The organism is Enterocloster sp. (assembly GCF_057861365.1).
The window spans coordinates 1-56,797 of sequence record NZ_DBMACH010000019.1 but is presented as its reverse complement, the minus strand read 5'-3'; the positions used below and the strand labels follow the sequence as shown (position 1 = coordinate 56,797).

At 48.5% G+C, this 56,797-nt stretch carries 58 protein-coding genes, 2 tRNA genes, 1 other RNA gene and 1 riboswitch (1 of these 62 cut by a window edge); of the genes, 54 read left to right on the top strand and 7 right to left on the bottom strand.

The window, feature by feature from the left end:
- The 8 genes from ACZM6M_RS15600 to ACZM6M_RS15565 form a co-directional block, all read left to right on the top strand.
- On the top strand, window positions 1–343 hold the 3' portion of the coding sequence (locus ACZM6M_RS15600) for a hypothetical protein (RefSeq protein ID WP_066546811.1). The gene continues 26 nt to the left of window position 1, outside the view; the window shows 343 of its 369 coding nt (coding positions 27–369); its start codon lies off the left edge, out of view; its stop codon occupies window positions 341–343.
- Between the two features lie 28 nt (window positions 344–371).
- Window positions 372–584: a hypothetical protein gene (locus ACZM6M_RS15595; protein ID WP_066546813.1), complete on the top strand. Its 213-nt coding sequence runs from the start codon at window positions 372–374 to the stop codon at window positions 582–584.
- Complete coding sequence (locus ACZM6M_RS15590; RefSeq protein WP_066546821.1) at window positions 581–1,477, top strand: hypothetical protein; 897 nt, start codon at window positions 581–583, stop codon at window positions 1,475–1,477. Before ACZM6M_RS15595 ends, ACZM6M_RS15590 begins: the two co-directional genes overlap by 4 nt.
- 89 nt (window positions 1,478–1,566) lie before the next feature.
- Window positions 1,567–1,746 (top strand): hypothetical protein, encoded by a 180-nt coding sequence (locus ACZM6M_RS15585; protein WP_066546825.1) that lies wholly within the window; start codon window positions 1,567–1,569, stop codon window positions 1,744–1,746.
- Window positions 1,739–2,236 carry a hypothetical protein gene (locus ACZM6M_RS15580; protein ID WP_066546830.1) on the top strand — a complete coding sequence of 166 codons (498 nt, stop codon included), beginning with the start codon at window positions 1,739–1,741 and terminating at the stop codon, window positions 2,234–2,236. The genes ACZM6M_RS15585 and ACZM6M_RS15580 overlap by 8 nt, the downstream gene beginning before the upstream one ends.
- A gap of 8 nt (window positions 2,237–2,244) precedes the next feature.
- Window positions 2,245–2,379: a hypothetical protein gene (locus tag ACZM6M_RS15575; protein ID WP_278283957.1), complete on the top strand. Its 135-nt coding sequence runs from the start codon at window positions 2,245–2,247 to the stop codon at window positions 2,377–2,379.
- An 89-nt stretch (window positions 2,380–2,468) separates the two neighbouring features.
- Window positions 2,469–5,474 (top strand): phage tail protein, encoded by a 3,006-nt coding sequence (locus ACZM6M_RS15570; RefSeq protein WP_066546853.1) that lies wholly within the window; start codon window positions 2,469–2,471, stop codon window positions 5,472–5,474.
- Between the two features lie 4 nt (window positions 5,475–5,478).
- Window positions 5,479–5,802, top strand: a complete 324-nt coding sequence (locus ACZM6M_RS15565) for a hypothetical protein (RefSeq protein ID WP_066546860.1) — start codon at window positions 5,479–5,481, stop codon at window positions 5,800–5,802.
- A gap of 762 nt (window positions 5,803–6,564) precedes the next feature.
- On the opposite strand, the gene ssrA is transcribed toward ACZM6M_RS15565, so the two are convergent.
- Window positions 6,565–6,904, bottom strand: a transfer-messenger RNA (tmRNA) gene (gene ssrA / locus ACZM6M_RS15560).
- Window positions 6,905–7,172: 268 nt separating this feature from the next.
- On the opposite strand from ssrA, the gene ACZM6M_RS15555 reads away from it, so the two are divergent.
- From ACZM6M_RS15555 to ACZM6M_RS15520, 8 genes are all read left to right on the top strand, one after another.
- Entirely contained in the window at window positions 7,173–7,844 is a 672-nt protein-coding gene (locus ACZM6M_RS15555; protein WP_489490548.1) for an ABC transporter ATP-binding protein, read from the top strand.
- Window positions 7,845–7,925: 81 nt separating this feature from the next.
- Complete coding sequence (locus ACZM6M_RS15550) at window positions 7,926–9,563, top strand: hypothetical protein (RefSeq protein ID WP_066546871.1); 1,638 nt, start codon at window positions 7,926–7,928, stop codon at window positions 9,561–9,563.
- A gap of 13 nt (window positions 9,564–9,576) precedes the next feature.
- Window positions 9,577–10,764 (top strand): ABC transporter permease, encoded by a 1,188-nt coding sequence (locus ACZM6M_RS15545; protein ID WP_417045388.1) that lies wholly within the window; start codon window positions 9,577–9,579, stop codon window positions 10,762–10,764.
- Entirely contained in the window at window positions 10,761–11,894 is a 1,134-nt protein-coding gene (locus ACZM6M_RS15540) for a hypothetical protein (RefSeq protein ID WP_337433423.1), read from the top strand. The genes ACZM6M_RS15545 and ACZM6M_RS15540 overlap by 4 nt, the downstream gene beginning before the upstream one ends.
- 100 nt (window positions 11,895–11,994) lie before the next feature.
- Window positions 11,995–12,078, top strand: a tRNA-Leu gene (locus ACZM6M_RS15535).
- A 3-nt stretch (window positions 12,079–12,081) separates the two neighbouring features.
- A tRNA-Leu gene (locus ACZM6M_RS15530) sits at window positions 12,082–12,165 on the top strand.
- A gap of 145 nt (window positions 12,166–12,310) precedes the next feature.
- Entirely contained in the window at window positions 12,311–13,186 is an 876-nt protein-coding gene (locus tag ACZM6M_RS15525) for a MerR family transcriptional regulator (RefSeq protein ID WP_419504121.1), read from the top strand.
- Between the two features lie 100 nt (window positions 13,187–13,286).
- Complete coding sequence (locus ACZM6M_RS15520) at window positions 13,287–13,412, top strand: hypothetical protein (protein WP_337433425.1); 126 nt, start codon at window positions 13,287–13,289, stop codon at window positions 13,410–13,412.
- A 27-nt stretch (window positions 13,413–13,439) separates the two neighbouring features.
- Here ACZM6M_RS15520 and ACZM6M_RS15515 read toward each other — a convergent pair whose 3' ends face one another.
- Both ACZM6M_RS15515 and ACZM6M_RS15510 read right to left on the bottom strand, forming a co-directional pair.
- A complete protein-coding gene (locus tag ACZM6M_RS15515) occupies window positions 13,440–15,284 on the bottom strand; it encodes a sensor histidine kinase (RefSeq protein WP_489490547.1) in 1,845 nt (614 codons plus the stop codon).
- Window positions 15,284–16,831 carry a response regulator transcription factor gene (locus ACZM6M_RS15510; RefSeq protein ID WP_489490546.1) on the bottom strand — a complete coding sequence of 516 codons (1,548 nt, stop codon included), beginning with the start codon at window positions 16,829–16,831 and terminating at the stop codon, window positions 15,284–15,286. The genes ACZM6M_RS15515 and ACZM6M_RS15510 overlap by 1 nt, the downstream gene beginning before the upstream one ends.
- A gap of 281 nt (window positions 16,832–17,112) precedes the next feature.
- Between ACZM6M_RS15510 and ACZM6M_RS15505 the strand changes: the two genes are divergently transcribed.
- From ACZM6M_RS15505 to ACZM6M_RS15495, 3 genes are all read left to right on the top strand, one after another.
- Window positions 17,113–17,343, top strand: a complete 231-nt coding sequence (locus tag ACZM6M_RS15505) for an HPr family phosphocarrier protein (RefSeq protein ID WP_337433428.1) — start codon at window positions 17,113–17,115, stop codon at window positions 17,341–17,343.
- Between the two features lie 132 nt (window positions 17,344–17,475).
- Window positions 17,476–17,592: riboswitch (THF riboswitch) on the top strand.
- 72 nt (window positions 17,593–17,664) lie between these two features.
- Window positions 17,665–18,234, top strand: a complete 570-nt coding sequence (locus tag ACZM6M_RS15500; RefSeq protein ID WP_066546889.1) for a folate family ECF transporter S component — start codon at window positions 17,665–17,667, stop codon at window positions 18,232–18,234.
- A gap of 14 nt (window positions 18,235–18,248) precedes the next feature.
- Window positions 18,249–19,100 (top strand): sugar phosphate isomerase/epimerase family protein, encoded by an 852-nt coding sequence (locus tag ACZM6M_RS15495; RefSeq protein ID WP_337433429.1) that lies wholly within the window; start codon window positions 18,249–18,251, stop codon window positions 19,098–19,100.
- A 74-nt stretch (window positions 19,101–19,174) separates the two neighbouring features.
- Here the strand turns inward: ACZM6M_RS15495 and ACZM6M_RS15490 are convergent, their stop codons facing one another.
- Complete coding sequence (locus ACZM6M_RS15490; protein WP_489490545.1) at window positions 19,175–20,755, bottom strand: oligosaccharide flippase family protein; 1,581 nt, start codon at window positions 20,753–20,755, stop codon at window positions 19,175–19,177.
- 156 nt (window positions 20,756–20,911) lie between these two features.
- Between ACZM6M_RS15490 and nifS the strand changes: the two genes are divergently transcribed.
- The 10 genes from nifS (at window position 20,912) to ACZM6M_RS15440 (ending at window position 32,265) form a co-directional block, all read left to right on the top strand.
- Window positions 20,912–22,096 (top strand): cysteine desulfurase NifS, encoded by a 1,185-nt coding sequence (gene nifS / locus ACZM6M_RS15485; protein ID WP_066546896.1) that lies wholly within the window; start codon window positions 20,912–20,914, stop codon window positions 22,094–22,096.
- A gap of 32 nt (window positions 22,097–22,128) precedes the next feature.
- The gene (gene nifU, locus ACZM6M_RS15480; RefSeq protein ID WP_066546899.1) at window positions 22,129–22,566 is read left to right on the top strand and encodes a Fe-S cluster assembly scaffold protein NifU; all 438 of its coding nucleotides are present in this window, start codon (window positions 22,129–22,131) and stop codon (window positions 22,564–22,566) included.
- Window positions 22,563–23,639, top strand: a complete 1,077-nt coding sequence (mnmA, locus tag ACZM6M_RS15475) for a tRNA 2-thiouridine(34) synthase MnmA (protein WP_081422916.1) — start codon at window positions 22,563–22,565, stop codon at window positions 23,637–23,639. Before nifU ends, mnmA begins: the two co-directional genes overlap by 4 nt.
- The gene (locus ACZM6M_RS15470; protein WP_489490544.1) at window positions 23,636–24,718 is read left to right on the top strand and encodes an N-acetylmuramoyl-L-alanine amidase family protein; all 1,083 of its coding nucleotides are present in this window, start codon (window positions 23,636–23,638) and stop codon (window positions 24,716–24,718) included. The genes mnmA and ACZM6M_RS15470 overlap by 4 nt, the downstream gene beginning before the upstream one ends.
- Window positions 24,719–24,874: 156 nt before the next feature.
- Window positions 24,875–25,711: a DUF6612 family protein gene (locus tag ACZM6M_RS15465; protein WP_066546905.1), complete on the top strand. Its 837-nt coding sequence runs from the start codon at window positions 24,875–24,877 to the stop codon at window positions 25,709–25,711.
- Window positions 25,712–25,849: 138 nt separating this feature from the next.
- Window positions 25,850–26,668: an SseB family protein gene (locus ACZM6M_RS15460; RefSeq protein ID WP_066546911.1), complete on the top strand. Its 819-nt coding sequence runs from the start codon at window positions 25,850–25,852 to the stop codon at window positions 26,666–26,668.
- Complete coding sequence (locus ACZM6M_RS15455) at window positions 26,665–29,394, top strand: NYN domain-containing protein (RefSeq protein ID WP_489490543.1); 2,730 nt, start codon at window positions 26,665–26,667, stop codon at window positions 29,392–29,394. Before ACZM6M_RS15460 ends, ACZM6M_RS15455 begins: the two co-directional genes overlap by 4 nt.
- Window positions 29,395–29,436: 42 nt before the next feature.
- Window positions 29,437–30,561, top strand: a complete 1,125-nt coding sequence (fliB, locus tag ACZM6M_RS15450) for a flagellin lysine-N-methylase (RefSeq protein WP_489490542.1) — start codon at window positions 29,437–29,439, stop codon at window positions 30,559–30,561.
- Window positions 30,562–30,691: 130 nt separating this feature from the next.
- Entirely contained in the window at window positions 30,692–31,528 is an 837-nt protein-coding gene (locus ACZM6M_RS15445) for a P-loop NTPase (RefSeq protein WP_489490541.1), read from the top strand.
- Between the two features lie 23 nt (window positions 31,529–31,551).
- A complete protein-coding gene (locus ACZM6M_RS15440) occupies window positions 31,552–32,265 on the top strand; it encodes a GTP pyrophosphokinase (RefSeq protein WP_066546921.1) in 714 nt (237 codons plus the stop codon).
- Window positions 32,266–32,281: 16 nt separating this feature from the next.
- Here ACZM6M_RS15440 and ACZM6M_RS15435 read toward each other — a convergent pair whose 3' ends face one another.
- A complete protein-coding gene (locus tag ACZM6M_RS15435; RefSeq protein WP_337433436.1) occupies window positions 32,282–33,019 on the bottom strand; it encodes a GNAT family N-acetyltransferase in 738 nt (245 codons plus the stop codon).
- A 192-nt stretch (window positions 33,020–33,211) separates the two neighbouring features.
- On the opposite strand from ACZM6M_RS15435, the gene ACZM6M_RS15430 reads away from it, so the two are divergent.
- From ACZM6M_RS15430 to eutM (ACZM6M_RS15315), 24 genes are all read left to right on the top strand, one after another.
- Window positions 33,212–33,574, top strand: a complete 363-nt coding sequence (locus ACZM6M_RS15430) for a CidA/LrgA family protein (protein ID WP_066546927.1) — start codon at window positions 33,212–33,214, stop codon at window positions 33,572–33,574.
- A 4-nt stretch (window positions 33,575–33,578) separates the two neighbouring features.
- Complete coding sequence (locus tag ACZM6M_RS15425) at window positions 33,579–34,283, top strand: LrgB family protein (protein WP_337433437.1); 705 nt, start codon at window positions 33,579–33,581, stop codon at window positions 34,281–34,283.
- Window positions 34,284–34,383: 100 nt separating this feature from the next.
- On the top strand, window positions 34,384–36,789 hold the full coding sequence (locus ACZM6M_RS15420) for a DUF4125 family protein (RefSeq protein ID WP_489490540.1): 2,406 nt from the start codon (window positions 34,384–34,386) through the stop codon (window positions 36,787–36,789).
- A 20-nt stretch (window positions 36,790–36,809) separates the two neighbouring features.
- A complete protein-coding gene (locus ACZM6M_RS15415) occupies window positions 36,810–37,646 on the top strand; it encodes a MerR family transcriptional regulator (protein ID WP_066546949.1) in 837 nt (278 codons plus the stop codon).
- A 333-nt stretch (window positions 37,647–37,979) separates the two neighbouring features.
- Entirely contained in the window at window positions 37,980–38,267 is a 288-nt protein-coding gene (eutM, locus tag ACZM6M_RS15410) for an ethanolamine utilization microcompartment protein EutM (protein WP_066546952.1), read from the top strand.
- A gap of 18 nt (window positions 38,268–38,285) precedes the next feature.
- A complete protein-coding gene (locus tag ACZM6M_RS15405) occupies window positions 38,286–39,287 on the top strand; it encodes a DMT family transporter (RefSeq protein WP_296038720.1) in 1,002 nt (333 codons plus the stop codon).
- A gap of 1 nt (window position 39,288) precedes the next feature.
- Window positions 39,289–39,573 carry a hypothetical protein gene (locus ACZM6M_RS15400; RefSeq protein ID WP_066546957.1) on the top strand — a complete coding sequence of 95 codons (285 nt, stop codon included), beginning with the start codon at window positions 39,289–39,291 and terminating at the stop codon, window positions 39,571–39,573.
- 17 nt (window positions 39,574–39,590) lie between these two features.
- Window positions 39,591–39,887 carry a BMC domain-containing protein gene (locus ACZM6M_RS15395; RefSeq protein ID WP_066546960.1) on the top strand — a complete coding sequence of 99 codons (297 nt, stop codon included), beginning with the start codon at window positions 39,591–39,593 and terminating at the stop codon, window positions 39,885–39,887.
- Window positions 39,888–39,922: 35 nt separating this feature from the next.
- A complete protein-coding gene (locus ACZM6M_RS15390; protein WP_066546963.1) occupies window positions 39,923–40,234 on the top strand; it encodes a BMC domain-containing protein in 312 nt (103 codons plus the stop codon).
- Between the two features lie 25 nt (window positions 40,235–40,259).
- Window positions 40,260–41,630, top strand: a complete 1,371-nt coding sequence (locus ACZM6M_RS15385; RefSeq protein WP_066546969.1) for an aldehyde dehydrogenase family protein — start codon at window positions 40,260–40,262, stop codon at window positions 41,628–41,630.
- Window positions 41,631–41,659: 29 nt separating this feature from the next.
- Window positions 41,660–44,215 carry a choline trimethylamine-lyase gene (gene cutC / locus ACZM6M_RS15380; protein WP_066546971.1) on the top strand — a complete coding sequence of 852 codons (2,556 nt, stop codon included), beginning with the start codon at window positions 41,660–41,662 and terminating at the stop codon, window positions 44,213–44,215.
- 30 nt (window positions 44,216–44,245) lie between these two features.
- A complete protein-coding gene (gene cutD, locus ACZM6M_RS15375) occupies window positions 44,246–45,172 on the top strand; it encodes a choline TMA-lyase-activating enzyme (RefSeq protein WP_296038712.1) in 927 nt (308 codons plus the stop codon).
- A 31-nt stretch (window positions 45,173–45,203) separates the two neighbouring features.
- Window positions 45,204–45,539: a BMC domain-containing protein gene (locus ACZM6M_RS15370; RefSeq protein WP_066550651.1), complete on the top strand. Its 336-nt coding sequence runs from the start codon at window positions 45,204–45,206 to the stop codon at window positions 45,537–45,539.
- A complete protein-coding gene (locus ACZM6M_RS15365) occupies window positions 45,536–46,015 on the top strand; it encodes a EutP/PduV family microcompartment system protein (RefSeq protein WP_066546975.1) in 480 nt (159 codons plus the stop codon). Before ACZM6M_RS15370 ends, ACZM6M_RS15365 begins: the two co-directional genes overlap by 4 nt.
- 2 nt (window positions 46,016–46,017) lie before the next feature.
- Entirely contained in the window at window positions 46,018–47,160 is a 1,143-nt protein-coding gene (locus ACZM6M_RS15360; protein ID WP_337934022.1) for a 1-propanol dehydrogenase PduQ, read from the top strand.
- Window positions 47,157–47,861 (top strand): hypothetical protein, encoded by a 705-nt coding sequence (locus ACZM6M_RS15355; protein ID WP_066546981.1) that lies wholly within the window; start codon window positions 47,157–47,159, stop codon window positions 47,859–47,861. Before ACZM6M_RS15360 ends, ACZM6M_RS15355 begins: the two co-directional genes overlap by 4 nt.
- Window positions 47,846–48,688 (top strand): ethanolamine utilization protein EutJ, encoded by an 843-nt coding sequence (gene eutJ / locus ACZM6M_RS15350; RefSeq protein WP_066546984.1) that lies wholly within the window; start codon window positions 47,846–47,848, stop codon window positions 48,686–48,688. Before ACZM6M_RS15355 ends, eutJ begins: the two co-directional genes overlap by 16 nt.
- A gap of 5 nt (window positions 48,689–48,693) precedes the next feature.
- Window positions 48,694–48,999: a BMC domain-containing protein gene (locus ACZM6M_RS15345; protein WP_296038710.1), complete on the top strand. Its 306-nt coding sequence runs from the start codon at window positions 48,694–48,696 to the stop codon at window positions 48,997–48,999.
- Complete coding sequence (locus ACZM6M_RS15340; protein ID WP_066546992.1) at window positions 48,993–49,262, top strand: EutN/CcmL family microcompartment protein; 270 nt, start codon at window positions 48,993–48,995, stop codon at window positions 49,260–49,262. The genes ACZM6M_RS15345 and ACZM6M_RS15340 overlap by 7 nt, the downstream gene beginning before the upstream one ends.
- 26 nt (window positions 49,263–49,288) lie before the next feature.
- On the top strand, window positions 49,289–49,927 hold the full coding sequence (locus tag ACZM6M_RS15335; RefSeq protein WP_066547000.1) for a cupin domain-containing protein: 639 nt from the start codon (window positions 49,289–49,291) through the stop codon (window positions 49,925–49,927).
- A gap of 12 nt (window positions 49,928–49,939) precedes the next feature.
- Window positions 49,940–50,686, top strand: coding sequence for a BMC domain-containing protein (locus ACZM6M_RS15330; RefSeq protein ID WP_337934025.1), 747 nt, complete (start codon window positions 49,940–49,942; stop codon window positions 50,684–50,686).
- 35 nt (window positions 50,687–50,721) lie between these two features.
- Complete coding sequence (locus ACZM6M_RS15325; RefSeq protein WP_066547006.1) at window positions 50,722–52,353, top strand: acetaldehyde dehydrogenase (acetylating); 1,632 nt, start codon at window positions 50,722–50,724, stop codon at window positions 52,351–52,353.
- A gap of 11 nt (window positions 52,354–52,364) precedes the next feature.
- Window positions 52,365–53,015: a phosphate propanoyltransferase gene (locus ACZM6M_RS15320; protein WP_066547009.1), complete on the top strand. Its 651-nt coding sequence runs from the start codon at window positions 52,365–52,367 to the stop codon at window positions 53,013–53,015.
- 84 nt (window positions 53,016–53,099) lie between these two features.
- Window positions 53,100–53,384 (top strand): ethanolamine utilization microcompartment protein EutM, encoded by a 285-nt coding sequence (eutM, locus tag ACZM6M_RS15315; protein WP_066547012.1) that lies wholly within the window; start codon window positions 53,100–53,102, stop codon window positions 53,382–53,384.
- Between the two features lie 102 nt (window positions 53,385–53,486).
- Here eutM (ACZM6M_RS15315) and ACZM6M_RS15310 read toward each other — a convergent pair whose 3' ends face one another.
- Window positions 53,487–54,656, bottom strand: a complete 1,170-nt coding sequence (locus ACZM6M_RS15310) for an NAD(P)-dependent malic enzyme (RefSeq protein ID WP_417045273.1) — start codon at window positions 54,654–54,656, stop codon at window positions 53,487–53,489.
- Window positions 54,657–54,703: 47 nt separating this feature from the next.
- Window positions 54,704–56,068: a class II fumarate hydratase gene (gene fumC, locus ACZM6M_RS15305; protein WP_296038708.1), complete on the bottom strand. Its 1,365-nt coding sequence runs from the start codon at window positions 56,066–56,068 to the stop codon at window positions 54,704–54,706.
- Between the two features lie 195 nt (window positions 56,069–56,263).
- On the opposite strand from fumC, the gene ACZM6M_RS15300 reads away from it, so the two are divergent.
- Window positions 56,264–56,572: a YerC/YecD family TrpR-related protein gene (locus tag ACZM6M_RS15300; RefSeq protein ID WP_066547016.1), complete on the top strand. Its 309-nt coding sequence runs from the start codon at window positions 56,264–56,266 to the stop codon at window positions 56,570–56,572.
- The last annotated feature ends 225 nt before the right edge of the window (window positions 56,573–56,797 follow it).

The following is a 56,797-nucleotide window of genomic DNA, read 5'->3' as shown; positions in this document are numbered from 1 at the left end:
GAGTATGATAGCGGCCTTTCTGGAACATGATAAGATCTCAGATATTATGCGGGCAACAGGCTTAAGCCGGAATACTGTGACGCGGTACCGGGATGATCCACAATTTCAGGATATTTTAAATCAGCGCAGGGTTCAGGTTATCCGAAGAAGCGTCCAGAAGATGCAGCAGTCATTGACGGACTGCGTGAACGTATTGAATCGCATTATCGCTGATGACAGCATTTCTCCCCAAATAAGAGTGAATGCAATTCAGATTATGATGTCACAGTGTAAGTCCTGGACAGAAACGGCAGATCTGGCAGAACGGGTAGAAGCATTAGAAAGGCAGAGCCAAGAGGAATAATTGACGGACTTAGGGGGTGCTATGCAGAATGAATTTAAGGCAGAAAATAGAAAAACTGGAAGAAAAACAGGAGAGGAAACGTCGGAAGTATATTGTTTTTCCGCGGTTTTATAAGGGTCAATATTATGTTGACGGAGAACCCATTGCAGACTTAAAGGATTATATGCATGGGTGTGGGGCAGAGGTAGCCATTATTAACAATTTACCAAGATTCAATGAAAAAGGAGAGCTTATTTTATGAGCAGGATGCTGGCGGGGGTTACGGTTGACGATGAACTGTACCAAACATTCACGGCAAGGAGATATGATGTTACACAGGAATTTAAAAACCTGCCGCTTGAAACGGTAATTATTTATGCAAATTCTAGGGATCTGGAAGAATATCCGGAGATTCAAAACCGATGTAAGGAGATTACAGAACAGGTAAAAGCAGAAATCAGGGAATATTATTCTTCAAGGGACGGCAGAAAGGAGTACAAAACGATGATACACAAGGATTTTTCTGAATATATGCGGGATGTACAGAAGATAGAGGCAGATATGAGGCCCAGGGCTGAGAAAATCCGCAGCACAGTGGAGAATGCCCGGTCTAAATGGGAAAAGGTATGTAATGATAGGGACGCAAGCGAGGTTTCCAAGGCATCCTGGAAAGCAGAGTACCTGCAGGAGGAAGAGAATTTTAAGAAGGGTATTGCAGATTTGGAATCCGAAGCGGGTAAGGCATTTGACAATGTGAGGGAGCAGTTACAGGAGCATCTGAATGATTTTTATGATCCTAACGGAAGCCGGATTGATGATATGACAATGAAGCTGTTGAATATTGGATTCCCGTTTAAAAAAGAGGAATTGGACCGTTTGGCTGCCAGATATACAGATAATCCTACTATGCTCCGTATACTGATACAGTATGCTAAAAAAAATGGGCTGCGCTCCGATCTGATTTCGACCCTTGAATATTATATTAACCATGGCAGAAAGACAGAGATGGAATATTTTGATAATCTGCGGGAGTTTGCCACAAAAGTCATTCGCGATAAGGGTATGTCCCCGACTTATGAGCAGGCGTTTAATGAGGCGGCGGAGAAGGTTGTAACAAGTGTTCAGGCGCTTCCAATACGCCCGAATGTAGATTAGGGGGGCGACAGTGATAATAATAGGAATTTTGCTGTTTGTAATTGTGTGTGAATTGGCGGCAATTTATGAGAAGATTGGAGAAATGAAAAATGAGCAGAGAGATATCAATAATTAAGGACTGTGTATGTGGGTGCGCAAAGTTATCAGAGAATGCTTTAGAGAAGGCAGAGCATCAGGTAGAAATTATGCGTTTGGGATTGGCTTCTATGTGTGAAAGCATGGCTTGCAGGGAACAGGAAAACGAGAGGGAGGGATGCGGAAATGGCTGATATTCGTTTTGATGATGGGTTTGAAGAATTTACAATCAATGGCGATCCACAGCGGGTTATTCGCATTAATCCCAAGGATGTGAACATCTTGGCACGTTTTGAAAAAAGCATGAAGGAATTGAAGGAAGAGAGCTCCAGTATATCGGATATTGAGGTCAGAGCGGACGGGAGTCTTGCGGAAATGCAGCATTCAAAACTTTCAGAGAATGCAAGGAGGCTGCAGGAGTTTAATGAATCCATCAATCAGAAGCTGAATTATATTTTTAATGCGGATGTGACAAGTGCAGCTTTTGGAAGGCAGTCCCCGCTGTCTTTGTCCGGCAGGGATAACCGCTTTTTATTTGAGGTGTTTTTAGAATCGGCGCTGGAGGCCGTGAAAGAACGTTTGGAGGAAGCTGCAAAAAGTATGGAGGATAGAGCAGCAAAATATAGCGGAGCTTATAAAAAAGCAGAGATGAATGGGAAAAAATATCCGTTTCCGGTGGAGTAAATGAGAGTATGGATAATGAACGTATGCTTAAGGCGATTCGGGAAATATTAGAACGCGGGAATACCGCAGAAGTCAAACAGAGAAAGGACGGAATAATCGTTCTTGAAGTAAACAGAAAAATTACATATCAGGACAATGGGTAAAAAGGTACCTATTAAGAGCTGAGAGGAGCTGTTAGCCTGCTGGATGCAGGTTGGCGGCTCTTTTTTTTATTAGATAGGAAAATGACAGAATGAGTAAGGCTGATGGAAGTATTATTATCAACACCAATATCGAGACAGATGGTGTGGAAGCTGGGGTAAACGAGCTTAAAACCTCAATGACAAGAAAAATCGGCGATGTACAGGATTCTATATCCAGGCTGGGAGGAGCTGCAAAGAAGGTAGGTTCTGCGATAGCGGCGGTATTTGCAGTAAAACAGATCGTGCAGTTTGGGAAAGAATGCCTGGAGCTTGGATCGGACTTGCAGGAGGTACAGAATGTTGTAGATGTAACATTTCCGGAAATGAGTGCACAGGTCGAGGAATTCGCCAGAAGCGCAGCAGATTCATTTGGTTTGTCTGAGACAATGGCAAAGCAATATGTTGGTACATTTGGAAGTATGGCAAAGTCATTCGGCTACTCAGAAAAGGCGGCCTATGATATGGCAACAGCCCTGACGGGACTGACTGGGGATGTGGCATCTTTTTATAATTTATCTCAGGAAGAGGCTTATACCAAATTAAAAAGCGTATTTACTGGGGAAACGGAAACCTTGAAGGAGCTGGGGGTTGTTATGACCCAGACAGCGCTGGATCAATATGCCCTTGCCAATGGGGTTGGAAAAACGACAAATGAAATGACGGAGCAGGAGAAAGTTGCATTAAGGCTGCAATTTGTACAGACACAGCTTTCGGCAGCAAACGGGGACTTCGTGAGAACATCGGATTCATGGGCGAATCAGGTAAGGGTTTTTCAGTTGAGATTACAATCTTTAAAAGCCACAATAGGGCAGGGTTTTATCAATCTGTTTACTCCGGTTATAAAGGCCGTAAATGTAGTTCTTGAACGGCTGTCGGCGGCAACAGCCGCATTTAAGAATTTTACAGAGACAGTAATGGGCGGTAAGTCTGCAAGCAGCGGAATGGCCCAAATGTCTGGTGAAATGGCGGAAGTACAGACCGGGTATGAGGGGGCTGCCGCTGGTGCAGAGGAATTTGCAGACGGAGTAGAGGACGCAGGCAAACAGGCAAAAAAATCATTGGCGCCATTCGACAATCTGATTCAGATTCAGCGCGATGCAAAGGAAAGTTCAGGAAATACGGAAAACAATGCAATAATGCCGCCGGCACTATCTACAGATGAAGAGCCGGAAGAATCCCCGTTTTTAAATAAGGTTGTGGAAACGCTGGATGCCATTAAACAGAGGTTAGTTGAAATAGGGGATATCTTTCACGCCGGATTCTGGCAGGGATTGGGAGACTGCACGCCTGTTCTGGATTCCATAAAGGGAAACATAGCAGGAATCGGACAGAGCTTAAAGGATATTTTTACAGATCAGGGAGTTATATCTGCATTTGATACGATGCTGAACACTATTTCATACAATTTGGGCAGAACCGCAGGAGCATTCTCCAGTATCGGGCTTACAATAGCGGACAATCTAACCGGGGGAATGGCTTTATATCTTGAAAGCGCCAAAGACAGGATCAAGGGATATCTGATCAGTATGTTTGATATTACAGCAGAAATCAGCACAATAGGGGCTGATTTTGCCGTAGCTGCAGCAGATATTTTTTCAGTGTTCAGAAGTGATACGGCAAAGCAGATTACTGCTGACATTATATCGATTTTTGCAGATGTATTTATGGGGATCACGGAATTATCTGCAAAGCTGTTCAGAGATGTGCTGGATACAATCCTCACCCCGTTTGTAGAGAACAAAGATAAGATAAAAGAAGCGCTGGCAAATACATTGGAGCCGATAAAAACGGTTCTTGATTCTGTTTCGAGTGGCATGACGGAAGCTTTTGAGAACTTAAATAAAATGTATGATGAGCATATTGCCCCGCTGTTTGAATCTATCAAAAATGGGCTGTCTGAAATTTTGGGGAATTTGCTGGATGGATATAATCAGTATATTGCCCCGACACTTCAAAAACTTGCGGATAAGTTTGCGGAGGTATACGAAGGAACAATACTGCCTCTTTTCAATAAGATTATTGGGCTGATAGGTAAGATTGCCGATTTGATTAAGGAAATATGGGATGGAAGCTTAAAGCCTCTGCTTAGTCAGATATCGTCTAATATACTGCCTGTGATTGCTCCGATTCTGGAAACAATAGGAACAGCGTTGCTTAATCTGATTGATACGGCAGCATCCGTTTTGGATGGGATAATAACGGCATTTTCCGGAATTATTGATTTTTTGACAGGTGTATTTTCCGGGGATTGGGAAAAGGCATGGGAAGGTATTAAGGAGATATTAGAAGGTGTCATTGATGCAATAATGAGCCTTGTGGAAGGATTGATAACATTTTTAGGGGATTTTATCAGCGATGGGCTGGAAGTTATTGGCGCAGTAATAGAAAGGACGTTAAACGTTCTTATAGGACGGATTGAATTTGCATGGGCGAAAACGGTCGATATTGTTAAGGGGCTATGGAATACTTTAAAGGGAGATGCGGAAACCATATTTGAAGGAATCGGACAGGCAATAGAAACAGTGTGGGATTCCGTGAAAAATAAGACAGCTGAAATATGGGATAGCATTGTGACAGTAATTAAGAATACCATAGAAAAGATCGTTTCTGGTGTGGAAAACATGGTGAATTCGGTTATATCCGGAATAAACAAAATTATAGAGGCGGTCAATAATGTAATGGATAAGGTGGGAATTTCAATTCCCGTTATTCCTGAGATGAATCTGCTGGGGAAATATGGCTACCCTGCATCCGCTTACGCATCCATCCCATACAAAATGCCTATGCTTGCCACCGGAACGGTAGTGCCTCCCAGAGCAGGCATGTTTGCAGCTATCCTCGGTGACAATAACCGCGAGACAGAAGTGGTTTCCCCGCTGTCCACCATGAAGCAGGCTCTCAAAGAAGCTTTGTCAGAAAGCAACATTTCGGGCGGAAATCAGGTTATAAAAGCTGATCTGGTGCTTGACAGTACAAAATTCGGGCAGTTAGTAGTTAAGTTCGGAAATAGCGAAAAGAACCGTGTAGGCGTTCGCATGGTAACAGAGGGAGTATAATCATATGAGAATCAGAAAAATGAAATTTTGTGATTACGGGATTGATGAAGAGGAAAAAAATGTGCTTATGGAGCTGGCAAAACGGGAAGAGAATGCAGTCTTTATAAGAAATGCTGTAATGGAAAGCAATCCGGGATTGTCAGAAATGCTGTTTATTTCATTGACAACAGGGATTGGGTATGATGCCATGGGACACAGCAGATATATTCCTATAAAAAGAGATGATTTTTACGCATATCGGCGCAGGGCACTGTATATTTTCAAACTATTACTGAAAGATCAGGGGAATAGAATGGGAACGAACTGCTTTGCTGCGATATCGCAATAGGGCAGAAAAATTGGTTTACCCTTGAATGGACCAGAAAGATGTGGTATAGTAAAGATGTAAAAAGGGAAAGCCAGAAGCACACGGCCTACCCGAATAGTTTAGCGACTATATAACATAAGCCGTCACTATTGGCAGTAGTGGCGGCTATTTTCTACCCTTAAAGATTGTGTAACACAGTTCTACAAGGGATACAATGAAGATACCTATCTGGATCAGATCCGAATATGTAACATACATTGGCAAGCCCTCCTTTCTTTCGTCTGGAGGGTTAGCCCCTCCGAAAAATGGGAGGGTAGGCCGCCTTTATGTGCTCTGACTTTCCTTGTGGACAGTATAGCACAAAGGCTGAGGCAATACAATAATTTATTATGTAAGGTCACAGAAGGGCAGGAAAGAGCCTTTCTGTGAGCCAGAGGACCATCACAAAAGTATGAGAACCTTCCTCTGATCAAACCAGAGGACACAGAGACAACTTCATAAAACTTCATTTTGCAAAAGAGCCAGGGAGGCTCATGCTTCCCCGGCCTTTATACTACTATCCGCTGTCTTTTGGCTGTCCGTGTGATGTTTTGCCCTCTGCAATGGCCCTTAAACCCTTACAGAATCAGGCTTTTTCGGCTCTTTTTCCGTGTGATATTTCGTGTGATACTTACCCGGAAAACAGGGGTTTTTTATTACTTTCTGGCTTCCTGTCCTTACCCCATCAAACCACGAAAAAACCGCCTAAACCCTGGCTTTCCCAGCATTTACGCGGTTTTAAAAAAGTGGAGCTGAGGGGAATCGAACCCCTGTCCGAAAACCAATTCCCTGTTCTTCTACTATCATAGTCTCTTATTTAACATTCCCTCCGCCGCCCGGGAAAAGACACTCTGACGGTTTTAGTAGCTTCATAATACGCCCATATACTCAAAGCTTTGTATACGTCGTTTCCCACATAGTCGATGCCAGGGTCTTAAAGTGTGGGTGCCTTAAGTCTGACAGCTGCCATTAGGCAGCGTATGCTAATTCGTCGTTAGCGTTTATTTTTAATTTTGCCATTTAACCCATCGCATAGGGATAGCTTCACCAGCTGCATGATCCCCGTCGAAACCAGTACAACCCCTGAATATTCAGATTGGATTCTGGTGTGCCAACGAAGCAATTCGCTGTTTATTATCTTAGCAGGTCAAAACCGGACTGTCAAGGTCGTAAACGTAATTTAAGCGTAAATGCAGGTGCAGACACAAGGGGTGAAAAACATTAAGAAATTTGTAAATATAAATATTTTGCTTGTAATGGGGGAATATGGTACACTTATTTCAAGATACTGGCAGATTAAATGTTAAAAATGCACAAAAATTACATCGTGCGATGGCGAAGGGGGGAAGAAGATGCTGCGGGCGTCCGGAATCTGTAAATCATATGGAAAACGCAGGATTATTGAGCAGGCAGAGTTTTTTGCCGGAAGGGGAAGCTGCGTAGGGGTCGTGGGAGCAAATGGCTGCGGAAAAACGACCCTTTTATCTATTCTGGCCGGAACCAGGAAAGCCGATAGGGGAAGTGTAAAGATTGACGGGGAAGAGGCTTTTGGCCATCCATCGGTATTTGCCCGGAATGTGGCGTATGTTCCGCAGGAAAATCCTCTTATGGAAGAGCTTATGGTAAGAGATAATCTCCTCCTGTGGCACAGGGGAAATAAAAAGCAGATGAATGAGGATCTTAAAACGGGTTCCGCGGCTCTTTTGGGAATCCCTGCTATGCTGGGGATGAGAGCGGGCAATCTGTCCGGAGGAATGAAAAAACGCCTCAGTATTGCCTGTGCTCTGTCGGGAAATGCGCCTGTCCTTATTATGGATGAGCCTGGAGCAGCGTTGGATCTGGAGTGTAAGGAGTCCATCCGGCAATATTTGAAAGGTTATGTAAATGAAGGTAAAACGGTGATCCTTACTTCTCATGAAATGGAAGAGCTATCGCTTTGTGACCGTCTGTATGTAATGAAGGACAGATGTCTGAAAGAGATTGAAGCAGGATTAAGCTCCAGGGAACTGATCCACTATTTTTAATGGCAGCAAACAGATAAAAGGATTGGCGAAGAACAAAAAGGCGCACGTTGGCGTGTGCTGTTAATAATGGAGGAAACGTGTATGGAAATGACAAAAAAGATGAAAATGGCAGCAGTCGGAGCGGCAGCAGTGGCAGTGGTTGGCGGAGGAGTATTTGCTTATACCCGGCTGGCCGGCGGCGATCCAAAGGAAACGGTGATCCAGGCCTTTGAAAATGTTTATACAGAGGGACAGACCGACCCTATGGAGGAACTGTTTGGCCTGTCGGAGTTTGCGAAGGCAGGGGTTTCTGCCAGCCAGAATTCGGGGCTGATGTTAAAGCTGGACAGCTGCTCTGAGCCTGCGGTAAATACCTATGCAGGGAGCGGACTGCGGATCGATGCGAAAAACGATGTGGAAAACAATAAAGTCAGTGCCAATATGGGAATCATTTACAATGGAATGGATCTGGTAAATCTGGATCTTTATTATGGGGATGATACAGTTATGGCTGCTGTGCCGGAACTGAGTCCAAAAGTTTTTACTCTGGATTTTGGAGAAGGACTGGAAGAACGGCTGAAAAATTCTCCTATGCTCGGATCGGCTCTTGAGCAGAGTGGAGTAGATGCGTCGGTGATGGCAGAGTATATGGAGCTGTTGGCAGAGCAGGCCAGACAGACGCAGGAGGGGCAGGCGGCTTCCTTTGATCTGAAGGCTCTTATGAAACGCTACCGGGAAGGCTGCAAGGCGGAAGATGACTTTAAGGCAGCACTCACTGTGGAAAAGGGAGAGAAGGCTTCTTTTACCATAGACGGAAAGGAGCAGGCCTGCAGAGGATATGAGGTTACAGTCAGCAAGGAAGCGATGATCAACTTTCTGAGAACCTCCTCTGATTTCTTTCTTCAAGATGAGGTTTTAAAGAAGGATTTCTTAAAGCGTCTGGAACTGAGCGTGAAATTAAGCCAGCTGGCAGGTGCGCAGATGGAAGGACAGGATTTCCCTACCGCTCAGGAGATGCAGGAGCAGACCTATGAGGAGGCCAGAACGGAAATTGACGGGATGATCGCATTTTTAGACAGCTCGTTAAATGATGTGAGCATGACGGTTTACGTGGATAAAGAAGGATGTCTGGCATCTGTAAAGGGAACGACTTCCTTTAACAGTACCGGGTCGGAGGCTGAACCGGTTCAGCTGCAGTTTGGCTGTGAATTAAAGGGAGGCGCTTATCCGACTCAGAATATGAGCGCTCAGGCAGTGCTGGAAAATGGGGCTGCATCTGTACAGATTGAGGCAGTGAAAGAGGGCGCCTATGATGGGAAAGAACTCACATCCGGTTTCGAGCTTTCCATAGAAAATCAGGGAGAGATAGCTGAAAAATGGGATATCACCCTTGACAGCTCCTATAACAGCGAGGGAGGCGGTTTTGATGTCCAGGCAGCAGCGGCCCAGGATGGAATGGAACTTTTAGGTTTTTCAGCTCAGGGTGTTGTGGATGAACTGGAAAAGGGAAAGAATATTCATTTGACTCTTGATTCTTTGGATGTTTCTGCAATGGGAGACACGGGAAATGCTGTTTTAAGCGGCGAATATTATATAAGACCGCTGACGGAGGAGGTTGTTCCTTTAGAGGGTGACACCATGGATGTATTGGCAGCAGGAGAGGAAGAGTGGAACAGCGTGCTTATGGAGGTGCTGTTCAGCTTTATAAGTCTCAGCGGCCAGATGGATACAGGAAATTAAAGGACAGGATAATATGCGTGGATATCTGTGCTATGCAGGAATGGAATTAAAGCGGGCATTAAAACGGCTTCCTCATATTCTGGCAGGAGCGGCGGCGCTTGTGGTACTCATGGGTGCAGCCGCCCTTTTGGCAGGCAAACTGCTCTACGGCGGACAGGCTGTGGAACGGATTCCGGTGGGAGTCGTTCTGCCTGAGGAAGATGCGCTGGCAGGGCAGGCCATGCGGATGGTCAGCTCTCTGGAAAGTGTAAAAAGCCTCTGCGATTTTACCTATATTGAGGAAGAAGCGACCGGTGAAAAGCTGAAAAAGGGCGAGCTGTTTGCAGTTCTTAAAATGCCGGATGGGTTTATACAGGATATTATGAGTGGTGTAAACACCCCGGTAACCGTCATCCTGCCGGAAAATGCAGGAGCAGAAAGCCGCATTTTTAAGGAGCTGACGGATGCGGGAGCAGAAATACTGGGTTCTGCGCAGGCCGGAATCTACAGTGGTGATGAACTTTTATCCGAGTACGGTTTTACAGATAAAATGGCGGTATTTGAGCGGGATATGAATCAGATTTATTTAACTTATAGTCTTCCAAGAATGGATTATTTCAGAAAAGTAATGGTAAATGCGGCAAAGGATGTATCTGTTCCAGTATTTTATGGAATAAGTGCGTTTGTTCTGGTGCTGCTTTTGTCCGTGATTTCGGTATCTGACCTTTTAAAGAGAGAGCCTGCTGTTATGAGGCAGAAGCTGTCTCTGATGGGGATCGGACCTTTTACGACGGCGGGAAGCCGCATTTTGGGAGTATCGGTGCTTTTGAGCGTGATTTCCGTTCTGGCTGCTGCGGCAGCTGCTTGGACAGGAATGATTTCCATTGGATTAAATACGATTCTTACAGGATTTCTTGTTTGTCTGGGGGCGGCATCCTTTAGTGTGTGTCTTTTTCAGACCGCAGGAAGTAGGATCGGCGGCATTTTTCTGCAGTTTTTTCTGGTGACGGCATTTCATTTTCTTTCGGGAGGCTTTCTGCCGGAAGTGTTTTTGCCGGAAAGCATACAAAGAGCTGCTCCATTTCTTCCTACCCATATCCTGATGGAAGGTGTGAAGATGGCAGTGACAGGAAATGAGAGCCTGGTTACAGCAGTGGAACTTGCAGCTCTTGGGGTGGGCGGCTGGCTGATTGCAGCTGCAGCGGAGGTGAAAGAAGCATGAAAAGAGCAGTTATCTGGTTTCTTCTTTCCTGCAAACGCTGCCTGAGAAAGGGGATTTTTCCTCTTCTTTTGCTTCTTATGCCGTTGGCGGCCTTTGTGGCCGGAAGGCTTTCAGATAAAGAAGAGGGGGAGATTCCAGTTGCTGTCAGCGTTTCAGGAGAGGAGGATGTATCTGAACGATCGCTGGCCTGGAGACTTGCAGAACGCCTGGCAGACAGGAAGGATGGGATGTTTGATTTTTATATCTGTTCGGATGAAGCCCAGGTACGGGATGAGGTGGCGTCCAGAAGAGCTGAGTGCGGATATGTGATTGATTCAGGGCTGGAAGAGAAGCTGGATCAAAAGCAGTGGAAACGGGTAATTCGTTTGTATATGGCTCCTTCTACGGTAGCCGGCTCTATTTCTACAGAAACGGTATTTTCAGAGCTGGCAGCTCTTTATAACAGAAATCTGCTTATGGATTATGTGGAAGAAGGGGAGGCTTTTGCAGGGATGGGGCCTGTTAACAGCAGCTCCAGAGCGAAAGCAGCAGAAGAAGCGGGAGAAAGGTATGACCGTTGGAATCAGGAAGAGGGCCTGTTTCATTTCCAATATATATATGAAACGAACGGAGGGGGAGGATCAGAGGACGGGGTGGAGACACAGAGTCCAAAATCTGATGCAGCAGGCAGTATTTTTCCGGTTCGCGGTCTGGGGGCCGTCATGGTTTTTATTCTGTCTCTTTACGGCGGCGTGATGGCAGGAGAAGACGAGAGAAGGGGATTGTTTATGCCTTTGGGGATCGGACTGCGTCTGCCCTGTCGTCTGGCAGCTGCAGCAGCGCCCGGAGCCTTGGCCTGTTTATCTGTTTTTTGTGCGCTTTTTCTGGGCGGCATGGCAGAGGGAGGAAGCTTTGGGGCTGTGGGAAGAGAGCTGGGGCTTTTGCTTTTATATGGATGCGGCTGTACGGTATTTGCCTTTGGGCTAAAGCTGATTGTGCGTTCACCGGAGCTTCTCTGCTGTATGATTCCGTTTTTTATCATAGGAAGTCTTTTATTTTGTCCGGTGTTTGTAGATCCAGGGAGATGGATTCCGGGGATGGAGCAGCTTGGAAGACTCTTTTTGCCGTACTATTATCTCAGGTGTTTTTAGGGAGAAAATACCCTTTGAAATTATTTTTGAAAAAAATTGAAAAAATTGAAAAAAAGGTATTGCCAAATCGAAAAGTCTGTGCTATATTATAACACGTGCTGCGGGAGTGCTGGAATTGGCAGACAGGCAAGACTAAGGATCTTGTGGGTGTATGCTCGTGTGGGTTCAAGTCCCATCTCCCGCATATGCAGAAGTGGCGGAATTGGCAGACGCGCACGGTTCAGGTCCGTGTGGTAGTAATACCTTGAGGGTTCGACTCCCTTCTTCTGCACTGGATGATGATCCGAAACTTAAGGAAACTTGAGTTTCGGATTTTTTTGTTGGAAAAATCTTGACATTATACCAGGTATAAGCCTTATGCTTACTGTGTAAATAAAGAATATTTCCCTAAGCCATAGGGGTAAGGAGGAGTGTATATGTCACGAACCATCAAAGAAGCAGAGGAACTGACAAAGGTGACCAGTCAGAATATCCGGTATTATGAAAAGCAGGGGCTGCTGGCTCCCAAAAGAGATAAAGAAAATTCATATCGTTTGTATTCAGAGGAGGAGATCAGCCGCTTAAAGCTTATACGTTTGTTTCGCAAGCTGGGGATGCCCATAGGAGAAATCCGCCGGATGTTTGAAGGGGACATTTCTCTGGAAGAAGCCATTGGGGATCAGATCAGCCGCCTGCAGTCCCAGAAGGAGGAATTGACGGCAGCCCTGGAATTTTGCGGAAGGATAAAGGAAAATCAGCTTGCAGATGTAGACCCCGATCTTTATCTGGAAGAAATGGAACAGGAGGAAAAGCGGGGATCGGTATTTATGGATTTCGTCAATGATTATGCTAGAGTTGTAAGATCAGAAGCAATCCGGGAGTTTTCCTTTATGCCTGATGACCGGTGTGATGAGCCAGATACCTTTGAGAGAGAGCTGTTAAAGTACGGAAAAGAGAATGGAAAAACGATCATTATAACAAAGAAAAGCAGGTCGCCGCATTTTATGATGGATGGAAAGGAGTACAGAGCGTACAGAACTTCTTCAAGATTTGGGATCGTGGTGCACTGTGAACTGGTTCATCCGGAAGACTATGTGCCCGAAGGAATGAGTAGAAGGAAATACCGCCTGCTTCGCGTGATTTCTATTGCAGTCCTTCCGCTCATTCTGTTTGCTGCTTCTAATCTGTGGATTTTCAAACAGATGGATTTTGGCTCTCCGCTCACCTGGTTGGCACTGTTTGTTCTGACAGTGGTGTTATTGGCAGATCTGTGCTTTTTGTACTACAGCTGCGGAAAAAATTTCAGAGGATAATTTAATACAATTTTAGTACGAATGCCTCACACCTGAGTGCTATCTTAATTCCTTTGGTGCTATGATACGGACAACGTTAAAACATGAGGAGGAATTGACAATGAAAAAGATAGTAAAAAAGTGTGAGGCATTTTTGTGTATGGCAGCAGTGATAATTGGAGTAACAGCGCTTCGGTTTCAGCTTTTCGCACCGGAGGTATTGGAACAGCTCACAATGCAGCTTTGAGTGTGAATGATGATGCTGAGGACGCTGCTAAAGGGATACCGGCCGGGCAGGAATGCGTACAGTAACCTCAGTACCCTGACCGGGAGTACTGGTAAAGGAAAGACCGTAGGCATCTCCGTAAAGGCTTTTTAAACGCAGATTGGTGTTGGACACGCCGATGTGCCTGAGAGAAGTTAAGCCATTATCTGCTGAGAGGCTGTCTAAAAGCGTATCCAGCTTTTCCGGCGCAATCCCGGCCCCGTCATCGCTGATCACAAGGACTGCATCTTCTCCCTCGCGCCAGCCGGTAAGAAGAATACAGCCCTTTTTTTCTTCCTTCATTAAGATGCCGTGCAGAAGGGCGTTTTCTACAATTGGCTGGAAGGTCAGTTTGGGGATCGTCAGGCTGCCAAGCTCTGGGGGAATGTCTGCTATAAAGTCGGCACAGTGATTGTAACGCATATTTTGAAGCTGCATATAAAGCGTTACATGGGTAATTTCATCATCAATAGTACCGAAAAGCTCTTTTTGTCCAAGCGTCAGACGGTAAAAGCGGGTGAGAGCCTGAACTGCCTGGCTTACCTGGCTGATCTGGCCAGATTTTGCCAGCCAGTTGATCATATCCAGAGTATTATAGAGAAAATGAGGATTGATCTGGGCCTGCAAGGCGCGAAATTCAGCCTTTTGCAGTTCTTTGGCAGCAAGCTCCTTCTGGTTTAGCAGTTCATTGATCTCTGCAGTCATAAAATTGTAGGCACCGGAAAGAATGCCGATTTCGTCATTCCCGGCATTTTTCAGAAGAAGAGGTCTGGGACGTCCAGAGCGGATGGTTTCCATCTGCAGGGCAACATGAATAATGCGGTCTGCAAAGGACTTTGAAAGGCGGTAAGCCAGAAATAGGGCCAACAGGGAGATAACGCCATAGAATGCAATAAATTGGAGGATCATAGAGACGCCTGCTGCCTTTAGGCTTTGCCTGGGGATGACAGACATAAGATACCAGTCGGATCCATTGATGGAAAATGATGCCGCATATACAGGAGAACCGTCCAGATCAGCCGGAATGAATTGTTCTTTTTGTTTTAACTGTTCAAATAATGAGTGGGGGATTTGGGGAATGGAACTGGAGAGCCGCTCGTCTTTCATATCAATCGGTTCACCGGAGGCGTTCATAAAAAAATTGATTTCTCCCTGGATCAAATGCGTGTGTGTGATCAGCTGCTGCAGGGAACTGCGGGAAAAATAAACAGCCACATAGGCAGCCGCTTCTTTTTCTGCCCTTTCATCTTCGGAAAGATAATTAAGCCGAACCAGATAGGCCAGATTCCCGCAGTATTTTTTTTCATTTTCCGACAGATCCGGAGCTGCACACAACAGTCTGTCCTCCGGAGAGGACTCAAAACGGTCGAGCCATCCGCTGTCTATTGCAGAGAGAGGGATAAAAAGGCGCTGGCGGCCGTTATTTAAAATGTCAAGCTGTGGATAGGAGCTGTCATCGTAATAGATCCGTATGGTGCGGATTAAAGAGGGTTCCGCAGCCATATCTGCCAGCTGATACAGATTGTTCAGATGCGTGCGTGACAGGGCGGCTCCGGGCGCCTGTTTTTTTGTGATGGAAAAGAGCCGCTGGATCGGAAGGGAATAGGTGAGTGTATCAGAGGCATGAGCTACATGGATCATAAGATTTTCTGCCGCAAGAGCGGACTGGGAATGAAAGGCCTCTTCGGAGCGCAGCGTGTCATTTAACACAATGCGGAAAATCCGGGTAAATAAAAAGAGGGTCACAGTCAGCGTGGGAAGCATAAAGAGGATGGCAAAGGACAATGCCAGTTTCTTTTTCAGCTTCATATCATAAATGTAATAATGAAAAAACTGTTTTATGGGACGTTTCATCAGAGTATTTTCTCCCTGTATTCCGATGGTGAAAGGCCTACGATCTTGCGGAAGGCCTTGCTGTAGTAATTGCCGTCGCTGTAGCCGACTTTTGCGGAGATGTCCGTGATCCGGTATCTGGGATCGCTCAAAAACTGCTTGGACATTTTAATCCGGTAATCGGTCAGATACTGGTTGATCGTCTGGCCGGTTTCATTTTTAAAAAGAGTGCAGATATAGCTGGAGGAGCGGTTTGCATACTGGCTGATATCCAGCACAGACAGGGTAGGAACCGCAAAATTCTGGCGTATATATTCCTTGATCTGAAAGACGACCGGATGCTCGGACTGATTAAAGATCAGGGATTGAAAATAGTGCCTGATCCTGTGGCAGAGAAAATCATGGAGCTCTCCTAAGGTGGCGCAGCTTATTACATCCTCCCAGATGGATTCTGATTCGATACCTTCTCTTTTCCACAGAGAAATGTGATTAGCCAGACTGATCTCATCCAGCTTGTTCAGATATCGGAAATATCGGTCTCTTACCTGAGCTTCCGGAAGAGGAGGGCTATTTTTTAGAGCATTATAAAAGTTTCCGGCGGCTTTTAGTGCTTCCAGCTCTCTTTGGGCTGCAAGGGCTGCTGTAAAGTCTGCAAAGGGATCTTCGGCAGGCTGCAGAGAGCCGGCAGGAGGCGTTTGTGTTAAGATGGAATTGTAATCATGATAAAAGCTTTCGCTTAATAGGCTCATGGCGCTTTTATACGAAAATGCAGCCTGATCCATGCCCTGTACAGAGGGGCCTGATGCAATAAAAAAACGGCAGTAGGGTGTGATCCGCTCTTTGAGAAAGCTGGTAAAAGCGCGGACTGTTTCTGGTTCTTGGCGATTGGAACTGCACAGAAAGCTTACGATATAGCGGTCTGCCTTGGGCACCAGAATCCGCACGATCCCCATTTTTTTCAAATAGGAAGAAAAAAGCTGATTTTCCTGGATCAGATCTTCTGAGGGAAGCTCGGAAAGGGGGGTGAGACAGCTTGTGATCACACAGGTAAACCAGAAATCTGTTTCGACTTTCGGAGAAACGCGGGCTGCCAGTTCCAGGGCTTCCTCCAGTTTGGAAGAATTGGTCAGGGCCAAGGCAAGGTGACCGCGCAGATCCTTTTCCTCCAGCATAGCGCCGGCTTTTGCGGCTCTCAGGGTACGGAAACGGTCGGCTGCTTCCTTTATGGCATCCTCAAGTTCCTTTTTTTCTGCCGGTTTGTCAATGTAGCTTACAGCTTTCAGTTTAATTGCCGCTTTCAGATATTCGCGGTCTGAGTAGGCGCTCATGAAGATGACGGCTGTATCCGGAGCCTCTTCCAGGTACAGAGAAGCCATCTCAACCCCAGTCATGCGGGGCATCCGCACATCGGTAAGCAGGATATCCGGGCGGTGCTTTCTAGCCTCTGTAAGGGCGTTGACCCCGTCGTCTGCCAGGATTACCTCTGTAATGCCGTACTGTTTCAGATCCATCAGGCTGCATATACCTTCACGGGTAAGTTTTTCATCATCAGCAATCAGTAATTTCATAGGATATAGGTTCTCCATTTTTTGATTCAACAATCGCTCTGCCTTTATTTTATTTGAAAGCCTTCACTTATGCAATGGAAATCAAAAAAAATTACAGCGAATGAAAGGATTTTACCATGGTTTTTTTCAACTTCAGCTGTTATCATATGAAACATAAGATGTTATCATGCATTGCCGGATATTGCTTACCGTAAGCGTCATCCCCGTGTATCCGGCAATGAATTTTATAAATGTCTGCTCTCTGTGATGAGAGTATTGCGCAGATGATGGAGGTAATGAATATGAAGCGCGTTGCAGTTAAATTCAATCAGCCGGATCAGATCATTGATTTTGTGCGAATTATGAATCGGTATGAATATGATGTAGATGTAAAATGTGGAAGCAGGATCGTAGATGCAAAGTCAATCGTAGGTGTGCTGGCTCTGGCCAAATCCAGGACAGTGGAGGTGATTGTTCACACAGATGAATCCTGTGAAGATTTGATGGAAGAAATTTCCAGATATGCGGCATAATAGGAGGCTTGCGCCCGTTCTGTTTAAATATAAGCAGAATGGGCGTATTTTGTTTGAGTGCGTGTTATGCTTCTTAAAAAAAACTTGCATATCTTCCAAAAACGTGTATAGTTATGTATGAAAAAATAAATAAGCAGAGTAGGCTTATGCGCGTTAAGTGCCGGCTGGACAGGGAGTTGCCAGTCAGACGAAAGTAAGGAGCGGCTTTGTGCCGATCCTTCTGCGGTGCATGGGCCGCATCCCGCTGCATCAGAGAAGATCATAGGGATTTGATTATCTCCGATTGTAGTTTGAGAGGTCTGCAAAGGAGGTAATTTTTTTATGACAAGATTAGCAACTTTGTTTACCTGTTCCTTCCGCCGGTTAAAAGAGGTAAGGACCGTTACCGTTTGTGCCATGCTCGGGGCTATCGCTATCGTGCTGGGGTCATTAAGCATTGATCTGGGACCGTCTGTCCGTATTGGCTTTTCAGGTATTCCAAATGAACTGGTCCACTATCTGTTTGGTCCTGCGGCAGGAAGCCTGTTTGCGGGGGCGCTTGATATTTTAAAATATATGATCAAGCCTGTGGGCGGATTTTTCCCCGGTTTTACCCTTGTGGCGATGCTGGCAGGTGTGATCTACGGTTCTTTCTATTACAGAAAGCCCTTAAGTCTGGGGCGAGTATTTGCCGCTCACCTTGTTGTGAGCCTGGTTTGTAATGTACTGCTTAATACGCTGTGCCTGTCTCTGCTTTACGGAAAGGCATTTATGGTGCTTTTGCCGCCAAGAGTGATTAAAAATCTTATCATGTGGCCCATTGATTCCCTGATCTTCTTTCATATTGCAAAGCTCCTGGAAGCAGCAGGAATATTCAGGTTCCTGGGCGGAAGGGATCAGAACCGTTTATAAAAGGAGGAGTTGCCATGAAATTAAATACCGGTATGCGCTGCCATGACCTGTGTGAAAAAATGGAGATGGAAAAGGTGTTCCAGCTGGCAAAGGAAAATGGAGTGCACCAGATCCAGCTTGCTTTTGCCAAATCCATCAGCAATTATGACTTTACCACCGGTCATTACAACCCTGGATTTGCCCGCTACATTAAAGAACAGCTGGATAAAAACGAGATCCATGTGGCTGTTCTCGGCTGCTATATTAACCCTACTAATCCTGTAGAAGAGCTGCGCAAAAAAGAGGTATCCCGTTTTATTGAACATTTAAAATATGCCCGCATCATCGGAGCAGATATGGTAGGAACAGAAACCGGCCGTCTGTCCTCGGATTTTCGTGTGACTCCTGAAACGTATTCAGAGGACGGTTATCAGCTTCTGTTAAAGAGCATGAGAGAGATTGTCTCTGCTGCTGAGAAGCTAGGAGTGATCGTAGGAGTAGAGGGCGTGTTCGACCATACCCTTTACAGTCCGGCGCGGATGAAGCGGTTTTTGGATGACATTGATTCCCCGAACGTAGAGGTGATTTTAGACAGTGTGAACCTGATCCATCCGGATGAGGTGGCACCTGAGGCTCAGGAAAGAGTCGTTCGCCAGGCTTTTGAGTATTATGGCGACCGGATCAGCGCCCTTCATGTGAAGGACTTTGTGTTTGATGGCCAGAATCAGCTGTTTAGGCACGTTGGCGAGGGCCTGTTCTGCTATGAGCCTCTGATGAAGCTCATTAAGGAGAAAAAAACTCATATCCCGGTGCTGCTTGAAAACTCCAGCAGAGAACGTTTCCACAGCGATGTGGCCTTCCTGCAGGAGATTTATGACCGGGTATAATAAAAAGAATAGAAACAGACGGATGATCCCGGACAATTCTGCGCGCTGGAAAGGGCAGAGTTGGCCGGGATTTTTCACTTCTTTTTGTGAAACAACACCAGCATCCCTCCATACACCAGGCTGATAAAGCCGATCTGCACGGCAGCATTCAGAAAAACAGGAAGGGAGGACAGAGCGGGAATAAAAGCGCATAAGGCGAAATTGATTCCAAACGCGATCAAAAGAATCAGCACCGGTTTTACAACCATGGAAAAAACGTCCCAGCCAATAGGGGCGATGCGGTTAAGGCTTAAGCAGCACATAAGAGCCAGAGCCAGTTCGCTTGCCAGAAGCCCCCATAGATATCCCCGGATTCCAAAGGAGGGAATGGCAAAGAGGACAAAGAGCAGTCGAAGAATCATGGCGGCTACATTCTGGAAAAAAGTGGATGAGGTTTTTCCGAGGCCGTTCTGTATGCTTCCCAGCGTGGTTGCAAGGTACATAAAGGGGCAGAGCCAGCAGAGGGTGGTGATAAAGGCTCCGGCCTGCTGGTTGTGAAACAGGCTGATTCCCAGCGTATTGCCAAAGCGGGTAAAAATGCCGATGCACAGGATTCCCATATAGCAGCTGCAGCGGATGGAAAGCGCCAGCATGGAAGAGATGCGCTCCTTATTTCCGCGCGACTGGGCTTCTGCCGCTGAGGGGAGCAGCAGAACTGCCATGGAATTTGTGATGGCAGAGGGAAAGAAGATAAAGGGCATGGCCATGCTGGTCAGGACGCCGTAAAGGGACAGGGCCTGGGGATCTGAAAGGCCAAATGCGGTTAAACGGTCCGGGATCCAGATGGCCTCCGCACTTCCAAGGATATTTAATACAAGACGATTCCCCATCAGGGGCAGAGCCAGGATTAAAAGAGAGGACAGTACCTGAAAAAAGGAGTGTTCCGTCCCAAAGGAGTGTTCCGTCTCGGGGGAAGACGAATAAGGAGCCTGTGACAAAGGGGGAAGATTCTGGAAGCCTGGAGCAGGACGTTTTTCAGACCGGGGCGGAAATGCTCCCAGACACATAAGGGTAAAGAGAGCAGAGGCCATTTCACCGGCCAGATGGCCGTAAAAAGCCAGATCTACCGTAACAGGCCGGCCTTTTTCTGTCCAAACACAGACGATCAGCCACACAGTCACCATGCGTATTCCCTGTTCAGCCACCTGGGAAAGAGCAGGAACCCTTGTTTTCTGCATTCCATAATAGTATCCGTTAATACAGGCGTGAAGGGCGCAGAAAGGAACGGACAGAGCGATAACAGGAAGAAATGGGGCGCATCGGGGCTCTAAAAGCACATACCGGGCCAGGGGAGTGCGAAAGGAAGTGATGAGCCAGGCTAAGAGGGCAGAAAGGCTTAGAGATACGGACAGGGCAGCCATAAGAGCCTTTTTGCCCTGAGATTGACGGGCAGCCACATATTGGCTTAGTGCGGTCTGGAGGGAACCGGCGCAGAGTGCAAAGCAGATGCCAAAAAGCGGGTGTACCATCTGATAAAGTCCCAGACCTTCCGCCCCAATGGTCCGGGAGAGATAGATCCGGTAGAAGAATCCCAGAATCCGGCAGATCAGGCCGGTAAAGGTCAGAAGAAGGGTGCCGGTAAGAAAGGCTTTTTTGCGGGGAGTCAGCTGGAGCATGGTCGGGGCCTCCGAAACCGGAAAATTATTATTACTATATGAAAAGAATAAGAATATCAGAACCGAATTATTTTATAGTATTCCTATTGAAATTGTAGGAATACTATGGTATAGTAAGGACAGAATGAAAGAAACAGAAAGGCGGAGCGTTTTAATATGGAAAAAATGATATATCTTGATAATGCGGCAACCACAAAGACCCGTCCTGAGGTAGTAGAGGCCATGCTTCCCTATTTTACAGAATTCTATGGAAATCCTTCCTCTGTATATACATTTTCAGCAAAAAGCAAAGAGGCTGTAACAAAAGCCAGAGAGATCATAGCAGACTCCCTGGGAGTAAAGAGCAATGAAATCTATTTCACAGCAGGAGGAAGCGAAGCGGATAACTGGGCCCTGGTGGCTGCGGCAGAGGCTTATGAAGCCAAGGGGAAGCACATTATCACAAGTAAAATTGAACATCATGCCATCCTTCATACCTGTGAATATCTGGAAAAAAGAGGGTATGAGGTCACTTATCTGGATGTGGATGAAAATGGCGTAGTAAAGCTGGATGAGCTGAAAAAGGCCATCCGCCCGGATACCATTCTTATTTCTATCATGTTTGCAAACAATGAGATCGGAACCATTGAGCCGATTAAGGAGATCGGAGCCATTGCAAAGGAGCACGGTATCCTGTTTCATACCGATGCGGTACAGGCATACGGCCATGTGCCCATTTCAGCGGACGAGTACAACATCGACATGCTCAGCGCCAGCGGCCACAAGATAAACGGCCCCAAGGGAATCGGCTTTCTGTATATCCGAAAGGGCGTAAAGATCCGTTCCTTTATCCACGGCGGAGCCCAGGAGCGCAGACGCAGGGCGGGAACGGAAAATGTTCCAGGCATTGTGGGCTTTGGAAAAGCGGTTCAGCTTGCCATGGATGAGATGGAAGAGCGGACCAAAAAGGAAGTTGAGATGCGGGAGTATCTTATGGAAAAAGTGCTGCGGGAGGTTCCCTTTACCCGGATCAACGGTTCCCGTACCAGCCGTCTGCCGAATAATATCAATTTTGCCTTCCAGTTTATTGAGGGTGAGTCCCTTTTGATCAAGCTGGATATGGCCGGAATCTGCGGTTCCAGCGGATCGGCCTGTACCTCAGGCTCCTTAGATCCTTCCCATGTGCTTCTTGCCATTGGTCTTCCCCATGAGATTGCCCACGGCTCTCTGCGTCTGACCTTAAGTGAGGAAAATACCATGGAGGAAATGGATATAACAGCAGATAAGATTAAGGAAATCGTAGCATATTTAAGAGAGCTTTCCCCTCTGTATGAGGATTATATGAGAAAACACAGCCGTTAAAGGGCGAAAATGACGAACAAGGAGAAGAGACGATGTATACAGAAAAAGTAATGGATCATTTTGAACATCCCAGAAACGTAGGAGAGCTTGAGAATCCAAGCGGCGTAGGAACGGTGGGAAATCCCAAGTGCGGCGACATCATGCGTATTTATCTGGATATTGACGAAAACCAGATCATCCGGGATGTAAAGTTTAAAACCTTTGGCTGCGGAGCTGCCGTAGCAACCAGCAGCATGGCAACAGAGCTTGTAAAGGGAAAAACGGTGCAGGAAGCCATGCAGGTTACAAATAAAGCTGTGATGGAAGCACTTGACGGACTGCCTCCTGTTAAGGTACACTGTTCATTGTTAGCAGAGGAGGCCATTCACGCCGCCCTCTGGGATTATGCACAGAAAAACGGTATTACCATTGAGGGTCTGGAAAAGCCCAAGGATAATATCGAAGAAGAGGAAGAAGAGGAAGACTATTGAGCAAAAAAGTTGTAGTAGGCATGTCCGGAGGAGTCGATTCCTCCGTGGCAGCCTGGCTGTTAAAGGAGCAGGGTTATGATGTGATCGGAGTAACCATGCAGATATGGCAGGATGAGGATACCGAGGTCCAGGAGGCAGAGGGAGGCTGCTGCGGTTTGAGCGCAGTAGATGACGCCCGCAGAGTCGCCATGGAACTGGGTATCCCTTATTATGTTATGAATTTTAAAGAGGAATTTAAGTGCAGGGTAATGGATTATTTTGCCCAGGAGTATCTGGCGGGGCGCACCCCCAATCCATGTATCGCCTGTAACCGCTATGTGAAATGGGAGTCCCTGCTGCAGAGAAGCCTTGCGATCGGGGCGGACTGCATTGCAACAGGCCATTATGCAAGGATTGCAAAGCTGGAAAACGGCCGTTTTGCCCTTGAAACCTCTGTGACGGCGGCAAAGGATCAGACCTATGCCCTTTATAATCTGACCCAGGATCAGCTGTCAAGGACATTGATGCCGGTAGGAGATTACACAAAGGATGAGATCCGCCAGATGGCCCAGAAGCTGGGCCTTCCGGTGGCATCCAAGCCGGACAGCCAGGAAATCTGTTTTATTCCGGATCACGACCATGCCTCCTTTATTGAGAATTATACAGGCAAAGAATCAAAGCCCGGAAATTTTGTAGATCTTAAGGGAAATGTGATCGGCCGCCATAAGGGCATTACCCATTATACGGTCGGCCAGAGAAAGGGCTTAAATCTGGCTATGGGCCATCCGGTCTTTGTCACGGCCCTGCGTCCGGAGACAAACGAGGTGGTGATCGGGGACAGTCAGGATGTATTTACCAGTACCGTGCGCTGCAATAGGCTCAACTGGATGGCTGTGGACGGGCTTCACGGCAGAGAGACGAGAGTGAAGGCCAAAATCCGCTACAATCACGGCGGAGCTATGTGCACTATCCGCGAAATAGAAAATGGAGAGGTAGAATGCAGGTTCGATGAGCCTGTACGGGCTGCGGCTCCGGGACAGGCTGTGGTATTTTATGAAAATGGCTATGTAGTGGGAGGAGGAACTATCCTATGAGGCAGAGGGGCGGAGCAGAACGCGCAAAAACAGTCCGAATGTTTTTCTGGAAGAGAGGTGTTTTAGCCGCTGCAATGGCCGCGCTTATTTTATCAGGCTGTTCAGAGTATGAGTCCAGTGAAGAACTGCGGGCACAGGCCGGTACAGAGGCGCAGGCTGATGGAGAAGTACAGGCTGCTGCAGAAGTTCGGACATCCAAACAGACGGAGACCGGAGCGGATATTTCCGGCCGCTCCCAGTCCAGAACACGGGCTGCAGTGCCGGAATTTGAAACGGTTTCCGATCGGGTTTATGTAAATACAGAGGGCGGCGCCATAGCTGAAAATGGCAGGCAGGTTTTATTGGATCCGAACTGGGATTATGCAGAGTTTGCAAAGATTACCTCCGGAACGGCGGTTCTCTATCAGAGCCAGACGGCAGAGAGAAAGAACCTTACCATCTGCGTCAATGCAGGTCATGGTACCAAAGGAGGCGCTTCTGTAAAGACTCAGTGTCATCCAGACGGCAGCCCCAAGGTCACAGGAGGCACTACGGGAGCGGGAGCTGTGACAGCCGCGGCGGTATCCGGCGGCATGACCTTTGACGACGGTACGCCTGAGAGCAGCGTTACCCTTTCCATGGCGCTCATTTTAAAGGATAAGCTGCTGGCAAAGGGCTATGATGTGCTGATGATCCGTGAAACAGAGGATGTCCAGCTGGATAATATCGCCAGAACACTTATCGCCAATAATGCCAGCGACTGCCACATTGCGCTTCACTGGGATTCCACCTCCAGCAATAAGGGAGCCTTTTACATGAGTGTTCCAAACAATGTCGCTTACCGGAATATGGAGCCGGTAAAATCAAACTGGCAGAAGCATAACGCGCTGGGAGAAAGCCTGGTTGCGGGGTTAACGGAAAAGGGGGTTAAGATCTTTTCCGGCGGCTCCATGGAGATGGATCTGACCCAGACCTCCTATTCTACCGTTCCGTCTGTGGACATTGAATTGGGAGATAAGGCCTCTGACCATTCCCAGGCCGCGTTAAAACAGCTGGCGGATGGCCTGGCAGCCGGTATAGACCAGTATTTTGCCGGATAGGGAACAGATGAAAAAATATCAGAATTCTTAAGAGAAAAGATGAAATCGTAAGAAATATATTTGCGTTTTACATGGACAGCAGAGCTGTTTTGGAGTACAATAGCAGTATCATCAGTGACAATTTAAGAGGAATTTCTTTACCGAGGAGGTTACGCTATGAGAAAAATGAAACGTTTCTTTGCTGTCCTGCTATCAGCCGCGCTGCTTTGCCCTATGACCGCCTACGCAGATAATTCTGAGGATGCAAAAGCTCTTTATCACCAGGTATCCGAAACTCAGAAATCCATTACAGACATGAACGCCTTTGCTGATTTTAAGATTTCCATCGGAGGCAGTATCCTGGAGGATACAGGCGTAGATGCCATGAATCTGCGTATGGAAATGAATATGAAGATGAACCATATGACAGAGCCTCAGCAGATGCGCTACATGATGTATTCCCGTACGACTATGGACGGCATGGAAGAGCCGATGATCATTTCCGCATATTATCAGGACGGCTGCTACTATCAGGATTCCATGGGACAGAAGGTAAAGATGCCTATGGATATAGGAACTATGATGGAGCAGAGCATGGCATCCGCTATGGCCTTTGAGGATGAGTTTGAGAATTATTTATCCAATTTCCGTTTATGGGATGAGGGAGAAAATAAGGTGATCGGCTTTGTGGCTGAAGCCGACCAGATGAATGAATATTTCCAGATGGTGATGAGTTCTACCGGCATGAGCGGACTGTTAGATACGGCAGGCATTACCATGGGCGATGTGATCTATGAATATGTGATTGATCCGGCAGGAAACTGCATTAAGATGCGCATGAAGATGGATATGGCAATGGAAGCAGATGGTGAAAGCATCACCATGAAGCTGGACGGCGATATCGGCATCGCAGACCCGGGCCAGCCCGTAGAGGTTCCCACAGTTCCTGATCCGGAGGCATATCAGGATTTTGAAACTCTGATCGCAGAGGCTGTACAGGCAGAGCAACAGTAAAAAGACAGGAAATTTAAAAGCAGGTTATGAAGAACCGGCGCAGACCAAAAGCGCCGGTTCTTTTTCCTGAACTAATTGCACCCTTTTGCGGAATGTGGTACAATTTTACAAGAATGTGTTGATAAGGAGAAAATGAAAATGAGTGATACGCAAAACACCGTTGCAGCTGTAAAGAAGGAGCTTCTTACCCGGCTGGGACATGACGCTGATATTTTTGTACTGATTTCCCTGTGCACAAGGGAACCGTATGTGGTATGTGATCCGGAAACCTTTGATGACGAGGTATTCTTATACTTAAATGAGGAGGAGGCAAAAACAGCAGCAGCCGGCCTCGCAGAGCAGAAGATCCCTGTTTCCGTTGCAAAGGTAAACGGTAAGGATATGCTGGTATTTTTTACCAGTCTTTATGCTATGGGCGTGAATGCCCTGATCGTGGAGATGAACGGGGAAAAGGCTTCCATGCAGGTAGGAGATATTGTAAAGCGCAAGTCTCCGGATGATATGCCCCAGGGAACCGTGTGGGTGGAAAATCCATCCCTTCATCTGACTGCCATCTATCTGGCTCAGGAGATGAGACGGCCGGCAGCTGAGGCAGAAGCAGAGGCGCGGGCAGAACGGATCAAAGAGCTCAATGAGGAGCTGACAGCCGATTTCCGCAAGGGCAGCTATATTTTTGCCATTCAGAAAGAGGAGAAGGGGATTCCTCTTGTAAAGATGAAGGACGGACAGCTGTTCCAGCCTGCTTTTACAGATATTCTGGAGTTCCAGAAATTTAACCGCGACAATAAGCTGCGCCCGGTTGTGGTGGAGGCAGAAAAGGTGCCTACCGTACTGGCGGCTGAAGCAGGCGGCATTATTTTAAATGTGCTGGGAGTAAACCTTCCTTTGACTGTAAACCGTCCGGGGGTTCAGAGACCGGAAGCACCTGCGGCTGAGGCTGTGCCTGAGCAGGCATGAAAAAAACAGTTGTAGGTCTGTTGGCCCATGTAGACGCCGGAAAGACTACCCTGTCGGAGGCTATCCTTTACGGCGCCGGAGCCATCCGCAGGCTGGGGAGAGTGGACGACAGGGATGCGTTTTTAGATACCTTTGAGCTGGAGCGGGCCAGAGGGATTACCATTTTCTCCAAACAGGCCGTTTTTTCCATGGGCGATACGGAAGTGACCCTTATGGATACGCCGGGCCATGTGGATTTTTCAGCAGAAATGGAGCGCACCCTTCAGATCCTGGACTATGCCGTTCTGGTGATCAATGGAGCGGACGGCATCCAGGGCCATACGGAAACGCTGTGGAGGCTGCTAAAGCGCTATCAGATTCCGGCCGTTTTGTTTGTCAACAAAATGGATCAGGCGGGTACGGATAAGGAGCGCCTGATGGCAGAGCTAAAGGATCGTCTGGATGAGGGCTGTGTGGATTTCGGAGGCTGGCAGGCAGATGGGGGAGAATGGAATCCCGGAATAGACGAGAGGGAGAGCTTTGCAGAGAACCTGGCGGTCTGTGATGAGGCGGTGCTGGAAACATATCTGGAGACAGGAGAGATTGGCAGGGAGGAGATTATCCGCATGACAGCCGGCCGGAAGCTTTTTCCTGTATTTTTCGGATCAGCCCTTAAGATGAAGGGGATCGAGAGCTTTTTAAGGGGGCTTTTTGAAATTGTCCGGGCTCCGGAGGGAAGCTCTTCTTTTGGTGCCAAAATCTATAAAATATCCAGAGACAGTCAGGGAAACCGTCTGACCCATTTAAAGGTTACCGGAGGAGTCCTTCGTGTGAAGGATGCGCTGATCGGGGAAGAAAAGGTCAACCAGATCCGGATTTATTCCGGATCAAAGTATGAGACGGTTCAGGAGGCGCAGACAGGCACGGTCTGCGCAGTTACCGGCCTTCTTTCCTCTGCTCCGGGACAGGGGCTGGGAGCAGAGGCTGCTTCTGAGCTTCCGGTACTGGAACCGGTGCTGACCTATCGCATTCTTCTTCCGGAAGGTACGGATGTGCATAAAAGCCTCCGGGATCTGCGCCAGCTGGAGGAGGAGGAGCCGGAGCTTCACATCCTCTGGGAAGAGGCGACCGGTGAGATCAAGGCTCAGGTTATGGGCGAAGTACAGATCGAGATTTTAAAAACGCTGATCCGTGAGCGATATGGTCTTGAGGCAGAGTTCGGCACGGGAAATATCGTGTATAAGGAAACAATCCTGGAGCCCATAGAGGGCGTGGGCCATTTTGAACCTCTGCGCCATTATGCGGAGGTGCATCTTCTTCTGGAGCCTGGGGAACCGGGAAGCGGCCTGCAGTTTGACACAGTCTGCAGCGAGGATGTGCTGGACCGGAACTGGCAGAGGCTGGTGCTGACCCATCTGGAGGAAAAACGTCACAGAGGCGTTCTTACAGGGGCTGAGATTACGGATATGCGGATTACCCTTTTAACCGGACGGGCCCATATTAAGCACACAGAGGGAGGGGATTTCCGCCAGGCGACGTACCGGGCTCTGCGCCAGGGGCTGCGTGCGGGAAAATGCCGCCTGCTGGAGCCGTATTATGGGTTCCGTATGGAGATTCCTGCGGAGAATCTGGGACGGGCAATGGCAGATATAGAACGGAAAAACGGCGTATTTGATCCTCCGGAAACCGAAGGGGATATGGCGGTTCTTACAGGAAAAGGGCCGGTGGTGAATCTGAGGGATTATCAGAGAGAGGTCACTGCCTATACAAAGGGAAGAGGACGGCTGTCCTTGTGGTACAGGGATTATGAGCCCTGCCACAATGAGGAGGAGATCATCGGCCAGGCAGGATATGATCCGGAGGCAGACCTGGAAAATCCAACCGGTTCTGTATTCTGCTCCCATGGAGCCGGTTTTGTGGTACCCTGGGATCAGGTGGAGGACTATATGCATCTGGAAAGTCCTTTAAAGAAGAAACAGGCGGAGAATGAGGCTGAAAGGAAAGTATCTGCCGCGGATGTCCGTTCCAACGGTTCGGAGCCGGGCCGTGTTTTGGGCGGTGCAGGAGGCTCCTGGACGGATGATAAGGAGCTGGAAGCTATTTTCGAGCGCACCTTCGGCCCGGTACGCCGGAAAAATCCTGGCCAGGAGGGAGCGAGAAGCCGGGTTTTTGCCAGTGAAAAGAAAAGAAAGCCGGAGGAAAAAAAGGAGGAGGAAACAGAGTACCTTCTTGTGGATGGCTATAATATTATTTTCGCCTGGGAGGAACTCAGGGAGCTGTCGAAAACGACCATTGAGGGCGCCCGCCACCGTTTGATGGATATTCTGTGCAATTATCAGGGCTATAAGAAATGTACGCTGATCCTGGTATTTGACGCTTACAAGGTTTCAGGGAATACAGGGGAAGCGCTGGACTACAACAACATCCATGTAGTATACACCAAAGAGGCGGAAACAGCGGATCAATATATTGAAAAGCTGGCTCACCGCATTGGGCGGAAGTACAGCGTGACCGTGGCTACCTCAGACGGTTTAGAGCAGCTGATCATTTACGGACAGGGCTGCCGCCTGATGTCTGCAAAAGATTTGAGAGAGGATATTGAGTGGACGGAGCAGCTGATCTGCGAGGAGAAAAAACGCCTGGGAGCACCTGGCAAACATTACCTGTTTCAGGGAGCAGATAAAGAGCTGAATGATTATCTGGAAGAGATCCGGCTGGGACGAAAGGAAACAAAAACGCAGGAGTAGTGTGCGCCTCAGACGTACATATTCGGAAAAGAGAGATAAGAAATGCTGTATACATATCCCCATTATTACAGAATGTTTCAGTGTATCGGGTCAAAATGTCCCGATACCTGTTGTTCCGGATGGGCAATTATGATTGATGATAAGGCCTTAAAACGGTACCGGAAGACAGAGGGTTCCTTTGGAAACCGCCTGCATAATTCCATTGACTGGAAGGAGGGTTCCTTTCTGCGCTATGAAGGGCGCTGTGCCTTCTTAAATGAGGAAAATCTCTGCGATCTTTATATTGAACAGGGAAAGGACAGCCTGTGCCGGACCTGCAGGCAGTATCCCCGCCATACAGAGGAATTTGAGGGCTGCCGAGAGATTTCTCTGTGTCTTTCCTGTCCGGTGGCTGCAGAACTGATCCTTGGCTGTAAGGAACCGGTCCGCTTTCTGGAAAAGGAGGATGAGCGGGAGGAAACCTATGAGGACTTTGATTTTTTTCTGTATACAAAGCTCATAGATGCCAGAAGCCTTATTTTTAAACTGCTCCAGGACCGGAAGACGCCGGTTTCCCTGCGGCTTTCCATGGTGCTGGCTTTGGGCCATGACTTTCAGGGAAGGATTCGGAGAAACCGGCTTTATGAAGCCGACGCCCTGTTTGCCAGATATGAACGGGAGGATCGGATCAGGTATTTTGAAGAAAAGAAAATTCAGGGAAGTCGGTATGATTTTCTTAAAAAGCTGTTTTCCCTTTTGGGGGAAATGGAGCCCTTAAACCTCAAATGGCCTTCCAGAAGGGGGAAAATCGAAGGCTCTCTTTACGGAAATGGGGAAGAGGCTTATAAAAAGGCCTGGAACGTATGTTTAAAGGCCTGTCCTGAACTTGAATTATGGACTGAGCAGCTGATGGTATACTTTGTATTTACCTACTTTTGCGGAAGCGTTTACAATGAAAATCCTTATGGAAAGCTTAAAATGGCCCTGGCCTCTGTACTGATCATTCAGGATATGGCTTTAGAGCGTTTTATGGAGCAGGGAAGCCTGGATGTAAAGGCCATGGCGGATGCAGCACACACCTATTCCAGAGAGGTGGAGCATTCAGACGAAAACCGCCTGCTCTTGGAGGAGCGCCTTACAAAGGATCCGCGGTTTGGATTGAGGGATTTTCTGGGGGCCATGCTGTAAGGGATTAAGCCTGTAAAATGCAGAAACAAACGTTCAAAGGAATGGACATTCCGCCGGGAAAGGATTATAATAAAAAGAGTGTCTGCTTCTGGCAGAAAAGGAAACTGAAATTTGGAAGGAGAATATGATCATGAGCGAATGTAATCATGACTGCGGTTCCTGCAGCGCAAACTGTGAGAGCCGTACAACAGATAAAACAGGCTTTTTAGAGGCTCTGGCTCCGGAAAGCAAGGTGAAAAAGGTCATCGGCATTGTGAGCGGAAAGGGCGGTGTGGGCAAATCCCTTGTAACCTCCATGCTGGCTGTAAGCATGAACCGCAAGGGCCATCACACAGCCATTCTGGATGCGGATATTACAGGCCCTTCGATCCCCATGGCCTTTGGCGTGGCAGACGAGAGACCGGCTGTGACTCCGGACGGACGTCTGATGATTCCGGCAAAATCCTTAGAGGGCGTGGAGATCATGTCTGCCAATCTGCTTCTTGAAAACGCCACAGATCCCGTGATCTGGAGAGGCCCTGTGATCGCAGGCGCTGTAAAGCAGTTCTGGACGGAAACCCTGTGGCAGGACGTGGACTATATGTTTGTGGATATGCCTCCGGGAACCGGCGACGTGCCTCTGACGGTTTTCCAGTCTCTTCCGGTAGACGGAATTATCATCGTTACCTCTCCTCAGGAGCTGGTAAGCATGATCGTGGCAAAGGCTGTTAATATGGCAAAGAAGATGGATATCCCCATTCTGGGCGTAGTGGAGAACATGAGCTATCTGGAATGTCCGGACTGCAAAAAACACATCTATGTATTTGGCGAAAGCCATGTGGAGCAGGCAGCACAGGAAAATGGCTTAAAGGTTCTGGCTCAGATCCCGATTGATCCGAAGATCGCTCAGATGGTTGACGGCGGACGGGTAGAGTACATCGAGATGCCATGGTTTGAAAAGGCTGCAGAAGCAGTGGAAGCTCTGTAGGACAATATGAGGTGGCAAAATCAATGAATACGAATCTTAGCCCCAACAGCGAACTTCACCAGTCCATCGTCCGTGTTCCGGATGTGGCCCAGGTTCCGGATATCTGGCTGGATCAGGCAAGACAGTTCCAGCAGGTGATGATGCACTATACCTGCGCCATCCGGGAGGTAAAAACGAAGCTGGAGGTCTTAAATGACGAGCTTTCGGTAAAGAACCAGAGAAACCCCATTGAGATGATCAAGTCTCGTGTGAAAAAGCCGTTGAGTATTGTGGAAAAGCTGCAGCGCCGGGGACTGGAGGTATCTCTGGAATCGATGGTTAAAAACCTGGATGACGTGGCGGGAGTACGGATTATCTGCTCTTTTGTAGATGATATTTACGAAGTGGCAGAGATGCTGGTGCGCCAGGATGATGTAAAGGTGATCGCGGTAAAGGATTATATCAAAAATCCAAAGCCCAACGGCTACCGCAGCTATCACATGATCGTGGAGGTTCCCGTATTTTTTACGGATTCCAAGCGTTTTATCCGCGTAGAGGTTCAGATCCGCACCATTGCTATGGATTTCTGGGCCAGTCTGGATCATGAGCTGAAATACAAAAAGTCATTTGTAGATACAGACGGGGAGATCAGCGGGGAATTAAAAGAATGCGCCGATGTGATTGCCCAGACAGATGAAAAGATGCTGGAGATCCGAAAGCGCATTGAAGCTCAGGGAGTAGAGGTGCGCCGGGATTAGGCGCGGTGTATTCCGTTTAATAAAGATAAAAGGACAGGGTTTCAGTGATGTGAAACCCTGTTTTTTTATACAGGGCCATGGCAGGAAGATTCTCTCCCGATACCTGGAGACGGACAGAGGAAAATCCAAGGGCTTTCAGCTGGGGAAAAAGATGGTGCAGAAAAGCCAAAGCCCGTCCCTGTCCGCGAAACGCCTCTTCGGTAAGGAGCTGATACAGATAGACCGAGGAGCCGTGAGCGGAGAGAAGGCAGGATACATGAGGGCAAGAGGCCATTCCTTCTGTTCCCTGAAAGGAAACGGTAAGCTCGTCTGAAAAATCGGCTTCTGTTTTCAGGCGGGCAGATGGAAGGTTTTGAAATGAGTATTCCATCATGTATTCATCAAAGGCTTTTTCGGCTTCAATGGAGTTGAGAACCTGCAGCCAGAGTGTCTGCGTGGGACGGACGGAAAAGAAAAGGTCATCCTCTCCGGGACAGTTCCCCTTTTGGCAGGCATTTGCCAGCAGAGCGGAAAAAATCCCCTTCCTGCGGTAAGCTGGATGAACGAAAGGGATTCCTTCCCAGGAATGAAGATCCGTTTGGAACAGGAGCAGGCAGCCGGTCAGTTCGTCATTTTCATCAGCAGCCAGCCAGAGGCCGTCTGCATCTGCCGGCAAAGCGCCGGGAAGGCCGGGGGACGGAAAACAGAGATCAAAAAGAGCGGAAAGCTTTAAATGCCGCCTATGCTCCAGTGCGTCAGCGTAAAAAAATTTCATAGAATTCAGATCCTTTCCGGATATGTTTTCTTTTATTGTAATCGGCCATTGTCCGGAATGCAAGACCGGGTGGATTGTATTTCCTTTGTATTTTATGAATTCAGACCTTGCGCCTGAAAATGGGTGGTGATAGAATAGGACGGCGTATAGGATGGTTGGGAGAGTACATATAAAACAGCAGGAGGAATCCATATGAAGTATGTAAAACAAATTGGCATTATCCTGGGGGTCACCCTGGCAGGAGAGGCCCTCAGCCACTTTCTTCCGTTTCCAGTACCGGCAGGCGTATACGGCCTTTTTTTAATGCTGACAGCCCTGATGAGCGGGATCGTGAAGCTGGAAAGCGTAGAGGGGACCGGAAATTTTCTCATGGATACCATGAGCATGATGTTTATTCCGGCTACCGTAGGGATTATTGAAAGTGCAGACCAGCTGCGGGAGGTGCTCCTGCCGTTTCTGCTTATTATTGCCACGTCAACGGTGATCGTCATGGCAGTTACGGGAACAGTGGCCCAGAGAATGGTGGAGAGCGGAAATAAGAAAGAGGAGGACTAAGAGGATGAAGGAAATACTGAAGGAATTTTTGGAACAGTCACAGTATTGGGGATTTGTATTCAGTGTCGGAGCGTATTTGTCTGCCTGCTGGCTGAAAGAAAAGACAAGGCTTGCTCTTTTAAATCCGCTTCTGGTGTCAGCGGCTGTTATCATTGTTTTTCTTTTGGGAACAGGCGTGGATTATGCGGTCTACAGTCAAAGTGCATCCGGTTTGGGCTGGCTTTTAACACCGGCCACGGTGTGCCTGGCGATCCCTCTTTATAAGCAGCTCCATCTGCTGAAAAAATACGGAGCGGCTGTATTTGCAAGCATTGGATCAGGAGTGGCAGCCAGCGTGGTGAGCATTTTTCTCATGTGCCGGCTGATGGGGCTTTCCCATGTAAATTATGTCACGCTGCTTCCAAAGTCCATTACCACGGCTATCGGAATGGGAGTCAGTGAGGAGGCGGGGGGGATCGTCACCCTGACTGTTATGAGTATTATCCTCACAGGTGTGATCGGAAATGTACTGGGAGAACTGGTATTTCGCATCACGGGGGTGCGCCACCCCATTGCCAGGGGGCTGGCTTTAGGCACCAGCGCTCATGCCATTGGTACCGCTAAGGCGCTGGAGTTGGGGGAGATTGAAGGGGCTATGAGCAGTCTCTCCATCGCTGTGGCAGGTTTGATGACCGTGATCGCAGTTCCGATTGCAGCAAATCTGATATAGGGTTGGTCTTGCAATTCTCGTCTGGTGGTGATAAAATAAACAAACATTCGCACAAAACAAATATATTTTATACAAATCATACAAAGGAGGGGGCTGCGGCGTGTTCCAATTAGATGAATTTATGAATGGGCTGGATCGTCTGTATGAGAACGGACGTATGGATCTGGCAGAAGAATATCTTACAGAAGGCATGAAAACAGCGAGGCAGGCAGATGACAAGGGGGGCATTCTGGCTGTTTTAAATGAACTGATAGGATATTATCGTGTAAGGGGAGAGTATGAAAAATGTGTGCTTTGTGCGAAAGAGGCGATGGAGCTGGTGAGGGAACTGGGGCTTTCCGGAACACTTCATCACGGAACTACCTGTTTGAACGCAGCCACCGGCTTTCGTGCGGCGGGAAGGTATGAGGAGGCAGAAGCGGCTTACAGGGAAGCCGAGAAGGTATACGCCTCTCTTTTAAAGGAGCCGGATTACCGTCTGGCGGGCCTTCACAATAATCTGAGCCTTCTGTATGCGGAAACCGGACGGCTTTCGGAGGCAGAGAAAAGGGGCTTAAAGGCGCTTGATATGATCCGCCGTCTTCCTGACGCTCAGGCAGAGTGTGCTACAACGCTGACCAATCTGGGAAATATCTGCTTTAAGATGCACCGCACAGCCAGAGGCGCACGGTATATGAAGGAGGCGGCAGCGCTTTTTGAAAACCTTCCCGGAAATCCGGATCCCCATTACCCTTCTGCTCTGGCCGGTCTGGCGGAAGCCTGTTTTCATCGGGGCGAACTGGATGAGGCGGAAGCGTATTACAGACAGGCTATGGAGCTCATCAACCGTCTGTACGGAAAAAATGACGGATGGCAGACGTTAAACCGCAACCGGGAGCAGGTTCTTGATGTGAAAGCCCGAAGAGAGGCCTTTGAAAAGAGCGGGATCTGCGGACTGGATCTGGCAAGGAGCTTTTATGAACAAAAGGGCCGTCCTATGCTGCTGGAAAAATATCCTGCCTACGCGGACCGGATTGCCGCAGGCCTGGCGGGAGAAGGCTCAGAATGTCTGGGATTGGATGATGTATATTCTACAGATCACGATTTTGGTCCCGGCTTCTGTTTCTGGCTTACAAAAGAGGACTATGAAGCAATCGGAGAACAGCTTCAGGCAGATTATGACAGGCTGGCAGAGAGTTTTAAGGGGATTCCCGTGCGAAATACGACAAAAGAGGGAGCGGGCCGCGTGGGAGTGATCGAAATCGGTGCTTTTTACAAAAAGCTTACCGGTCTGGAACATGCTCCAGAATGCAAAACGGCTGAGGGCATGGCCGCATGGAACAGGATCCCTCCGGAGCAGTTAAGAACTGCGGTCAGCGGAGCTATTTTTGAAGATAAACTGGGAGAATTTACCAGACGCAGGAGGGAATTTGAAGCCTGTCCGGAAAAGGTACGCCTGTACCGTCTGGGACTTTGTCTGGGAAAAATGGCCCAGTCCGGACAGTATAATTATGAGCGGGGCCGCCGCAGAAGGGATATCGGGATGATGCAGGCCAGCCTTGCAGAGTTTATTCAGGCTTCTGCAGAGGCGGGATATCTTTTAAACCGCCAGTATATGCCCTTTTATAAGTGGAGATTGCGGGCTATGGAGGCGTTTATCTGTGTGCGGGAGCTTAAGGGAGCGCTGGAACAGCTGGCAGGCAGCCGTCCGGACGAGGAGGAAACAGAGGAGCGGATTGAGAATGTCTGCGGGATTATTTTAGATGAACTGAAGAAGCAGGGGCTGACAGACAGTGACGAGCTGTTTTTAGAGCGCCAGAAGGCGGAAGTTTTATCGCGGATGGAAAAACTTTCTGGGGAGAAAACACAAAAAGAGGAGAAATCTTCTGAATCTGATGCTGCTCCGTCAAAGGAAATCAGGACTCTGGCAGATGAGATTACCGCTATGGAGTGGCAGCAGTTTACACAGGTGAAAAATCAGGGCGGACGGGCTTCCTGTCAGGAAGATCCTTACACTTTTGACATTATGCGCAAAAGCCAGTTTTATACCTGGGATCTGCCGGTGTTGGAAAGTTATCAGGAAGATTTAAAAGAGGCCAAACAATCAGGCTGGAACCTTTTGACGGAAAAGTATGCCAGGATGATGGAGCATACTGCGCCGGAGGAATATGATGCATTAAAGGATCGTCTGCCTTACAGGGATCCGGCAAGAAAAGTCCTGGAGGAGCTGCTCGTTTCCCTTATGATGGACTGGACAAGGGAAACAGCAGAAAAATTCCCCTCAGTTATGTCTATGGGGCGCAGCCTTTCTGCATCAGAGGACGGGATATTCAATACTTCAAGTGAAACGTATCTAAAAGGCGAGCTTGGTACATATTCCGACAAAACCTTAAAGCTTTATGCAGCCATGCTTTTAAAGCGGATGAAGGATGGGCGCAATCCGGTCCGGGAAACGCTGGAGCATACAGTGGCTTTTTACGGATATCCTTCCCTTGAGGAAGCGGAGCAGAAGCTTGGCAGCAGATAGGAAAAGGAGGTATAGGGGTTATGGCGGCAAACAAACTGTATTCCATCGGAGAAGTAAGCAAGCTGTGCAATATCTCTACAAAGGCTCTCCGCTTTTATGATAAGATCGGCGTGATCGCGCCGGATGAGGTAGGTGAGAACGGTTACCGTTATTACACCCTGGATACCATTCTCCGGATCCCTATTTTAAAATATTACAAGCAGATGGGGTTTCGGCTGGAGGAGATGCAGGGGCTGGTAAAGGGCGGAGATTACTATGTGGTAGGCTCCTGCTTTCGCAGCAAGATCAATGAGCTGCGGGAGCAGGAACATGCGATCCACAACAGCTATGTATCTGTAAAGGACTGGTATGAACTGATCCAGGAGGCAAGGGCAGTGCTTTACAATAAAATCCAGGAAGTGGGAATGCGCTATGTAAGTGAGGATCATTACTGCTATATGGATCAGGAGTTTGAATATCACTACATGGATTCGATTATCAATATTCCCTGGGTCAATTATCTGGACACGGTAAAAAATGAGATCACCGGGCCGGTAATCCTGGAATTTCCATCCTGGAAGGAAAAGATGAAACGAACCTGCAGACAGGCCAGGATCATGCAGAAACCCATCCATCCCTGCTGCTGCGGAACGAATGAGATCAATTTCGGCGGCTTTCTGGCAGCGACGATCTATCATGTGGGCTCCCATGACCGGATCGAGGAAAGCTATCAGAAGCTGGCGGAATGGGCGAAAGCAAAGGGGGCATCCCTGGGGCCGAATGTTTATGAACGGTATGTGGTAGATTACTGGACCACTGCAAATGAGGATGAATTTGTGACAGAGATTATTCTGCCCATACGAATTTTAGAGGAATAAAACAAAAACCTTCCCCATAGGGGAAAAGAATGGAAAGAGCTTTCACTTACAGGAAAACTTCTTTCAGGGATAAAAAGCAGAAGGAAAACCCTTCTGCTTTTTTGTGTACGCCGGTTTCTTCGTCATATTGCTGTGAAAAAAGTAACGATATTATGCGATATATACAATAAAAGATGGAGAAATCGTCTGTTGAAAAATCGATAAATTACACTTGACCTTCCATATATGGGAATGGATTATACTAAATGTACAGAAAATGTATGCTTTTTGTGAAAAGATCATGCATACTGCGCGCGCTGGCTGTAAAAAAGAAGAAAAAGAAGGAGAAGAAACATGAAGTACGATGCATTAGGAATGATCGAGACAAAGGGACTTGTAGCATCTATTGAAGCAGCAGATGCCATGGTAAAGGCTGCCAATGTAACTCTGATCGGCAAGGAAAAAGTAGGAGGCGGCCTGATCACAGTTCTGGTAAGAGGCGATGTAGGCGCGGTTAAGGCAGCTACAGATGCAGGCGCTGCTGCAGCCCAGAGGATCGGAGAGCTGGTATCCGTTCATGTAATCCCACGTCCCCACGGAGAGGTGGAGACCATCCTTCCGGGAGGCGGAAAGGCAGAATAATCAAAGGAGAGAAACGCAATGAGCGGCAATATGACAAACACATCTGCTGCGGATATGAAGATGAAGCAGCTGAGCAAAAAATTCCGCGTAACAGGCCTTACAGCAGGAGCTCTTTCCGGCCTTACATACGGAATCTATACGACTTTGGTATTGGTTGCGGGCTATTATGAACCACTTGTAAGTGCGGTTGGTATCCTGGCAGCCCCTTATGTATGTTCCGGACTGAACGATCTGTTCGCCGGTATCTGGCTTACGATCTACAATGCAAAAAAGGGACGTCTGGCAGAGATTGGACGTACAGCCAATACCTTCCCAGGAAAGATGATGATCCTGGGAGCACTTTTGGGCGGCCCTATCGCTAACGGCGCTTATCTGGTAGGCCTGGCTCTGGCCGGTGCTTATGCGATCCCCATTTCTGCAACCTGCGGCCTGTTCGGCGCTCTGTTTGCATGGATTTTCTTAAAGCAGCGTCCAACCAAGCGTGTGGTAGCAGGTATGCTTACCTGTGTGGCAGGCGCTATCATCATCAACTGGGTAAAACCGGAAGGCAGCCCGAACTTTACACTGGGAATTATCTGCGCACTGATCGCGGCTGTGTGCTGGGGACTTGAGGGAATGCTTTCCAGCTACGGCGGAGCCATGATCGACACAGATGTGGCAACCAATATCCGTCAGCTCTTCTCCGGTCTGGTAGATCTGGTGATCATCGTTCCCTTAGTAGGCGGACTTGGACTTTTAGGCGGCACCATGTCAGCTGGTATTCCGGCTCTGTGGCTGGCAGTATCCGGACTGAGCGCAGGCGCTTCCTTCCTTCTGTGGTACAAGGCAAATTCCACAGTCGGCTGTGCCATCGGCATGAGCTTAAACGTTACATATGCATTCTGGGGCGTATTATTCTGTATCCTGTTCCTGGGACAGCCTGTAACAACTACCATCGTAGTTGGTTCTGTTGTAATCATCTTTGGTGCGATCCTGGTTACCATGAACCCGCTGGACTTTTTCAAGAAGGGAGAGGTGTAAGATGCTGCTGCCCGCAAGAATGGCGGTGCTCAACTATTTAAGCACTGTGAAAAATGCTGATATCAACGAGATCATGGAGGCAATGAAGCCCCAGTACGGACATGAGAAACAGTTTACAAAGGATATGTATCTGGATCATACGATGTCCTTAGAGGCCAACGGAATGTGCACTCTGGTAAGCCATGAGCTGGATGTAAACGGAGATCTTTCTCTCCGGTTTGCCATTACAGACGACGGCCGCACAACCGTGGAAAAATACGTTCCTGCTAAATACCGCAGCAGATAGGAAAGGAGAAACGGCATATGAGATATTATGGTGAAGAGGCTCTCGGACTGGTAGAGACCCTTGGACTGGTTCCGGCTCTGGAAGCGGCAGACAAGATGTTAAAGGCCGCAGATGTGGAGCTCATCTCTTATGAGAATGTTGGATCGACTCTGGTAACAATCATGGTAAAGGGCGATGTGGCCGCTGTGCGTTCCTCTGTCGAGGCCGGCGCCGCAGCCGCAGCCGCGATCGGAAAGCTGACAGCAAAGAATGTAATGCCAAGACCGATCCGTGCCGTTGGAGAGATCGTTTCGGTACACGATATTGACGCGTGACCGCTGCTATAAACCGAGATGTGAGAGGGAAAAATATGGAAAGATATGAAGCCATTGGATGTATTGAAACCTTCGGCCTGGTATTTGTTCTGGAGGCTGCAGACGCGATGTGCAAGGCGGCTGATGTAGAACTGATCGGCTATGAAAATGTTGCTTCCGGTTATATTTCCGTTATTGTACAGGGCGATGTGGGAGCCTGCCGTACAGCGGTAGATGCCGGGGTGAAGGCAGTAGAAAATATGGGAGCAGAGGTATACAGCTCTGTGGTGATCCCAAGACCGCATCAGGATCTGGGCAAGATCGTTACCCGCTACAGTCTGACCAATCTTTTGCCTCAGGAAGAGTAAATAAGAGGCAGAAGGGAGCAGTGAAATGAAGTTTATCGACAAAGACTTAAAGGCAGTCCAGGAAGCAAGAGTTTTGATGGAAGAGGCGGCCGAAGCAAAGAAAACACTGGCTCTTTTTGAACAGAAGAAACTGGACCGGATCGCAGCCTGCATGATGGATGCTTTAGAGCTTAAGCTGGAACAGCTTACAGAAGAGGCGGTTCGGGAAACGGGATACGGAGACGCAAAGGATCAGCTGCTTCAGGCAAAGCTCCTGATCAAGAAAATGCGGAAAACTCTGGAACCTATGAAATGCGTAGGCGTTCTCAGCACAGATGAGGCTCAGGGCGTTTTGGAAATCGGCGTTCCAATGGGCGTGATCGCTGCGGCTGCACCGGCTGTAAGCCCGGTGGCTGCGGTTCTGAGCGCTGCCGTATGCGCGGTAAAATCAGGAAACGCCATTGTTTTTGCACCCCATCCCAGAGCGGTGAAGACCACGGTGCGTACCGTACATATCCTGGAGGAAGCGGCTCTTGAGGCCGGACTGGTCCGGGGAGCTTTATCCTGCAGTGAGACAGCGGCAAAGGAAGGGGCCATCGAGCTTCTTTCACACCCGGAGACAAATCTGATCCTGAATATGGGTGAACGGCCGCTTTTGGAAGCCTGCAGCCGCACCGGATGCCCGGTTTTATACGGAGGGATCGCTCCCGGACCGGTATTTATTGAAAAAACAGCAGATATAAGCAGGGCGGCGGCATGTATTACGGACAGCCGGGGCTTTAACTGCGGAACCGGAGCAGGAAGCGAGCAGTATGTGGTGGCAGACCGGCAGATCGCCGCTCAGGTAAAGGAGGAACTGATCCGTCACGGGGCCTATTTTATGACGGAGACAGAACAGAAACAGCTGACTGCGTTTCTGGGACTGGAAAAAGGAACGGGGCTTCCGGATAAGGAGTTCATCGGAAAAACGGCAGCATGGCTGGCTCAGAAAGCCGGATTTGCAGTGCCGGAGCATACAAAGGTCCTTGTATCCGAGCAGTCTTATATAACGGATTTTAATCCATATGCCAAAGGGCTTTTATGCCCGGTACTGGCATTTTACATTGAAGAAGACTGGATTCATGCCTGTGAAAAATGTATTGAGCTTCTGGTGGGAGAAAGCCGGGGCAATACGCTTACCATTCATTCGCAGGATCCGGAAGTCATTCGGCAGTTTGCCTTAAAGAAGCCCGTAGGCCGTGTGCTGATCAATACGCCGGCTGTATGGGGCGCCATGGGAGTTACAACAGACCTGTTCCCCACAGTGATCCTTGGAAGCGTGACCTCAAAAGAGGGGATCACTGCAGAGAATGTATCGCCTCTTCACATGATCTATAGAAGAAAGGCAGCATTTGGGATCCATGGACTCTGTTCATAAACAGGCAGCCAGAAAGAGAGGGATTTATTTTGGATATTAGAGAATTTTCAAATAAGCTTGCAGAAGCGACAAAAAATATGTCTCCTGAAGAGAAAGCTTCTCTGATGAAGATGTTTGAATCTGTTTCACAGGAAATTGGAAAAGAAGATACAAAAAAAGAGACCGCAAAGGATCTGTGCGAGTATCCTTCTGAGGGAACTCAGATTCCGGACGGCATGACAAGACGTTTAAAGCTGTTAAAGGAGAATTACTTAAAGCAGAAGCCATCCATCACGACCTACCGTGCAAGAGCGATCACAAAGATTGCTGCTGAAAATCCCGGTATGCCAAAGATCGAATTAAGAGCAAAGTGCTTCCGCTACTGCTGTGAGACAGCTCCTCTGGTTATTCAGGATAACGAGCTGATTGTAGGCGCACCCTGCGGCGCACCCAGAGCCGGCGCATTCTCACCAGATATCGCATGGAGATGGATGGTAGATGAGATTGATACCATCGGAACAAGACCTCAGGATCCATTCTACATTTCCGAGGAAGACAAGAAGATCATGCGTGAGGAGCTGTTCCCATTCTGGAAGGGCAAATCCGTAGATGAGTACTGCGAGGATCAGTACCGTGAGGCAGGCGTATGGGAGTTATCCGGCGAGTCCTTCGTATCCGACTGCTCCTACCATGCATTAAACGGCGGCGGCGACTCCAACCCCGGCTATGATGTAATCCTGATGAAGAAGGGTATGCTGGATATCCAGAATGAAGCAAGAGAGCATTTAACAAAGCTTCACTACGAGAATCCAGATGATATTGAGAAGATCTACTTCTACAAGTCCATTATCGAGACAACTGAAGGTGTAATGATCTATGCCAGAAGAATGTCCGAATATGCAAAGGAACTGGCTGACAAAGAGACTGATCCAAAGAGAAAGGCAGAGCTTTACAAGATCTCCGAGATTAATGCAAAGGTTCCTGCTCACAAGCCTGAGACCTTCTGGGAGGCAATCCAGGCAGTATGGACCATCGAGTCCCTGCTTGTTGTGGAAGAGAATCAGACCGGTATGTCCATCGGCCGTGTAGACCAGTATATGTACCCGTTCTACAAGGCAGACATTGAGTCCGGCAGAATGAATGACTTCCAGGCATTTGAGCTTGCAGGCTGTATGCTGATCAAGATGTCTGAGATGATGTGGATCACCAGCGAGGGCGGTTCCAAGTTCTTTGCAGGCTATCAGCCATTCGTAAATATGTGCGTAGGCGGCGTTACAAGAGAGGGCCGTGATGCAACCAATGACCTGACCTATCTGTTAATGGATGCAGTACGTCATGTAAAGATTTACCAGCCGTCTTTAGCCTGCCGTATCCACAACAAGTCCCCGAGAAAGTACTTAAAGAAGATCGTAGATGTAGTACGTTCCGGAATGGGCTTCCCTGCCTGCCACTTTGATGATACACATATCAAGATGATGCTGGCAAAGGGCGTTTCCATCGAGGATGCAAGAGATTACTGCCTGATGGGCTGTGTAGAGCCTCAGAAGGCCGGCCGTCTCTATCAGTGGACCTCTACCGCTTATACACAGTGGCCCATTTGTATCGAGCTTGTATTAAATCACGGTGTTCCGCTGTGGTACGGCAAGCAGGTTTGCCCGGATATGGGTGACTTAAACAGCTTTAAGACATATGAAGAGTTTGAAGCTGCCGTTAAGGAAGAGATCAAATACATCACAAAGTGGACCAGCGTTGCTACGGTTATTTCCCAGAGAGTTCACAGAGAGCTGGCTCCGAAGCCTCTGATGTCCATTATGTACGAGGGCTGTATGGAAAAGGGAAAGGACGTATCCTCCGGCGGCGCTATGTATAACTTTGGACCAGGCGTTGTATGGTCCGGACTTGCTACCTATGCAGACTCCATGGCAGCCATCAAGAAGCTGGTATTTGACGATAAGAAATATACGCTGGAGCAGTTAAATGAAGCATTAAAAGCAGACTTTAATGGATATGAGCAGATCCGCACCGACTGTCTGAACGCTCCTAAGTATGGAAATGATGACGATTACGCAGATGATATTGCGGCAGATCTGATCAACTTTACCGAGCATGAGCACAGACAGTACAAGACTCTTTACTCTATCCTGAGCCATGGTACTCTGTCCATTTCCAATAATACCCCATTCGGCCAGATGACCGGTGCGTCTGCAAACGGACGCCATGCATGGCTGCCTCTGTCTGACGGAATCAGCCCAAGCCAGGGCGCTGACTTCAAGGGCCCGACCGCTATTATCAAGTCTGTATCCAAGATGTCCAATGATAATATGAACATCGGTATGGTACATAACTTCAAGATCATGGCAGGCCTTCTTGATACTCCTGAGGGCGAGGAAAGCCTGATCACCCTGCTGCGAACAGCCTGCATGTTTGGAAACGGCGAGATGCAGTTTAACTATCTGGATAACAAGACCCTGATCGAGGCTCAGAAGCATCCAGAGCAGTACCGCGACCTGATCGTGCGTGTTGCCGGATACAGTGCTTTCTTCGTAGAGCTGTGCAAGGATGTACAGGATGAGATCATCAGCCGTACCATGCTGACTCATTTTTAATCCGGGCGTGGGGCAGTTAGGAGAGATATCATGGAAAGAAAAGCTCTGATCTTTAATGTTCAGAAATACAATATGTATGATGGACCGGGAATCCGCACCATCGTATTCTTCAAAGGCTGTCCGCTGCGCTGCAAATGGTGCGCCAACCCGGAAGGTCTGGAGCGGAAGATCCAGATTATGTTTAAGAAAAACTCCTGCGTCAACTGCGGCCTTTGTGTGGACGCCTGTCCGGTGGGGATCCATGAGATCACACCGGAGGGCATCCACCGGGTGCGCCGGGATATTGACTGTACCGGCTGCGGAAAATGTAAATCCGTATGCCCTCAGGCTGCTCTGGAAGTCAACGGCCAGGTAAAAACTGTATCCGAGCTTCTTGAGATAGTAGAGGAGGACGCTGCATTTTACAGTATGTCAGGCGGCGGCGTTACCCTGGGCGGCGGCGAATGTACGGCACAGCCGGAAGCTGCCAGGGAGCTCCTTATGGCTTGCAAGAGCCAGGGAATCAATACGGCCATTGAAACCTGCGGACACACGAAGCCGGACAAGCTCTTTGCCATTGCGGAATATGTGGATCTGTTCCTGTTTGATATTAAGCATATGGATCCCAAACGTCATAATGAGCTGACAGGAATTGGAAATGAATTGATCTTATCCAATTTAAAAGAGCTTTTGACAAGGCGCTATAACGTGAAGGTGCGTATGCCGATGTTAAAGGGTATCAATGACAGCAAGGAAGAAATTGATCAGGTGATCCAGTTTCTGCTTCCGTTCCGGGATGATCCAAACTTTAAGGGAGTGGATCTTCTTCCTTATCATAAAATGGGCGTGGGAAAATACGGGCAGCTGGATAAGCCCTACCCCATTGAGGGAGACCCCAGCTTAAGCCAGGAGGATTTAGACCGGATCGAGGGCTGGATGAAAGCCTATGATTTCCCTGTAACCGTAGTGCGCCACTGACAGGTAAGGAGGAGCCGTGACAGAAGGAATTATGCCTGCCGGACGGGTGATTGAAGAATCGGTTCCGGGCAAACAGGTGACGATCGCCCATGTGATCGCTTCTCCGGTGCCGGAGATCTATGAATGTCTTGGAATTGAGGGCAGAGGAGCCATTGGCATTCTGACCCTTTCTCCCTTTGAGACAGCCATGATCGCGGCGGATATTGCAGCCAAGGCGTCTGATGTGGAGATCGGATTTTTAGACCGCTTTACCGGTTCTGTAGTGATTTCCGGAGATGTGGAAAGCGTAGATACGGCCCTCAGGGCTGTGACGGATACGCTGAAACGGGTGCTGGGATTTGCGGCCGCGGAGATAACGAGAACGTGAGAAAGAAACGGATCATGATCATAGGGCCCGGAAAAAGCGGAAAAACAACGCTGGCTGCCTGGCTGGAAGACAGCAGCGATATCCGCAGGGTCCAGAATATGGTTTACAGAAAGAATACACTGGATACGCCGGGAGCGTATCTGGAAAGCCCATGGATGCACCATCATCTCATTGCGGCGGCTCAGGACGCCTCCTGTGTGGTGATGACTGCGGATGCAAAGGGAAAACGGGAGGTATATCCTCCGGGATTTGCAAAAGCCTTCCGCGTTCCTGTCATCGGAGTGGTCACACGCTGCGACCTCGCAGAGGGAGACTGCAAAGGAGCGGTACGCCAGCTGATAAGAGCCGGGATCCAGCCGCCCTTTTATGAGATCAGCATCTATGATACAGAACGTATGAAGCAGCTTCGGAGAATTCTGGATCCATACAGGCCGGATGCTTCGGAGCCGGAAAAATCAGAAGAAAGGAGGGAATGATGATGGGACAGTTTTTAATGAGTACCCGGATCTATACAGGGGAAGCTTCTCTGGAAGAAATTGAACATCTGGGACTTAAAAGAGCATATATTATCTGCGATCCTTTTATGGAGAAGTGCGGACGGGCCGGAGAGCTTGCTGCCATGCTGAATGGGGCTGGAGCAGAAACAAGGATTTTCTCAGAGGTCGTACCGGATCCATCCATCGAGGTGGTTGCAAAGGCCATTCAGGGGATGAAGGAATTTGAACCCGATGGGATCATTGCTCTGGGAGGCGGTTCAGCCATTGATACCGCCAAGGCAGCCGGTCATCTTTATGGCTCCATGAACGGAGAGGGAAGGCCTCTTCTGGCAGCCGTTCCCACCACCAGCGGAACAGGAAGTGAGGTAACATCCTTTGCGGTGATTTCGGATACAAAGGCTCAGGCAAAATATGCGCTGCGGGATCAGGCTCTGGTACCGGATGCAGCGTTTTTAGACCCAAGGCTGACATCTTCCGTTCCGCCGGCGATTACGGCAGATACAGGAATGGATGTGCTGACCCATGGACTGGAAGCTTATGTTTCCGCAAAGGCGGATGATTTTACAGATGCCTGTGCAGAAAAAGCGATCCGGCTGGTATGGGAATATCTGGAACGGGCCGTGTTGGACGGTTCTGATATGGAAGCCAGAGAGCATATGCATAATGCCTCCTGTCTGGCAGGAATCGCATTCAGCAATGCTTCCTTAGGCGTCTGCCACAGTATGGCTCATGCCCTGGGAGCACATTTCCATATTCCTCACGGCAGAAGCAATGCTTTAATCCTTCCCCATGTGATCGCATATAATGCGGGACTGGAGGAGAATGGAGAAAATGAAGCACTGCTCCGGTATGAAAAGATTGCGGATATGCTGGGAATCGGAGGCGGTACTCCCAAAGCGGCAGTACACGGCCTGATCCGCCACATCCGGAATCTGATGAAGCGGATTGGAAGTCCTGCTTATGTGACAGATCTGTCCGTTGAACGGGAGGCATTTGAGGAAGCCATTCCCCAGATGGCAGAGCAGGCGTTAAAGGATAACTGTACGGCTACCAATCCCAGAGTGCCTGAAAAGCAGGAGCTGGAATACCTTTACAAGAAGCTTTGTAAAGGGGGAATCGTATGAGATTTATCACAGAAGAGGATTTGAGGCAGCGGTTTCGCAGAGAACGGTTTACAGAATATGAGCCAGAAGCGGGAACGCGGCTTACACCGGGAGCAAGACAGTTTTTAAGTGACCGCGGTATCCGCCTGACAGAGACAGAAAATGGCGTTCGTCCAGGAAACGGACAGACCGGCTTTGGAAAAAAAGAAGCCGGCAGCAGTCTGAAACAGAATGAACAGCCAAGGGAAACGGAAGCAGAGGAGCGTTCACAGGGAGCTCATCCGGCAGAAGAACTGCCCTGCTGGCAGCTTGAGCTTGGAAACCTTCAGGCTGATTTTCTTCAGGCAGGACTGGATCTTCAAAGAGAGGATGTTCTTGTTTCAAAGGAAATCTTTGAACTGGAACGGAATCTTGCCAGGCTTGCGTCCGGGGAAGAGATGGCCGAAGGAGAAAGGCGCTGGGAAATGCTCTGTCCGGCCTGTACGGGAATCGGTCCTGAAAACTGCAGAAAGTGTTTGGCAGACTGCTTTGAAATCACAGGATTTCATGCCCAGTCACCCAATGGCCGGGTTGTGATCCGGCTTCATGTGCTCAGAAGCAGATTAAGAAAGCTGGAACGGGAGCTTCCCGACGATAGAAAGGAAATGGCACACTGTATCATCAACCGATTATCACAGATGATCTGCCATGGGTTTGGAGGAAAAATATGTCAGAAGAATTAGCATTTGCAGAATGTGACCGCCTGGTGAGGGAATTTGAACAGGTGGTAAAAAAGCCGGTAAAGAAGCGCTCTTCCATTTATTATACCGGCGTGGATCTGGGAACAGCCTGTGTGGTTTTAGCTGTTCTGGATGAGAACCGCCGGCCGGTAGCAGGCGCTTACCGGTATGCAGATGTGGTTCGTGACGGCATGGTAGTAGATTATATCGGTGCCATCCGTCTGGTGCGTGAAATGAAGGAAGAGCTGGAGGAAAAGCTGGGTACGGAACTGATCTATGCAGCCGCAGCCATTCCTCCGGGAACCGACGCTCTGGACGGGGGAGCAATCAAAAATGTAGTGCAGGGCGCTGGATTTGAAATCACAGCCCTGTTAGATGAACCCACAGCCGCCAATCAGATCTTAAAGATCCAAAACGGAGCTGTAGTAGATATCGGAGGCGGAACCACAGGCATTTCCATTTTAGAAAATGGAAAAGTGATCAATGTAGATGATGAGGCCACCGGAGGAACCCATTTTTCTCTGGTATTAGCCGGAGCTTATAAGCTTCCCTTCTCAGAAGCGGAGATTTATAAGAGGGATAAGAAGAATCACAAAGAAATCCTTCCGGTGTTGAAGCCGGTGATTGAAAAAGTGGCTTCCATCATCAGCCGCCAGATCGAGGGCTATAATGTGCAGGGACTGTATCTGGTAGGAGGAACCTGCTGTCTTTCCGGAATCGAGGATATCATAGGAAAGAAAACAGGGATCCCTACCTATAAACCGGAAAATCCCATGTTCGTTACGCCTCTTGGAATCGCTATGAGCTGTACGGATCAGGAAATGGAGTAAAGCATATGGAGTACCGGATCATTAAATCCCCAAGCCGGGGTACATTAGAGATCCTGGCCCGGAGAAAGGGTTCGGGAAATGCAGTAAAGCTGGAGGATGTGGATGCCGTAGGCCTGGTTCAGGGACGTCTGATCGAAATGGTCTGCGCCGCTGATGTAGCAGAAAAAGCAGTGGGCGTTACGGTGGAAGACATCCGGGGCAGCTGCCCCCAGCATATGATCATGCTGGCAATCTTTGGGGATACGGCTTCGGTAGAAGCGGCCCTGGAAGAAATTCGACGGAGAGAAAAGGAGGGAGCGGAGGAATGGTAACAGCAAGACTGACAGGAAATATCTGGGCAACACGAAAATCAGACCTTCTAAGCGGATATAAGCTCCTTTTAGCTGAGGTCATCGGAGGCACAAGAGCCGGTGAGAGCATGGTAGTGATCGATACCATCGGAGCCGGGATCGGGGACCGGGTGATCGTAGCCTGCGGATCTTCTGCCAGACGGATGCTGGGAAGCGACGAAATTCCGGCTGATGCGGCAGTAGTGGGAATTATTGACGAAGACTGCGCCTTTGAGGATTCATAAGGCGGATCAGGAGAGGATGTGGAAAAATGAAACAGCTGATTTGTGCTGCGGATATAGAAGCACTGAAGCAGGCAGGAAAGACAGTATGCGTGACAGGACCGGATGTGATCGTAACACCTTCTGCTAAGGATGCTGCAGAAGCCCTTGGAATCACATTTTCAGACAAGGAGCCGGAGAAGGCAGCATGTACCTGCGACGGAGAAGGCATTGACAGCGAACAGATCTATCAGCTTTTAAAAGCTCTGATGGACAAGGGACTTTTAGGAGAACTGCTGACAAAATGCGGCAGCCGCCCCTATCAGTGCGTAACCCATGAAAATGGATTAAAGGTAGTCCGCGGAAATACAGTGAAAATGGATGTATTTGACACAGGCGATCCAAATGCCACTGCTTATTTCCAGGAACTGGTAAGCAAAGAGGAATCTCATATCAGTGCAGGATTCCTTGTGATCGATCATTCTGAGTTTGCCTGGGAGCTGACGTATGAGGAAATCGACTATGTAATCGAGGGAACGCTGACCGTTACCATTGACGGAAAGAAATATACGGCAAATGCAGGAGATGTTCTTTTTGTTCCATCCGGTTCCAAGGTAATCTGGGGTTCTCCGGACAAGGCAAGAGTATTCTATGCAACCTATCCGGCCAACTGGGCGGACCTTCTGTAAAGGAGGACATAAATGCAGGCGCTGGGTATGATAGAAACAAGGGGAACCCTGGCAGCCATTGAAGCGGTAGATGTGATGCTCAAGGCAGCAGATGTAACCCTTGTAGAAAAGACAAAGATCGGCGGCGGTCTGGTGACGGTTACTGTAACAGGTGATGTGGCAGCCGTAACTGCAGCTGTAGATGCAGGCGCATCGGCAGCAGAGCATCTGGGTGAAGGACTTTTGGTCAGCCGCCATGTGATCCCAAGGCCTCATGAAGAGCTGGAGGGATTTTTCGGGCCAGAGCCGGAGGATCCGGGAAAACGGAATGAACCGAAGGCAGCGGCCGGAGAGGCTGAAATTGTATCTGAGGATGAGCCGGAGGAAGCGGCCGAAGAGCCGGAAACTGCATCTGAGGATGAGCCGGAGACTGTGGCAGCAGGGCTGTCGGAGGATACCGGGGCTGAAGAGGCTGATGCAGAGACTGGGGAAGACGGCACAGCGGTACAGGAGCTGGATGCAGAAGTGGGCAATACCGCCGTACAGGAGCCGGACATAAGCATTCCCAATCCTGTTACACGGGCATGGTGCGATGGCCTTTATGATGTTTCAGGAGCAGAGGCAGTGATGACAGCTCTTAAAAACTGTCATGTAACGCAGCTTCGTAAGCTTGCCAGAAGTTATCCGGAGCTGGGAATGGCCGGAAGGGAGCTTTCCAGAGCAAACCGGTCCCGTCTCTTAAAGGAATTGAGACAATGGTATGAAACGCGACAGAAATAAAACATCCGGTGTCTGACCGGAGAAAGGAACTGATAATGGAGAATTTTGATTTAGATCTGCGTTCCATCCAGGAAGCCAGAAATCTGGCCCGTCAGGGTGAGGAAGCAGCAAAGAAAATGGCCACTTATACAAGTGAGCAGATTGACAAAATTTTAAAAAGCATGGTAGAAGCAGCAGAAGAGCATGCGGCCTGTCTGGGAAGAATGGCAGTGGAAGAGACCGGCTTCGGAAATGCAGTTCATAAGGCATATAAAAACCATGCGGCGTCTACATTATTATATGAAGATATCCGTGATATGAAAACCGTAGGCATTATCTCCGAGGATCGTGCCAGAGGTACCATGGATGTAGCTGCTCCGGCAGGATTGATCATGGGCATTGTTCCATCTACCAATCCTACCTCTACCGTAATTTACAAATCCATCATTGCTATTAAGGCTGGAAATGCAATCGTATTTTCTCCCCATCCATCCGCAGCCAAGTGTACTTTAAGGGCAGCAGAGGTAATGCGTGACGCAGCTGTTAAGGCAGGCGCTCCGGAGGGCGTGATCAGCTGCATTACAACACCTACCATGGCGGCAACTAATGAATTGATGCACTGCAAAGAGGTGGCTCTTATCATCGCAACCGGCGGCCCGGGAATGGTTAAGGCAGCCTACAGTGCAGGAAAGCCGGCCATCGGCGTAGGCGCAGGAAACTCCCCTGCATACATTGAACGTACAGCAGACGTTAAGGCGGCAGTAGACGCTATTATTGCCAGCAAGACCTTTGACAATGGAACCATCTGTGCTTCTGAGCAGTCGATCATCTGCGAGCGCTGTAACCATGATGAGGTGGTTGCAGAGTTAAAACGCCATGGAGCTTACTTTATGACAAAGGAAGAGACCGACAAGGTATGCCGTCTGCTCTTTAAGAACGGCCATGCAATGAATGCCAAGTTCGTAGGACGCAGTCCGGAGGTGATCGGACAGGCAGCCGGGATTTCTGTTCCGGCAGGAACCACGGTTCTGATCGGAGAACAGGGCGGCGTAGGCGAGGGATATCCTCTTTCCTATGAGAAGCTTACAACAGTTCTGGCATTTTACACCGTAGAAAACTGGGAAGAAGCCTGCAAGCTCAGCATTGACCTTTTACAGAACGGTATCGGTCATACCATGAGCATCCATACCAATGATCAGGAACTGGTTCGCAAGTTTGCCATGAAGCCGGCTTCCCGTATCCTTGTAAATACCGGAGGCAGCATGGGCGGAACCGGAATCAGCACAGGACTGAATGTAGCCTTTACCTTAGGCTGCGGAACCTGCGGCGGAAGCTCTGTTTCCGAAAATGTAAGCCCCTTAAATCTGATCAATGTAAAGAAGGTTGCTTATGGATTAAAGAACTGCTCTACCCTTCTTAAAGATGACAGAACCTTCCGCAATCCGGAGAAGGCGCAGGAAGTACAGGCTAGCTGCTCTCAGAATACAGCTTCTTCCCAGAGCTTTAGCCCGGCTGATATCGTGGCATCCTTTGAACGCCGCCAGGGCGGGTGCTGCTGTGGGGCTGCTGTTCAGGAATCCAGCATTGATACGGCAGAACAGTTAAAAGAGGCCTCTGTTAAGGGATTTACAGATGACGCCCATCTGGCTGATCTGGTACGCCAGCTGATTGCATCCATGAACGAATAAGGAGGCAGAACATGAATCAGTGTGAAGAACTGCTTAAGCTTTTAATGGAAGCGGTACAGCAGGAAGGGCAGAAAAAGGAAGAACCCTGTGCCAATGGGGGGATTCCGGTAGGTGTTTCCAACCGCCATGTCCATCTGTCTCAGGCTGACTTAGACCGCCTGTTTGGTCCGGGATATGAGCTGACCAAGATGAAGGATCTTTCCCAGCCGGGGCAGTATGCCTGCAAGGAAATGGTTACGGTCTGCGGCCCTAAGGGAGCGATCGAAAAGGTACGCATCCTGGGTCCGGTACGCCGGGAAACACAGGTAGAAATACTGGCAGGAGACGGCTTTAAGCTGGGAGTAAAAGCTCCGGTACGGCTTTCCGGAGATCTGGATGGAACACCGGGAATTACCCTGGTGGGCCCGAAAGGTTCTGTACAGACAGAAAAAGGCGTAATGGTTGCTCAGAGGCATATTCATATGCTTCCGGCTGACGCAGAGCGCTTTGGCGTCCATGACGGACAGGTTGTAGATCTGGAGGCAGAAGGCCCCAGAGGAGGTATTTTAAGAAATACGGCAATCCGTGTGACTGCACAGTCGCAGCTGGAATGCCACCTGGATATGGAGGAGGCAAATGCTTTCGGTCTGGGAGGAACTTCCGTGGTACATATCCATTGCTAAACTATATTGGAAGTCTTCGGCTGAAAATGGCTGGACTGTAATCATGTGAACTAAAAAATTAAGATAAATCAGGAGGAAATAATCATGAAGTATGATGCATTAGGAATGATCGAGACAAAGGGACTGGTAGGCTCTATTGAGGCAGCAGATGCTATGGTAAAGGCAGCAAATGTTACCCTGATCGGCAAGGAATTCGTAGGCGGCGGCCTTGTTACTGTTATGGTACGCGGCGATGTAGGCGCAGTTAAGGCAGCTACAGATGCAGGCGCAGCAGCAGCTCAGAGAGTAGGAGAGCTTGTTTCCGTTCATGTAATCCCACGTCCACATGCAGAGGTAGAGACCATTCTTCCTTCCGTAAAGGAGAACTAAAACGTATTAAAGATAAGAAAGGCCGCAGCCGGATGAGTCCTGGCTGCGGTCTTTTTGCGCCTGTGTTTTGATGTTATATGGCTTTTAAATAGATTGTATTCTTTAAATCCGTGCGATCCCTTCCTCTACAGCCACATCAGCTACCGCTTTTGCAACTACGTCGGCTACCGCCTTGTTTAACGGGGAGGGAATGATATTATCTTCTGTAAGCTCCTCATCAGAAACCATGCCGGCAATGGCATAGGAGGCTCTCTGCTTCATGGATTCAGTGATCTCTCTGGCACGGACGGAGAGAGCACCTTTAAATACGCCCGGAAATACCAGTACATTGTTGATCTGGTTGGGGAAATCGGAGCGGCCGGTTCCTACGACTGCAGCGCCTCCTTCCAAGGCCTCGTCGGGCATAATCTCCGGTGTGGGGTTTGCCATGGCAAAGACGATACCCTTATTCATGGAGGCAACCATTTCCTTTGTCACCAGTCCGGGACGGGATACGCCGATAAAGGCGTCCGCATTTTTTAAAGCGTCGGCCAGAGTGCCATGCTCGTGATCCAGATTGCTGATATGGGAAATTTCTTCCTGGCCAGGATTTAAGCCCTCGTCGCCTTCGCAGATAATACCATTGATATCGCAGAGGATCACATTTCCAAAGCCCATATTGATCAGATGTTTTCCGATGGCAATGCCTGCGGCTCCTGCTCCGTTAATTACCACACGAAGCGTTCCCATTTCTTTTCCTGTTACCTTGATGGCGTTTAACAGGGCGGCTGCCACAACGATAGCGGTGCCGTGCTGGTCATCATGGAATACAGGGATATCGCACAGCTCCTTTAAACGGCGCTCAATCTCAAAGCATCTGGGAGCGGCAATATCCTCCAGATTGATGCCGCCGAAGCTTTTGGAAATCAGATGTATGGTCTGTACAATGGTATCTGTGTCCTTGGAGTCAATGCAGAGAGGGAATGCATCCACATCTGCAAATTCCTTAAACAGGGCGCATTTTCCTTCCATAACCGGCATACCGGCTGCAGGGCCGATATCTCCCAGACCCAAAACAGCCGTACCGTCTGTGATGACGGCTACCAGGTTGGAGCGGCGGGTCAGCTTAAAGGACTGCTCGTAATCCTTTGCGATCACCCGGCAGGGCTCGGCTACGCCCGGAGTGTAGGCTAAAGAAAGATCCTCTCTTGTTTCGATTTTTTTGCGGGAAACGACCTCGATTTTTCCGTTCAGGTCGTAATGCATCTGCAGGGATGCCTGATTGATATCCATGATTTTGTTCCTCCTGTAAAATAAAATGTGCTCTGGGAGCAGAGTGTTTATACCATAGCTTCGGGTTTGAATACCTGATCGAATTCCTCTTCCGTGAGAAAGCCCAGAGATACGCAGGCTTCCTTCAGGGAAATATTTTCCTTATAGGCTTTTTTTGCGGTTTTAGCCGCATTTTCATAGCCGATATGCGGATTAAGGCAGGTCACAAGCATCAGGGAACGACGGAGATTTTCATCCATCTTTTCACGGTTGGGCCGGATGCCGGATACGCAGTTATTATTAAAGGAAATCAGTGCGTCGGTTAAAAGACGGACAGACTGGAGAAAATTGTAAATACATACGGGCATAAATACATTTAATTCAAAGTTTCCCTGAGAGGCAGCAATGCCTACAGCCGTATCATTTGCCATAACCTGAACCGCCACCATAGTGACAGCCTCGCACTGAGTCGGATTTACCTTTCCCGGCATAATGGAGCTTCCGGGCTCATTTTCCGGGATAAAGATTTCACCCAGTCCGCAGCGGGGGCCGCTGGAAAGCCAGCGGATATCATTTGCGATCTTCATCAGATTGGCTGCCAGGCCTTTTAAGGCGCCGTGGGCAAATACCAGCTCGTCCTTGCTGGTGAGAGAGTGGAACTTGTTGGCTGCGGTGACAAATTCTTTTCCTGTGAGCTCGGAAACTGCTTTTGCCACTTCCGTATCAAAGCCTTTTGGGGCGTTTAAGCCGGTGCCTACGGCAGTGCCGCCCAGAGCCAGCTCCCGAAGTCCCTTAAGGCTTAAGGCAAGCATTTCCTTTGATTTTTCCAGCATATTTTTCCAGCCGCTGATCTCCTGGGAAAAGGTGATGGGAGTGGCGTCCTGAAGATGGGTGCGCCCGGTTTTGATGATACCCTCATTTTCCTTCATCAGGCGGTCAAAGGTGGAGATTAAAAGATCCAGAGCAGGAAAGAGCCTGTCCTCGATTTCGGCTGCCGCAGCAATGTGCATGGCAGTGGGGAAGGTGTCATTGGAACTCTGGGACATATTGGAGTGGTCGTTGGGGTGGAGCAGCTTCTTTCCGGCGATTTCATTTCCCCGGTTGGCGATGACCTCGTTTACATTCATATTAGACTGGGTGCCGCTTCCGGTCTGCCATACAGCCAGAGGGAAATGACCGTCAAGCTTTCCTGCCAGAATCTCATCACAGACTGCAGATATGAGGGAAAGGCGTGTTTCATCCAGCTTTCCCAGACGGTGATTGGCCATGGCCGCTGCCTTTTTCAGGATCGCAAATGCCCGTATTATCTCCATAGGGATCTTTTCTGCTCCGATTTTAAAGTTTTCAAAGCTGCGCTGGGTCTGAGCCCCCCAATAACGGTCTGCAGGAACCTGGATTTCTCCCATGGAATCGTGTTCAGTACGGTACTGCATGATTTGTTAGCCTCCTTGCGTGTACGTCGTAATATTTTTGATAACAGTATACCACACATGAAGTTGTTTGAAAATAATTTACTTTATTTTCTCGAACTGTTCGCAAGATATGGACTTTCAAACTTTAATATGTTAAAATAACTGAGTGCAGATTATATAAATAAAAAGTCATAAAGCAATAAGGAGAATATAGATATGAATAAAAAAATTAAAACAGAAGCAGTGGATCATTTGTTTGATGCGATTCTTACCCTGAAAACACCGGATGAGTGCTATAAGTTCTTTGAAGACGTATGCACCATCAATGAACTTTTGTCCCTTTCCCAGCGCTATGAGGTGGCAAAAATGCTCAGGGAAGGGCAGACCTATCTGGAGATTGCGGACAGGACCGGAGCCTCTACCGCTACCATCAGCCGTGTAAACCGTTCTTTAAATTACGGAAGTGACGGCTATGATATGGTGTTTGGGCGTCTGCATCTGGGAGAAGATACGGACGGGGAGTAGGGGGTCACTTATAAAGTGGGTTAAAAACAGCACGGGCTTTCTTTTGTGACGGGCATGTGCTGTTTCTTTTGTTGGAGATTGCGGAAACTGCAGGATTATCCTAAATTATTCACGGAACAGTATTTGAATTGATAACAGTACCATGAATCTGAAAATTGATCCATGCAGCCATAACATCACTCAATTAACCCGTCAAAAGGGTATAAAATCCCTGTGGCAGAGTTC

Coding starts and splice junctions, on each gene's coding strand:
- ACZM6M_RS15445 (WP_489490541.1), top strand. CDS start 30,692: ATGAGCGAATGTAATCATGACTGCGGTTCCTGCAGCGCAAACTGTGAG.
- ACZM6M_RS15495 (WP_337433429.1), top strand. CDS start 18,249: ATGAAATTAAATACCGGTATGCGCTGCCATGACCTGTGTGAAAAAATG.
- ACZM6M_RS15340 (WP_066546992.1), top strand. CDS start 48,993: ATGGTAACAGCAAGACTGACAGGAAATATCTGGGCAACACGAAAATCA.
- ACZM6M_RS15460 (WP_066546911.1), top strand. CDS start 25,850: ATGAGTGATACGCAAAACACCGTTGCAGCTGTAAAGAAGGAGCTTCTT.
- ACZM6M_RS15570 (WP_066546853.1), top strand. CDS start 2,469: ATGAGTAAGGCTGATGGAAGTATTATTATCAACACCAATATCGAGACA.
- ACZM6M_RS15455 (WP_489490543.1), top strand. CDS start 26,665: ATGAAAAAAACAGTTGTAGGTCTGTTGGCCCATGTAGACGCCGGAAAG.
- nifS (WP_066546896.1), top strand. CDS start 20,912: ATGGAAAAAATGATATATCTTGATAATGCGGCAACCACAAAGACCCGT.
- ACZM6M_RS15515 (WP_489490547.1), bottom strand. CDS start 15,284: ATGAAACGTCCCATAAAACAGTTTTTTCATTATTACATTTATGATATG.
- ACZM6M_RS15520 (WP_337433425.1), top strand. CDS start 13,287: ATGAAAAAGATAGTAAAAAAGTGTGAGGCATTTTTGTGTATGGCAGCA.
- ACZM6M_RS15540 (WP_337433423.1), top strand. CDS start 10,761: ATGAAAAGAGCAGTTATCTGGTTTCTTCTTTCCTGCAAACGCTGCCTG.
- ACZM6M_RS15405 (WP_296038720.1), top strand. CDS start 38,286: ATGAGCGGCAATATGACAAACACATCTGCTGCGGATATGAAGATGAAG.
- ACZM6M_RS15510 (WP_489490546.1), bottom strand. CDS start 16,831: ATGAAATTACTGATTGCTGATGATGAAAAACTTACCCGTGAAGGTATA.
- nifU (WP_066546899.1), top strand. CDS start 22,129: ATGTATACAGAAAAAGTAATGGATCATTTTGAACATCCCAGAAACGTA.
- eutM (WP_066546952.1), top strand. CDS start 37,980: ATGAAGTACGATGCATTAGGAATGATCGAGACAAAGGGACTTGTAGCA.
- ACZM6M_RS15470 (WP_489490544.1), top strand. CDS start 23,636: ATGAGGCAGAGGGGCGGAGCAGAACGCGCAAAAACAGTCCGAATGTTT.
- fumC (WP_296038708.1), bottom strand. CDS start 56,068: ATGCAGTACCGTACTGAACACGATTCCATGGGAGAAATCCAGGTTCCT.
- ACZM6M_RS15440 (WP_066546921.1), top strand. CDS start 31,552: ATGAATACGAATCTTAGCCCCAACAGCGAACTTCACCAGTCCATCGTC.
- ACZM6M_RS15565 (WP_066546860.1), top strand. CDS start 5,479: ATGAGAATCAGAAAAATGAAATTTTGTGATTACGGGATTGATGAAGAG.
- ACZM6M_RS15300 (WP_066547016.1), top strand. CDS start 56,264: ATGAATAAAAAAATTAAAACAGAAGCAGTGGATCATTTGTTTGATGCG.
- ACZM6M_RS15335 (WP_066547000.1), top strand. CDS start 49,289: ATGAAACAGCTGATTTGTGCTGCGGATATAGAAGCACTGAAGCAGGCA.
- fliB (WP_489490542.1), top strand. CDS start 29,437: ATGCTGTATACATATCCCCATTATTACAGAATGTTTCAGTGTATCGGG.
- ACZM6M_RS15385 (WP_066546969.1), top strand. CDS start 40,260: ATGAAGTTTATCGACAAAGACTTAAAGGCAGTCCAGGAAGCAAGAGTT.
- ACZM6M_RS15550 (WP_066546871.1), top strand. CDS start 7,926: ATGGAAATGACAAAAAAGATGAAAATGGCAGCAGTCGGAGCGGCAGCA.
- ACZM6M_RS15585 (WP_066546825.1), top strand. CDS start 1,567: ATGAGCAGAGAGATATCAATAATTAAGGACTGTGTATGTGGGTGCGCA.
- ACZM6M_RS15320 (WP_066547009.1), top strand. CDS start 52,365: ATGAATCAGTGTGAAGAACTGCTTAAGCTTTTAATGGAAGCGGTACAG.
- ACZM6M_RS15310 (WP_417045273.1), bottom strand. CDS start 54,656: ATGGATATCAATCAGGCATCCCTGCAGATGCATTACGACCTGAACGGA.
- ACZM6M_RS15360 (WP_337934022.1), top strand. CDS start 46,018: ATGGGACAGTTTTTAATGAGTACCCGGATCTATACAGGGGAAGCTTCT.
- ACZM6M_RS15415 (WP_066546949.1), top strand. CDS start 36,810: ATGGCGGCAAACAAACTGTATTCCATCGGAGAAGTAAGCAAGCTGTGC.
- ACZM6M_RS15505 (WP_337433428.1), top strand. CDS start 17,113: ATGAAGCGCGTTGCAGTTAAATTCAATCAGCCGGATCAGATCATTGAT.
- ACZM6M_RS15595 (WP_066546813.1), top strand. CDS start 372: ATGAATTTAAGGCAGAAAATAGAAAAACTGGAAGAAAAACAGGAGAGG.
- ACZM6M_RS15465 (WP_066546905.1), top strand. CDS start 24,875: ATGAGAAAAATGAAACGTTTCTTTGCTGTCCTGCTATCAGCCGCGCTG.
- ACZM6M_RS15400 (WP_066546957.1), top strand. CDS start 39,289: ATGCTGCTGCCCGCAAGAATGGCGGTGCTCAACTATTTAAGCACTGTG.
- ACZM6M_RS15435 (WP_337433436.1), bottom strand. CDS start 33,019: ATGAAATTTTTTTACGCTGACGCACTGGAGCATAGGCGGCATTTAAAG.
- ACZM6M_RS15425 (WP_337433437.1), top strand. CDS start 33,579: ATGAAGGAAATACTGAAGGAATTTTTGGAACAGTCACAGTATTGGGGA.
- ACZM6M_RS15370 (WP_066550651.1), top strand. CDS start 45,204: ATGCCTGCCGGACGGGTGATTGAAGAATCGGTTCCGGGCAAACAGGTG.
- ACZM6M_RS15390 (WP_066546963.1), top strand. CDS start 39,923: ATGGAAAGATATGAAGCCATTGGATGTATTGAAACCTTCGGCCTGGTA.
- ACZM6M_RS15590 (WP_066546821.1), top strand. CDS start 581: ATGAGCAGGATGCTGGCGGGGGTTACGGTTGACGATGAACTGTACCAA.
- ACZM6M_RS15330 (WP_337934025.1), top strand. CDS start 49,940: ATGCAGGCGCTGGGTATGATAGAAACAAGGGGAACCCTGGCAGCCATT.
- ACZM6M_RS15395 (WP_066546960.1), top strand. CDS start 39,591: ATGAGATATTATGGTGAAGAGGCTCTCGGACTGGTAGAGACCCTTGGA.
- ACZM6M_RS15500 (WP_066546889.1), top strand. CDS start 17,665: ATGACAAGATTAGCAACTTTGTTTACCTGTTCCTTCCGCCGGTTAAAA.
- ACZM6M_RS15545 (WP_417045388.1), top strand. CDS start 9,577: ATGCGTGGATATCTGTGCTATGCAGGAATGGAATTAAAGCGGGCATTA.
- cutD (WP_296038712.1), top strand. CDS start 44,246: ATGGAAAGAAAAGCTCTGATCTTTAATGTTCAGAAATACAATATGTAT.
- ACZM6M_RS15575 (WP_278283957.1), top strand. CDS start 2,245: ATGGATAATGAACGTATGCTTAAGGCGATTCGGGAAATATTAGAACGC.
- ACZM6M_RS15355 (WP_066546981.1), top strand. CDS start 47,157: ATGAGATTTATCACAGAAGAGGATTTGAGGCAGCGGTTTCGCAGAGAA.
- eutM (WP_066547012.1), top strand. CDS start 53,100: ATGAAGTATGATGCATTAGGAATGATCGAGACAAAGGGACTGGTAGGC.
- ACZM6M_RS15345 (WP_296038710.1), top strand. CDS start 48,694: ATGGAGTACCGGATCATTAAATCCCCAAGCCGGGGTACATTAGAGATC.
- ACZM6M_RS15580 (WP_066546830.1), top strand. CDS start 1,739: ATGGCTGATATTCGTTTTGATGATGGGTTTGAAGAATTTACAATCAAT.
- ACZM6M_RS15555 (WP_489490548.1), top strand. CDS start 7,173: ATGCTGCGGGCGTCCGGAATCTGTAAATCATATGGAAAACGCAGGATT.
- ACZM6M_RS15525 (WP_419504121.1), top strand. CDS start 12,311: ATGTCACGAACCATCAAAGAAGCAGAGGAACTGACAAAGGTGACCAGT.
- ACZM6M_RS15430 (WP_066546927.1), top strand. CDS start 33,212: ATGAAGTATGTAAAACAAATTGGCATTATCCTGGGGGTCACCCTGGCA.
- eutJ (WP_066546984.1), top strand. CDS start 47,846: ATGTCAGAAGAATTAGCATTTGCAGAATGTGACCGCCTGGTGAGGGAA.
- ACZM6M_RS15325 (WP_066547006.1), top strand. CDS start 50,722: ATGGAGAATTTTGATTTAGATCTGCGTTCCATCCAGGAAGCCAGAAAT.
- ACZM6M_RS15490 (WP_489490545.1), bottom strand. CDS start 20,755: ATGCTCCAGCTGACTCCCCGCAAAAAAGCCTTTCTTACCGGCACCCTT.